Origin of the sequence: Olsenella profusa DSM 13989 (genome assembly GCF_030811115.1) — a bacterium.
GTDB classification, from domain to species: domain Bacteria; phylum Actinomycetota; class Coriobacteriia; order Coriobacteriales; family Atopobiaceae; genus Olsenella_F; species Olsenella_F profusa.
Map to the genome: position 1 here is coordinate 228,703 of NZ_JAUSQK010000001.1, position 57,671 is coordinate 286,373.

The 57,671-nt window shown below is 64.9% G+C and carries 50 protein-coding genes and 1 tRNA gene (2 of these 51 only partly in view); 8 read left to right on the forward strand and 43 right to left on the reverse strand.

Going from position 1 to position 57,671, the window contains the following annotated elements; translation table 11 throughout:
• The 3 genes from J2S71_RS01025 to J2S71_RS01035 form a co-directional block, all read left to right on the forward strand.
• A protein-coding gene (locus tag J2S71_RS01025) for a HelD family protein (protein ID WP_307388215.1) crosses the window boundary here: on the forward strand, positions 1-1,386 show its 3' portion. It extends 813 nt beyond the left edge of the window; 1,386 of the gene's 2,199 nt are visible here — the last part of the coding sequence; the start codon falls outside the window, past its left edge; its stop codon occupies positions 1,384-1,386.
• A gap of 184 nt (positions 1,387-1,570) precedes the next feature.
• Complete coding sequence (locus tag J2S71_RS01030) at positions 1,571-2,176, forward strand: TMEM175 family protein (RefSeq protein WP_021726858.1); 606 nt, start codon at positions 1,571-1,573, stop codon at positions 2,174-2,176.
• Between the two features lie 389 nt (positions 2,177-2,565).
• Positions 2,566-4,272, forward strand: coding sequence for a glycogen synthase (locus J2S71_RS01035; RefSeq protein WP_307388216.1), 1,707 nt, complete (start codon positions 2,566-2,568; stop codon positions 4,270-4,272).
• 63 nt (positions 4,273-4,335) lie between these two features.
• Here J2S71_RS01035 and J2S71_RS01040 read toward each other — a convergent pair.
• From J2S71_RS01040 to J2S71_RS01155, 25 genes are all read right to left on the reverse strand, one after another.
• Positions 4,336-4,411 (reverse strand) — tRNA-Phe (locus tag J2S71_RS01040).
• A gap of 382 nt (positions 4,412-4,793) precedes the next feature.
• The gene (locus tag J2S71_RS01045; RefSeq protein ID WP_307388218.1) at positions 4,794-6,713 is read right to left on the reverse strand and encodes a DUF2207 domain-containing protein; all 1,920 of its coding nucleotides are present in this window, start codon (positions 6,711-6,713) and stop codon (positions 4,794-4,796) included.
• A 79-nt stretch (positions 6,714-6,792) separates the two neighbouring features.
• On the reverse strand, positions 6,793-7,404 hold the full coding sequence (locus J2S71_RS01050; protein ID WP_021726916.1) for an FHA domain-containing protein: 612 nt from the start codon (positions 7,402-7,404) through the stop codon (positions 6,793-6,795).
• Positions 7,404-7,733 carry a DUF192 domain-containing protein gene (locus J2S71_RS01055; RefSeq protein WP_307388220.1) on the reverse strand — a complete coding sequence of 110 codons (330 nt, stop codon included), beginning with the start codon at positions 7,731-7,733 and terminating at the stop codon, positions 7,404-7,406. The genes J2S71_RS01050 and J2S71_RS01055 overlap by 1 nt, the downstream gene beginning before the upstream one ends.
• Positions 7,730-8,221, reverse strand: a complete 492-nt coding sequence (locus J2S71_RS01060) for a hypothetical protein (protein ID WP_021726830.1) — start codon at positions 8,219-8,221, stop codon at positions 7,730-7,732. Before J2S71_RS01060 ends, J2S71_RS01055 begins: the two co-directional genes overlap by 4 nt.
• 4 nt (positions 8,222-8,225) lie before the next feature.
• Complete coding sequence (locus J2S71_RS01065; protein WP_307388223.1) at positions 8,226-10,283, reverse strand: SPRY domain-containing protein; 2,058 nt, start codon at positions 10,281-10,283, stop codon at positions 8,226-8,228.
• On the reverse strand, positions 10,255-10,713 hold the full coding sequence (locus J2S71_RS01070; protein WP_307388224.1) for a TadE family protein: 459 nt from the start codon (positions 10,711-10,713) through the stop codon (positions 10,255-10,257). The genes J2S71_RS01065 and J2S71_RS01070 overlap by 29 nt, the downstream gene beginning before the upstream one ends.
• 7 nt (positions 10,714-10,720) lie before the next feature.
• Positions 10,721-10,888, reverse strand: a complete 168-nt coding sequence (locus J2S71_RS01075) for a hypothetical protein (RefSeq protein WP_307388226.1) — start codon at positions 10,886-10,888, stop codon at positions 10,721-10,723.
• Between the two features lie 34 nt (positions 10,889-10,922).
• Positions 10,923-11,408, reverse strand: a complete 486-nt coding sequence (locus tag J2S71_RS01080) for a hypothetical protein (RefSeq protein WP_198009650.1) — start codon at positions 11,406-11,408, stop codon at positions 10,923-10,925.
• 7 nt (positions 11,409-11,415) lie between these two features.
• A complete protein-coding gene (locus J2S71_RS01085; RefSeq protein ID WP_198009656.1) occupies positions 11,416-11,592 on the reverse strand; it encodes a class III signal peptide-containing protein in 177 nt (58 codons plus the stop codon).
• A gap of 68 nt (positions 11,593-11,660) precedes the next feature.
• The gene (locus J2S71_RS01090) at positions 11,661-12,314 is read right to left on the reverse strand and encodes a type II secretion system F family protein (protein ID WP_307388229.1); all 654 of its coding nucleotides are present in this window, start codon (positions 12,312-12,314) and stop codon (positions 11,661-11,663) included.
• Positions 12,311-13,240, reverse strand: coding sequence for a type II secretion system F family protein (locus J2S71_RS01095; protein WP_307388231.1), 930 nt, complete (start codon positions 13,238-13,240; stop codon positions 12,311-12,313). Before J2S71_RS01095 ends, J2S71_RS01090 begins: the two co-directional genes overlap by 4 nt.
• Positions 13,219-14,556 carry a TadA family conjugal transfer-associated ATPase gene (locus J2S71_RS01100; protein WP_021726846.1) on the reverse strand — a complete coding sequence of 446 codons (1,338 nt, stop codon included), beginning with the start codon at positions 14,554-14,556 and terminating at the stop codon, positions 13,219-13,221. Before J2S71_RS01100 ends, J2S71_RS01095 begins: the two co-directional genes overlap by 22 nt.
• 1 nt (position 14,557) lies before the next feature.
• Complete coding sequence (locus J2S71_RS01105) at positions 14,558-15,886, reverse strand: CpaE/TadZ family protein (protein WP_307388234.1); 1,329 nt, start codon at positions 15,884-15,886, stop codon at positions 14,558-14,560.
• A gap of 9 nt (positions 15,887-15,895) precedes the next feature.
• Positions 15,896-16,666, reverse strand: coding sequence for an SAF domain-containing protein (locus tag J2S71_RS01110; protein WP_307388235.1), 771 nt, complete (start codon positions 16,664-16,666; stop codon positions 15,896-15,898).
• Between the two features lie 351 nt (positions 16,667-17,017).
• Positions 17,018-17,434, reverse strand: a complete 417-nt coding sequence (locus tag J2S71_RS12210; RefSeq protein WP_370873198.1) for an HTH domain-containing protein — start codon at positions 17,432-17,434, stop codon at positions 17,018-17,020.
• Between the two features lie 80 nt (positions 17,435-17,514).
• Positions 17,515-17,889 (reverse strand): hypothetical protein, encoded by a 375-nt coding sequence (locus J2S71_RS01115; RefSeq protein ID WP_307388237.1) that lies wholly within the window; start codon positions 17,887-17,889, stop codon positions 17,515-17,517.
• Positions 17,882-19,084, reverse strand: coding sequence for a ribosome small subunit-dependent GTPase A (gene rsgA, locus J2S71_RS01120; RefSeq protein ID WP_307388239.1), 1,203 nt, complete (start codon positions 19,082-19,084; stop codon positions 17,882-17,884). Before rsgA ends, J2S71_RS01115 begins: the two co-directional genes overlap by 8 nt.
• 12 nt (positions 19,085-19,096) lie before the next feature.
• Positions 19,097-21,772, reverse strand: coding sequence for a cation-translocating P-type ATPase (locus J2S71_RS01125; protein WP_307388241.1), 2,676 nt, complete (start codon positions 21,770-21,772; stop codon positions 19,097-19,099).
• A 385-nt stretch (positions 21,773-22,157) separates the two neighbouring features.
• The gene (locus J2S71_RS01130) at positions 22,158-22,646 is read right to left on the reverse strand and encodes a NanQ anomerase/TabA/YiaL family protein (RefSeq protein WP_021726887.1); all 489 of its coding nucleotides are present in this window, start codon (positions 22,644-22,646) and stop codon (positions 22,158-22,160) included.
• 12 nt (positions 22,647-22,658) lie between these two features.
• Entirely contained in the window at positions 22,659-23,846 is a 1,188-nt protein-coding gene (locus tag J2S71_RS01135; RefSeq protein WP_307388244.1) for a sialidase family protein, read from the reverse strand.
• 86 nt (positions 23,847-23,932) lie between these two features.
• Positions 23,933-25,225, reverse strand: a complete 1,293-nt coding sequence (locus J2S71_RS01140) for an SLC13 family permease (RefSeq protein WP_307388246.1) — start codon at positions 25,223-25,225, stop codon at positions 23,933-23,935.
• A 138-nt stretch (positions 25,226-25,363) separates the two neighbouring features.
• Positions 25,364-26,431 carry a 4-hydroxythreonine-4-phosphate dehydrogenase PdxA gene (gene pdxA, locus J2S71_RS01145; protein WP_307388248.1) on the reverse strand — a complete coding sequence of 356 codons (1,068 nt, stop codon included), beginning with the start codon at positions 26,429-26,431 and terminating at the stop codon, positions 25,364-25,366.
• Entirely contained in the window at positions 26,431-27,324 is an 894-nt protein-coding gene (dapA, locus tag J2S71_RS01150; protein WP_307388249.1) for a 4-hydroxy-tetrahydrodipicolinate synthase, read from the reverse strand. Before dapA ends, pdxA begins: the two co-directional genes overlap by 1 nt.
• The gene (locus tag J2S71_RS01155) at positions 27,325-29,709 is read right to left on the reverse strand and encodes an iron-containing alcohol dehydrogenase (RefSeq protein ID WP_307388250.1); all 2,385 of its coding nucleotides are present in this window, start codon (positions 29,707-29,709) and stop codon (positions 27,325-27,327) included.
• A 227-nt stretch (positions 29,710-29,936) separates the two neighbouring features.
• Here J2S71_RS01155 and J2S71_RS01160 point away from each other — a divergent pair, with 227 nt between their 5' ends.
• The 3 genes from J2S71_RS01160 (at position 29,937) to pyk (ending at position 34,627) form a co-directional block, all read left to right on the forward strand.
• Positions 29,937-31,763, forward strand: coding sequence for a sigma-54-dependent transcriptional regulator (locus J2S71_RS01160; RefSeq protein ID WP_307388252.1), 1,827 nt, complete (start codon positions 29,937-29,939; stop codon positions 31,761-31,763).
• Positions 31,764-32,053: 290 nt separating this feature from the next.
• The gene (locus tag J2S71_RS01165) at positions 32,054-33,061 is read left to right on the forward strand and encodes a 2-hydroxyacid dehydrogenase (RefSeq protein WP_021726806.1); all 1,008 of its coding nucleotides are present in this window, start codon (positions 32,054-32,056) and stop codon (positions 33,059-33,061) included.
• 123 nt (positions 33,062-33,184) lie between these two features.
• Positions 33,185-34,627: a pyruvate kinase gene (gene pyk / locus J2S71_RS01170; RefSeq protein WP_307388255.1), complete on the forward strand. Its 1,443-nt coding sequence runs from the start codon at positions 33,185-33,187 to the stop codon at positions 34,625-34,627.
• Positions 34,628-34,758: 131 nt separating this feature from the next.
• On the opposite strand, the gene J2S71_RS01175 is transcribed toward pyk, so the two are convergent.
• Positions 34,759-35,997 (reverse strand): MFS transporter, encoded by a 1,239-nt coding sequence (locus tag J2S71_RS01175; protein ID WP_307388256.1) that lies wholly within the window; start codon positions 35,995-35,997, stop codon positions 34,759-34,761.
• Positions 35,998-36,221: 224 nt separating this feature from the next.
• Between J2S71_RS01175 and J2S71_RS01180 the strand changes: the two genes are divergently transcribed.
• Positions 36,222-36,950 (forward strand): helix-turn-helix domain-containing protein, encoded by a 729-nt coding sequence (locus J2S71_RS01180; protein ID WP_307388257.1) that lies wholly within the window; start codon positions 36,222-36,224, stop codon positions 36,948-36,950.
• 321 nt (positions 36,951-37,271) lie between these two features.
• Here J2S71_RS01180 and J2S71_RS01185 read toward each other — a convergent pair whose 3' ends face one another.
• From J2S71_RS01185 to J2S71_RS01230, 10 genes are all read right to left on the reverse strand, one after another.
• A complete protein-coding gene (locus J2S71_RS01185; RefSeq protein ID WP_307388259.1) occupies positions 37,272-38,642 on the reverse strand; it encodes an alpha-amylase family glycosyl hydrolase in 1,371 nt (456 codons plus the stop codon).
• A gap of 296 nt (positions 38,643-38,938) precedes the next feature.
• Positions 38,939-39,658 (reverse strand): hypothetical protein, encoded by a 720-nt coding sequence (locus J2S71_RS01190; RefSeq protein ID WP_307388260.1) that lies wholly within the window; start codon positions 39,656-39,658, stop codon positions 38,939-38,941.
• Between the two features lie 54 nt (positions 39,659-39,712).
• Positions 39,713-42,184 (reverse strand): phenylalanine--tRNA ligase subunit beta, encoded by a 2,472-nt coding sequence (gene pheT / locus J2S71_RS01195; RefSeq protein WP_307388262.1) that lies wholly within the window; start codon positions 42,182-42,184, stop codon positions 39,713-39,715.
• 47 nt (positions 42,185-42,231) lie between these two features.
• Positions 42,232-43,299, reverse strand: a complete 1,068-nt coding sequence (gene pheS / locus J2S71_RS01200; RefSeq protein ID WP_307388264.1) for a phenylalanine--tRNA ligase subunit alpha — start codon at positions 43,297-43,299, stop codon at positions 42,232-42,234.
• 350 nt (positions 43,300-43,649) lie between these two features.
• The gene (locus J2S71_RS01205; RefSeq protein WP_021726848.1) at positions 43,650-44,588 is read right to left on the reverse strand and encodes a zinc ribbon domain-containing protein; all 939 of its coding nucleotides are present in this window, start codon (positions 44,586-44,588) and stop codon (positions 43,650-43,652) included.
• A 116-nt stretch (positions 44,589-44,704) separates the two neighbouring features.
• Positions 44,705-45,790, reverse strand: coding sequence for a MupG family TIM beta-alpha barrel fold protein (locus J2S71_RS01210; RefSeq protein ID WP_307388266.1), 1,086 nt, complete (start codon positions 45,788-45,790; stop codon positions 44,705-44,707).
• Positions 45,791-45,865: 75 nt separating this feature from the next.
• Positions 45,866-47,344 carry a PTS transporter subunit EIIC gene (locus tag J2S71_RS01215; RefSeq protein WP_307388267.1) on the reverse strand — a complete coding sequence of 493 codons (1,479 nt, stop codon included), beginning with the start codon at positions 47,342-47,344 and terminating at the stop codon, positions 45,866-45,868.
• A gap of 2 nt (positions 47,345-47,346) precedes the next feature.
• On the reverse strand, positions 47,347-48,390 hold the full coding sequence (gene murQ, locus J2S71_RS01220; protein WP_307388269.1) for an N-acetylmuramic acid 6-phosphate etherase: 1,044 nt from the start codon (positions 48,388-48,390) through the stop codon (positions 47,347-47,349).
• On the reverse strand, positions 48,387-49,277 hold the full coding sequence (locus tag J2S71_RS01225; protein WP_307388271.1) for a MurR/RpiR family transcriptional regulator: 891 nt from the start codon (positions 49,275-49,277) through the stop codon (positions 48,387-48,389). Before J2S71_RS01225 ends, murQ begins: the two co-directional genes overlap by 4 nt.
• A 184-nt stretch (positions 49,278-49,461) precedes the next feature.
• Positions 49,462-50,301, reverse strand: a complete 840-nt coding sequence (locus J2S71_RS01230) for an HAD family hydrolase (protein ID WP_307388272.1) — start codon at positions 50,299-50,301, stop codon at positions 49,462-49,464.
• A gap of 332 nt (positions 50,302-50,633) precedes the next feature.
• On the opposite strand from J2S71_RS01230, the gene J2S71_RS01235 reads away from it, so the two are divergent.
• A complete protein-coding gene (locus J2S71_RS01235; protein ID WP_307388274.1) occupies positions 50,634-52,124 on the forward strand; it encodes a radical SAM/SPASM domain-containing protein in 1,491 nt (496 codons plus the stop codon).
• Positions 52,125-52,443: 319 nt separating this feature from the next.
• On the opposite strand, the gene larD is transcribed toward J2S71_RS01235, so the two are convergent.
• From larD to J2S71_RS01270, 7 genes are all read right to left on the reverse strand, one after another.
• The gene (larD, locus tag J2S71_RS01240; RefSeq protein ID WP_307388276.1) at positions 52,444-53,169 is read right to left on the reverse strand and encodes a D/L-lactic acid transporter LarD; all 726 of its coding nucleotides are present in this window, start codon (positions 53,167-53,169) and stop codon (positions 52,444-52,446) included.
• Between the two features lie 155 nt (positions 53,170-53,324).
• On the reverse strand, positions 53,325-54,125 hold the full coding sequence (locus J2S71_RS01245) for a metal ABC transporter permease (RefSeq protein WP_307388277.1): 801 nt from the start codon (positions 54,123-54,125) through the stop codon (positions 53,325-53,327).
• Entirely contained in the window at positions 54,126-54,836 is a 711-nt protein-coding gene (locus J2S71_RS01250) for a metal ABC transporter ATP-binding protein (protein ID WP_021726886.1), read from the reverse strand. It abuts the gene before it with no gap.
• The gene (locus J2S71_RS01255) at positions 54,836-55,819 is read right to left on the reverse strand and encodes a metal ABC transporter substrate-binding protein (RefSeq protein ID WP_307388279.1); all 984 of its coding nucleotides are present in this window, start codon (positions 55,817-55,819) and stop codon (positions 54,836-54,838) included. Before J2S71_RS01255 ends, J2S71_RS01250 begins: the two co-directional genes overlap by 1 nt.
• Before the next feature lie 94 nt (positions 55,820-55,913).
• Positions 55,914-56,330 carry a Fur family transcriptional regulator gene (locus J2S71_RS01260; protein ID WP_021726789.1) on the reverse strand — a complete coding sequence of 139 codons (417 nt, stop codon included), beginning with the start codon at positions 56,328-56,330 and terminating at the stop codon, positions 55,914-55,916.
• Positions 56,331-56,457: 127 nt separating this feature from the next.
• Positions 56,458-57,090 carry a DUF47 domain-containing protein gene (locus J2S71_RS01265; protein ID WP_021726875.1) on the reverse strand — a complete coding sequence of 211 codons (633 nt, stop codon included), beginning with the start codon at positions 57,088-57,090 and terminating at the stop codon, positions 56,458-56,460.
• A 34-nt stretch (positions 57,091-57,124) separates the two neighbouring features.
• Positions 57,125-57,671 carry the 3' portion of an inorganic phosphate transporter gene (locus J2S71_RS01270; protein ID WP_307388281.1) on the reverse strand. It continues 503 nt past the right edge of the window, so 547 of the gene's 1,050 nt are visible here — the last part of the coding sequence; its start codon lies beyond the right edge, outside the window; it ends in the stop codon at positions 57,125-57,127.

Sequence of the window (57,671 nt, forward strand, 5' to 3'; positions counted from 1 at the left end):
TACCTCTTTACGCCCAACGACGTGTTCCAGCGCTACATTGACACCGTGCTCCCCTCCCTCGGCGAACGCAACCCCCAGACCTTCACCTGGCGGCAGTTCTTCGAGAGCCTGGGCCAAGCCGAACGTCCCATGGGCGAGGACACCGACCCCGTCGCCTTCACGCAGCTCGAAGGGGCCCTGCGCACCCTCGAGCTCAATGCGGACGACTTCAGCGACATCCGCGTGGATGGTCTCACGCTGGTACGGGCTGCGCAGATCAAGCGCAGCTGCGACAAGTTCCCCCGTGCGGCCATGGGCCCTCGGCGCATGGCGCTCGTGAAGGAGGAGCTGCACGAGAAGCTCGACCGCAAGCTCACGCAGATGGCCAAGGACGAGGATGTGCAGAACGAGCTCTTGGCCCTCGACCTCGACGAGCAGCTGCGCATCTTTGGCGAGATGATCGATCCCGACCCGGCAGACCAGAAGAGCGTGATCGCCTTCACGAGGCGCTATGTGGGACACAGGTATGCCGCGGCGCACGACGTCATCGAATCCAACCAATGGCTGCGCATCGACCACATCGGCCAGCGCATCCTGCACGAGGGGACGCTCACTGCCGTCGAATGGCTCTACCTCGAGCTGCTGCTGACGGGCGGAACCGCGCGTGATGCCCGCTTCGTGATGGTCGACGAGGTGCAGGACTACACCGTCGCCCAGCTCATGCTGCTGGCACGCTACTTCGCCGGTGCGCACTTCCTGCTGCTGGGAGACGAGAACCAGGCCATCCGCGAGGGCACGGCCACGTTCGCACAGATACGCGAGATATTTGAGCGCACGCATGGCAGCGTGGACGAGCTGAGCCTGCGCACAAGCTATCGCTCGAGCCCCAAGATCACGGAGCTGTTCTCCGGCCTCTTGGACGAGTGCAAGCGCGGCCAGCCGAGCTCGGTCCAGCGCGACAGTGACGACCCCGTCATACGCTCGTGTCCGTCCGACGGCGAGGGTTACGTGAGGGAGCTGAAGGCACACATAGCTGCGGCGCAGGCACGTGTGGACGAGGCGGCCGCCCGAGGCGAGGACTACCTCGCCGCCGTGATCGCCGCCGACAGGCCTCGCGCCAACTGGCTGCGCAAGCAGCTGGGCGAGCAGGTGCTTGCGCTGCGCAAGGGCGAGGGGCTTCCCTCCTCGGGTGTTATCCTGCTCGACCTGCATCTTGCCAAGGGTTTGGAGTTTGACGAGGTCATCGTACCGGATGCGCAGGCAGGGGCCTATCCTGACACACCCCTGGCCCGCCGCAGGCTCTACACCGCCATCAGTCGTGCCATGCACCGCGTCTGCGTTCTGTCTCAGGGCGCGATGACGCCGCTGCTGGATGGCGTCTCCCACGCGTCGGCTGACAACCAGTAGCCACTCCGTGCCGGAGCCCCGGTCGAGCGCGCTCCCCGACCTGCTCTGTCCCCATGGCCCCGCCCAAGCGCGGCGCTCGCGCCCGACGCGAGCGCCGCATGCGCTTTGGGTATAAGGCACGCTGCCACGCGCAGGCCGCTCTGGCTGTCCCCACACGCCCACTGCCATCAAGGGAGTGCACACCATGGCCCATATGGACTACGACAGCGGCAAGGACCGCCTCGCCGCCTTCTTTGACGCGGTGCTCGCCATCGTCATGACCATCCTCGTGCTGGAGCTGCAGATTCCCAGCCCCATCTCCCTGCAGGGCTTCTGGGGCATCCGTGACGGCCTGCTCACCTACTTTCTCACCTTCTTCTGGCTGGGAGCGCTGTGGGCCGCTCATCATGCGGAATGGCGCTTCGTGCGCGACATCGACCACGGCGTCGTATGGTCGATGCTCGTGCTCCTCTTCTTCACATCGCTGTTCCCCTATGCGGCACGCCTGGTCTCCCTCGACTTCTGGTCGCGCTCCGCCCAGGGGTTCTACGGCATCGTCACCATCTGCACCACGGCCGCCAACATGGCCTCGTACACCTCTATCGTCAGGGCGGACCCAGACAACAACACCCTCAAGCACTATGTGCACTACAACCGCCAGATGATGCCCATCGACCTCGTCGTCAAGGTCATCGGGCTGGTGGTGACCATGGTCGCCTGGCCGCCCGCCATGATGGTCTCCACGCTCGTTGCCGCAGCGTTGGTGCTTTTCTCCCAGGTGCACCATCGCAGAAGCTCACGGCTGCGCTAGGGGCACAGGGCCCGTGCCTCCCAAACGTGGGACAGGGTCTCTGCACCGACCATAGCGAGTGCCTCAGACACAGGGCCTTGACTCGTCCCAAGCCCCTGTGTCTGAGGCCAAGGCAGCTCCCAGAATCTCCTGGGAAAGGAATCGCATAGCGACCTCTCGACACGTCAGCGTACGAGATTCTGTTCCAGCCATGCCTCCGCATGGCCACGCATGGCAGTGCGGACCTACGTTGGCGGCACCCGTCGCCGACAGTCGCCCATCTCCCATGCACGGCGCCACCGCTCTGGTATATGTTGGGAGCAGGAGCAATTCTATCGGCCTGAGCACGGAGCGCATGCCGTTGGGTCACAGGCGGCCGTTGCGTTCTTGGGCCCATCGAGGAGGCACCCATGCCATCACAGAGCCCCAAGAAGGTTGCGCAGCGGACGAGCGCCAAGAAGAGGCCTACGAAGAAGCCTGTGAGGGAGAAGTCTCCCCAGGGCAAGCCCACGAGCCCCACATCCGCCGCAGCAGAGAAGGCAGGGGCGTCCACCGCAGCAGCGGACGAGCGACCCGTCTCCCCTGCCACGGGAAGACCCCAGAAGAGCGAGACGGAGCCCGCCGCCGCCATGCCACCCACAGAGTCTGCCGCACCCCTTCCCGAGCCACGGCGCAGCATTGCCTTCATTGGCTCCGAATGCTGGCCCTTCGTGAAGACCGGCGGCCTCGGGGACGTGATGTATGCCCTGCCCAAGGCTCTCATCAAGCAAAACTGCGACGTGAAGGTCATCCTTCCCAAGTACGGCTGCATCCCACAGGAGCACAAGGACAGGATGGTCTATCGCGGTTCCTTTGACATGGACCTCTGCTCGGACGGGCGCAGGTTCTATGTGGGCATCATGGAGTACGTCTGGGACGGTGTGGTCTATGACTTCCTTGACAACGAGGAGTTCTTCTCCTGGGGCGATCCCTACACCAACCTCGTCGACGACATTCCCAAGTTCTGCTACTTCGGCAAGGCGGCGCTCGCGGCCCTGCTCTACATGGACTGGATTCCCGACGTCATCCACTGCCATGACTGGCAGGCGTCACTCGTTCCCATCTACCTGTGTACGCTCTTTGCCGGCACACGGCTCGCAGGCGCCAAGTCCATCCTCACGATTCACAACCTGCGCTTCCAGGGCAAGTACAACATCCCCACCCTCAAGTACTGGACGGGCCTGCCGGATTCCGCCTTCACCATGGGTGCCCTCCAGGAGCGGTGGACCGAGGCCAACATGCTCAAGGGCGGCATCGCGTACGCCGACATGGTCACCACGGTGAGCGGTACCTACGCCGGAGAGATCCAGACGCCCGAGTATGGCGAGGGGCTCGACGAGCACCTGCGCTTCCACTCGTACAAGCTGCGGGGCATCGTCAACGGCATCGACTGCGGCGTCTGGGATCCCGCGCGGGACGAGAGGATCGATGCGCCGTACGATGCCTCCAGCGTGATCGAACGCAAGAAGGAGAACAAGCGCGCGCTGCAGGAGGAGCTCGGCCTCGAGCAAGACGACGACAAGATGGTCATCGGCCTCATCTCACGCCTCACGAGCCAGAAGGGCCTCGACCTCGTCAACGCCATCGTGCCACAGCTCGTTGACGGCAACACGCAGCTCGTGTTCCTCGGAACGGGCGAGAGGCAGTACGAGGACTCGTTCCACTACTACGAGGGAGCCTACCGCGGCACCATATGCTCCAGCATCATGTACGACGAGACCAGATCGCATAGGGTCTATGCTGGCAGTGATGCGCTGCTGGTGCCGTCGCGCTTTGAGCCCTGCGGCCTCACGCAGCTCATCGCCATGCACTATGGAACCATCCCCATCGTACGGGAGACGGGCGGCCTCAAGGACACCGTCGAGCCCTATAACAGGTTCAGCAACAGGGGCAATGGCTTCACGTTCGACCGCTATGACGCCGGCCTGCTGCTCGACACCATAAACCGAGCCAAGACGCTGTACTTCACCAATCGCTGGCGCTGGGATGAGATGGTCCGGCGTGACATGGCCAAGGACGTCTCGTGGGAGAGCTCTGCCGCGCAATACCGCGCACTCTACCTGGAGCTCACGCAGTAGACGGCATCCCGTGGCCGCACAAAGGCCCCGCATCGCATGCTCGCGATGCGGGGCTGTCGTTTCTGGTGGCGGGGAAGGGAATCGAACCCCTGACACGGGGATTTTCAGTCCCCTGCTCTACCAACTGAGCTACCCAGCCGACATGCTGCTATGCAGCTTGCTAAGTGTAGCAAAGATTTGGTGGACGTCAACGCTCTTTTTCGAATATGGAGCTGCGCAGGAAGGCCGGCTACAAGCCCAGGAGGCGCTCGGCGCCGCGGTGGGCGGCCCGGGCATGCGGCTCATGTTCGACGCCATGCCCGCCGACAACGGCGGCGAGTTCGTCGGCGGGCCGGCGGAGCATGCGCACCGGATCCAACACGACGCCCCGACACGGAGTCTACAACGGCGTTCCCACCCACGGGGGCGGACTCAAGGCCACGCGGTGGCGTGTCGATAGCTGCAGAATCATGGAATCAGATCAGGGCGTTGCGCTGAGCTCGCGCATCACCCTTTTCAAACTCTCCAGATGCAATCCGACGCTAGAATGCCCCACCGCCGCCACCGCCGCCGAAGCCGCCGCCACCACCGCCGGAGAAGCCACCTCCGAAGCCACCGCCGGAACTCCTGGAAGAGGATGCGAGGGTTGCCGTGCTCACCTGATGGGCCGATGAGACGGCAGAGTCGAACACCCGGGCAGGTGACCCATAGACGCCACCGTAGTAGTACCAGCCGTACACCGGGGCAAACGTGGGGTCGCTCAGCAGCTCCGGGGCGGCCACCTGCAGCTGTTTGATGACCTCGTCCGCAACGCCAAGGACCACGGCCATGACCAGCAGGCGGTTCCACAGCACCACATCATGCGGAACGGCCTCCCCCAGACGCGTGAAGTCCTTGAGCCAGCGCTTGAGCGCCTTGGACTTCGCCTGGATCTCCACCGCCTCGCGCGAGAGGCTGCGAAGCGTACGGGCGCACAGGAAGCAGACGAGTCCCCCTGCCAGGAGGAGAACGAGGGAGAGGACACCCAGCTGGGCCATCAGGGTCCCACTCGCGATGAGGATGACCGAGACAAGGCAGAGGAGGACATCGAGTATGCCGATGCCCACGAGGGCGCCCCTGCCCGTCGGACGGTCATCCACCATAAAGCCGCGGCGGTCGCACTGCCCCCGCACGGTTGCCACCCACCTGTCCCAGGCATTGGAATACGCCTTCGCATCGTGCTTGGCGACGACCTCCACCTCGTCGAAATCCAGGAGCCGATCGCTACCGGCAGAGGAGTGCGGGGCGATGTCCCTGAAGAGGAAGTCCAGCGTGCCGTCATCCACGACGCCCCACTGGCTCGGTCCCGACACGCCAAAGTCGGTAAGGCGCGTGAGACGATAGCCGTGCTTGGCTGCCGTGTCGTCAAGACGCACCTTGCGTTCGTTGGTGAGCCACATGAGGGATGCCGTGAGCTCGTTGGACGTTACCGCACCACCGTTGAGGAAGGCGCCGATGACGGCCGGATGGTCCTGGGAGGGGACGTCGCGGAAGTAGGTATCGGTGAAGAGGGGCGCGTGCGTCCTCTGGTAACGCCGTCTCAGCACGATGGCGATAACGATGCTTGCCAGGGCAAATGCGGCTGCCACGCCCACACACGACCAGTTGATGATCCGTGCGCGCGCACGCTGTTGGTTTGCTTGGTCGGCATAGCTCTGCTCCTCTGACAGGATGGAGCCAAGCCGGCTGCCGGGGGTGATCTGCGTGTCGGAGAGCCACTCCGCCGGAAAGGTGACGCGCATCTCGGCGAACTCGCTGGTGCCCACGCCAGGGGCTCGGTAGACGACGTCGTTGCCATCGAAGCTCACGGTGCCGTCCAGCGGGCCGTGACCCCAGGCACGTACGTTGTCGCCCGACGCCACCGTCTCCCCTGTGGGAACGGGCAAGTGGAGGCGGCAGGTGACGTTCTGGGACTCCTTGTCCCATCCGTCGGACACGAACTTCCAGTAGAGCTCCGCCGTGTCATCGTAGCGCGCGGCCAGATTGCTCAGGGAGTAGCTGATCTGAAACTGGGCCTTCTCGTCCTCATGCGCGGAGTAGATCTTGATGCGCACGTTGGAGCCCTCCTGCGTGACGCTATAGGTGCCATCACCTCCGGCGCTGGACTCCCTGAAGGGGACAAGGGTCCCATCCCTCACCTCGCCGATGCCCAGGACGGAGACCCGTATCGTCCTGCCCTCGTACGTCCCCTCTGGGATCTCCCAGTACACGCCATGAAAGGATCCGTCAAAGTCGAACTCGCGCGTCTCGCTGACATCGAGCGAGCCGTCCGTGTTGACGGTCGCATCCATATCGACACGATCGATGCTGTAGTCGCCGTCTGCCAACGCCCGCGCGGGGGCAAGGATGGCAGCCAGCGCAATGGCCATCATGACGAGGGCAACCCGCACCCACCGAAGACGAAACGATATGCGTCGCACCATACCATCTCCCCGTGACTCGCAACAGAACAGGTACGCGTGAATATAGCAGAGTTGCGACGCAGCCGTTTGGGCGCCCCAGTTACCGCGTGGGCCCCAGCAGGGTGAGGAATGTGCCACAGACATCCAGGGTATCGCCCACACGCAGGCGCTCCCTCGTCTGCAGGCTCCTCCCACGCAGGCGCGCGGGATTGGTCGCCCCCAGGTCCTCCACCATTACCTCACCCCCCTCCCGACTCACGCGGACGTGCTCTCGCGAGACCGCCGTGCGGCGCAGCACGATGTCGCATGCCGAGTCGCGCCCCACGATCAGGGAGCCCTGGGGAAGGGGAACGGACAGCTCCACATCTGCCGCGCGCACGAGCAGGGAGAGGCCATGCGGATCCGCAGAGGGCGATAGGGCGGCTGTGTCCTGTTTCCGCACGGTTCGACTCCCACCAGATCGTGCCGGGAGGAAAACGCCATCGGGCTCCTCCAGATCGTCTACACCGACGCCGAACGAGGGCTCCACGGGAGGTCGGTCGAAGTCGTAGAGGCACTCGTAGCATACGCCCATGTCGCTGAAGAGCTCCGCTCCGCAGCGTGGGCACACCTTGGTTGCCGGCAACTCACGCAGGTCGGATTGCTCGGACGTCGGAGAGGAGGTCGTATCCCCCTCGTCCGCCTGCGTCCCAAAGGACCATGTCACACCCATCAGAACTCCAATCTCTCCGATTCCCTCACCCAAATACCGCTGTGGCTTGGTCGCTCGAGCACGCACCGTGCGCCATGGCAGGACACCACCTTGCCCGGCATGAGGCCCCTGTGCACCCCACACACGACTCCCCGCCCATCCACGAACGCGACGTCGATGGGATAGCCCATGCCCACGGTATGGATCGAGGAGCAGCGGCATATGAGCACGGGCAGGGTGCTCGCGTTGGTGCCCAAAAGCCCCCGCAGCCGCTTGCCGAAGGTGTCGAGCACACGAACGTCCCCCGACCACGTGGGCGTCCGCACGTGCCGCACGACCGTCGCGCTCATACGACCACCCCCGCCCTGAATCGGTCGACCACCAGAGAGCGCGTATGGTCGATGGTGAGGGGCGTCCCCACGCGCACCCCCGCAAACGAGTCGACCTGTGGCCATGGCCGGTAGTGCATGGTGCAGGTGAAGCGCGTGAGCAGGGGCGAGACGGGAAACCCCACGCCCCTGCCGCCGCTGACGTCACCCGCGCCACCGGAGAGCTGCTCGGCAGACACCTCGACGGCAAGATCATCGTCCTGGAGCGCGCCCTGGATGCAGGACCTCACCTCGTCCACCGCTGCCGCACGGTTCTGGTCGCCTGCCGGTGCCACTCCCTGAGAGACCACCGCATCGAGCGCCACGCGGTCAAAGCTCGCGCAGGCGGCGGAAAAGCGCAGCAGGTTGATGGCCACGAGCACCACCGCGATGGTCACAGGCAACACCACGGCAAGCTCGACGGTCATCTGCCCGCCCTCGCGCCAGCCCTCGCCCAGGGTCCCATCCATGCGATCACCCCGATTCCAAGAGGTCGTCAAGACGTATCGTCAGGGGTATGCTCATGCCGGGAACACCGGGAATGGGCACCTCTGCGATGGTGAACTCCGCGCCGCCAAGCTCCTCGAGCGCGCGGCCGAGGCAGGCCTTTGCCTGTCCCTCCGGATCCTGTGGGAGCGATTCCAGAAATGACCTCAGCTCCGCCGCACTGCTGTTGCCCGCCTTGTCCATGATGGTCTGGCTGTTGACGAGCACCGGCTTTCTGAGGCGCATGTCCGCAGGGGCGAACCCACCTGCCTCCACGATGGAGGAGATCCTGTCCCTCAGCCAGCCTGCGACCTTCTCGCCACCCATGCCCCCTATGCCATCGAGGAAGCCATCCACCGAGCCTGATACGCTCTCATAGGAGCTCCCATAGCCCACCAGCAGCCTGCCCCACAGGTCCGTGATGCCTCCCACCAGCGAGAGTGCGATTGGCTGGCCGTCTCCCTTCAGGCCGTCGAAGACGCTCGAGAGCACGTTGTGCCCGTCGGTCGCCTCATCGGGCGCCAAGGTGGCGCCCGCGACGGCAACGCCCGCGGGAAGCGTTCCCTCCTCGAGAAAGGCAGAGGTGAGCTGGGAGGGGACCTCCGTGTCGCCACGCCACACGAAGGCGATGCACCCATAGGAGCCTGGCGGGGTGAGCTTGGGTCGATCAACGGACAAGAGGTCGATCGCTTTCTGGAAGGCGGATGCCGAGCCCTCGGCCTTCTCCTGCATCTCTCGCTCGTAGCGCTGGGCATCCTTGCACGCCACAGCGTACTCCTTGGATGCCTCGACGACCACGCGCCAGTAGTGCTCGAAGCCATTGTCGATGTTCGTGGAGGCGTTGGCCACGTTGCCCATGGCCACCACATCCATCTGACAGGTCTCACAGCGCCTCACCGCACCGGCATCGACGTCCGCAAGGGATGCCATGCCCGAAGGGGCCCCCGTCGCTCCCGGACAGACGGACGAGGCGTGCAGCGTCCTGCCTTCGGGCTCGTCGGTGCAGGGCCAGATGGGATCGGTGCAGAGCGTCGTCTCACGCACCATGTCGGCCTTATGGGGAAGATCAGGCAGGTCAATGACCACATCATCGCCCTCACGACAGGTGGCGTCCCTCACCTTTTCCCACGCATAGTGGTAGAACACCTTGCGGGCACAGGACCTCTGCAGCTCGTCTGGCGTGTTCCCAGACGCCGCCTCACGCTGCCAGCGTACGTAGTAGTAGTTCTCCGCCCGCGCGCGGGCATACTCGAAGCGCCACTCGGCAACGCTCGGATAGGCGGGGTTCTGTGCTCCCGAGAGGCCTGCCAGGCTCTCGGCACGGCTCCGCATGCACAGTGGGTCATCCACCGTGTCCGCACGCCAGGCGCGTTCCTTGGCGGCGCTGACGCGCCTGTCCGCCTCCGCCTTCCTGGCGCTGGCCTCCTGCAGCTCCTTGGCCTGCCGCTCCATCTCCTCTCCATCCAGACCATCATCCAGACAGGAGAAGTCGCTCTGGGAGTCCAGGGGCATGGGCAGGGCCGTCCCCGCATACCTCATCGATGCGCCCGAGTTCGCCGAGGCCGTCGAGGCGGCATTGGCCGCCACGAGTGCGGGAATCGCCCGCTCGAGCCTCTGGAGCCCCTCTGCGGCGGACGTGGCAAAGCTGCGCCGCGCATCCAGGATCTTCCGGCCCATGTCCAAGATCCTCGGTGCGGCCTCCTGCAGAAGCGGTATGGCCGAGACCACCATGCCCGCAGCCATCACCGAGGCACCCGTAAGCCCCATGCTGAGCACGCAGGCATCCAGCACCTGCGCGACCGTGGAATAGCCGGCGACCACATTCGCGCCCGACATGGCAGCCGCATCCGCCACCGTCTGGACGTCACTCGATCGGCTGTTCGTCCAGACGGCAGCCGCCGTCGAGCACACGAGCGCCAGACTGACGAGGAGCGCGCAGGCGACGGCGACGGTCGTGTAGCCCCCATCGTCGTCAATGAACGTGTCAAGACGGGGCAGCAGGGAAGCATGCCCCTCCCTACCCCCACATCTGCTGCCATTCGCCATAGCCGCCTCCCACCCACTCCGCTCGAACCTGCTCGGCACAGGTGGCCTCAAGCACCACGCCCGTGCCATCCGACTGGCCAAACGCCGACGCGGCGACCCCAAGCAGGGGAAGCGGTCGCACATGCCCCCGGATGCTCACGGTCACGCGGGAACCGTCGCGTGTCATCTGGCAGTTCCAGTCCTCGGCCCCTCCCACATGGAAAGGCGCCAATTCGGGCACGGCAGCGAGACGACGTCTCGCATACTGTGCGCAGTCGCCCAGGCTCCCGTCGTAGTCCGTTGCGACGGCACGCGCCGTCTGGGCGGCCACGGCCCGCATGGTCGCATAGGTGTAGCCCATGCACGCAGGCTCCAGGACCAGGGCGAGCACGAGCATGACCGCAGGCAGCAAAAGTGCCGCCTCGACCGTCGCCTGACCCCCCTCCCCCATACGCTCCCTAGAAGAGCAGCACGTCCTGCAATGCGTCGACCAGTCCCGCATCAATCGAGTGCGAGGCGCTGCCCAGGGCCGTGCCCAAGAGCCCTCCCGCCGAGAGCCACCTCCACAGGGCAATGAGCGCCACCACCATTGCAAGAAACGCGCAGAGCACGACGACGTATTCCAAGCTCGCCTGCCCCGTCTGGTCGCGCGGAAACGGCCTATGCCACGTCCCCGTCCGCTCCATTCGATGCATCGACCTCCTCCTCCCACGATGATGCCTCCATCCTCTGCACGCTCACGTCACTCCCACCATCTTCGTTGGCGCGCACCACGCACAGGTCAACCCATCCGTCCCCCGTCACCACGCAGCTCCAGACCCTTCCTGCAAGGTCGATGTAGCCGGCCTGTGTAAGGACGCAGCGTCCCTCGTCGCGATAGTCTGCGAGGAGCTTCTGGGCCTGCTGCCCAAGGGTCCGCTCGCTCTTCCAAGACCCCGTGCGCTGGGGGTCGTCCACATCCCCAGGGGCGGGGGTGGCAGGCTTTCCGTCGGAGTCGCTCGACGGCGAGGCAATGCCCGCTTCCCCCTCCGCACCAGGGCGCATGAGTGTGACCCTCGCCACGAGGGCGAGCACCACCACGACGAGCATGCCAACCAACACCCATGCCCTGTGACGTGTGAGGCGCCCGTGTCCTCCCTGACCCATGCCCGACCTAGAGCGACCCGATGCCACTGGCGATGGCATCCCAGAGCTCCTGGATCTTGCCTCTGAAGGTGATGATCGAGAGGATTGCGATGACCACGAGCACGCCTACGAGGATGGCGTACTCCGTCGTCCCCTGGCCGCTCTGGTCGTGTGCCTCCGTAAGCACCTGTCGCACCCCATCCATCGCACCCCACACAACGAGATTGAGACGTTCCATATCCCTTCCCTTCATCCATGGGCGCTCACGCCCACCTAACCGGCCAAGAGGGTCCCGCCAAGGAGCGGCCCCAGTATCGCCAGCAGCATCGCCGGCACCACCAGCGTCCCCAGGGGGATGAGCATGCGCACGGGGACGCGCTCGATCTCCTCCTCGAGCTCGCTGCGCTGCTCGTCCCTGATGGCATGGGCCTGTCGCTCCAGCGCCGCTGCCAAAGGGGAGCCAAAGGTCAGCGCCTGTGACACCGTCGCGGCAAAGCTCCTGAGCGCCGCCACGTCCATCTCCTCGGCCAGCGACGCAAGCGCCCCGTCACGCGTGCAGGTGCCCATGCGCCAACTCAGCAGGCACTCCCTGAACGAGGCCGCAGTGGGCGTATGGAAGTGCTCGCAGTAGAGCTCGAGCGAGGCGTCGAACGAGAGGCCCGAGAGCAGCCCGAGATTGACCACGTCGAGCATCTGGGGAAGCTCGCGCAGGCGCGTCGTGCGCCGACGCGCACGGGCGGCGCGCTCGCGCAGGCGGCGCACGGCAGGCACTCGTCGCCCCACGTCCCGGAGCGCCTCGTCCACACGATGCCCCCATCCCGAGTCGGCCTGTCTCCCCCGTACGGGACGCGTGCCCATGAGCACGAACACACAGGCGAATGCAATGACGCCACAGGCCGCAGGGTATGCCATCTCCGCCGCGCTCATGAGAGCACCCCCGCGAGGAGCCTGCGCACGATGAGGATGGCGCACAGGTCCATGGCAGTCGCAAGGCCCAGGCTCACCATGCCCGGCATCGTCATCAGACCGGCGCGAAAGTCGGCGGACAGCAGGGCGAGGGTGCCCACCAACACGGGCGGCATGAGCGTCACGATGCGTACCGAGAGCCTCACCTGGGCCGTCTTGACGGCGAGGAGTCGCTCCGACTCTCCGCGGCTCTCCAGCAGCTCCGCCGCATAGTCAAAGAGTCCCTTGAGCGGGCTGCCCGTCCTCTGCGAGACGACCAGCGCCGTGGCGAGCAGCCCCACCCCTGGGGTGTCCAGCTCCCCCCGCAGCGCCTCGATGGCCTCCGCCACCGTCGCCCCACAGCCCAACCGCAGGCTGCAGCGCGAGAACGCCTTGCCCGCTGGTCCCTGGGCATGGGTACCGACATATCCGATGGCCTGCGCAAGCGTCTGCCCGGATCCCAGTGCCAGCGCAAGCGTGCGGAAGACCTCGGGCATCTCGCGCGAAAGCTCCTTCGCACGAGCACGGCAGCGCCCCTCGTACCATGCGGGGACGCCCCCTGCGAGGGCGGCGACCACCGCGACGAGGCCAAGCGGGCTATGGAGCACCCCCACCAGAAGTAGCGCAGCGGCCAGCAGAAACGCGCACCCCTCCTCCCGCTCGAGGACGATGCCATGTCGTCCGAGCACCGTCGCCACCTCATCGGAGGCCTCCCGCCACGAGGGGAGCCTCAGAAGCCAGCGCACGGGCTGCGTTCGTGCCATCTGCCCCAGCAGGCGGTACAGCAGGCGCAGGACACGGGCCGCACGCAGGGCGGGCGAGTGCCCACCCATGCCCGGTGCGCCCACAAGGGAGAAGGCGCCAAGCCACGATGCGGCGGCGATCCCTAGGAGACGGACGACTTCCATGCGTCCACCTCCCCACGACTCAGCGCGCCCGCCGTGAGCGCCGCGTCCACGAATGCCGGCAGATGCTCCAGGTGCCAGCTGCGCTGCGCACTGTCAAAGGTCACGCAGGTCGCCAGCCTCACGCCACCCCCATCCGAAGGCGAGACCTCCGAGAGCGAGCCGATGCACCGCGTTCCGTCATACAGGCGGTGGCTCATGACCAGCAGGTCGAGCGCCGTCGCAATCTGTGCCTCGATGACATCGGTGGGCAGATCCATGCCAAAGCGCGCCATGAGCACGAGACGCAGGATCGCCTCATGGGGGGTACCGGCATGCAGCGTGGTCATGGAGCCGTCGTGCCCCGTGTTCATGGCCTGCAGCATGTCGATGGTCTCCTCCGAGCGGCATTCGCCCACGATGATGCGGTCGGGACGCATGCGCAGCGAGTTCTTGACCAGGTCGCGAATGCTTACCGCACCGGTCCCCTCTATCGATGCCGCACGCGCCTCAAGGCGCACCACGTCTGGATGGGACCGGAAGCGCAGTTCGGCGGAGTCCTCGATGGTCACGATGCGCTCCTCGAGGCCAATCTCGCAGGAGAGGGCGTTGAGCAGCGTCGTCTTGCCAGATCCCGTACCTCCTGCCACGGCGATGTCCTTGCGCAGGGCAACCGCCCACGAGAGCAGCCGCGCATACCATGTGGGAAGTGACCCCAGGGCTGTCAGCTCGTCAAGGGACGTGATGCGGTTGGAGAACTTCCTGATGGTAATGGCCGGCCCATCCACGGCGACGGGCGGGGCCACGGCGTTCACGCGGTCACCGTTGGCAAGGCGTGCGTTCACGATGGGGCTTGCCTGGTCGAGCCTGCGCCCCAAGGGTGCCAGGATCTTGTCGACCACCGTGAGGATCTGCTCGTCCGAGTCAAACACGAGCGGTGCCGTGTACAGCTTGCCGTCCCGCTCGAAGAAGAGCCCGTGCGTCCCGTTGACGACCACCTCGGTTATCGCATCGTCCTCGAGCAGGCCTTGCAGGGGCCCAAGGCCGCACACGTCATCCAGGGCCTGTCTCACCAGGGCCGCGCGCTCGTCGTCAGCAACGTCCTCGTATCCACCAGAGTTGAGAATCGCACGACAGGTGACGGCAAGCTCTGCCCGAGAACGCTCGACGTCACGTCCCGTGGCGATACGTGCCACCACATCGAGGCCCAGGCGCTCCACCAGCGCCTCCTTCAGCCGCGAGCGCAACGCGGCCTGACGCGCACGTCCCTCGGTAGCCTCCATGCCCTCGGACGAGGGACCCTGCCCATCCTGCGCGCGAACCATATCGAGCAGGGACATGTCAGGCCTCCTTCCTGCGTCCAAAGAGCAGGAAGCGCCTCGGGCGCTCACGCCTGTCGGCATCCGCGCGTGCCGCATCGCAATCCGGCAGCTTGCCCAGCTCCGAGAGCATGTGGGCAAGCATGAGGCCTATGGCATTCCCAAAGGCGCCCTCATCCGTCGCGAGGGCGCACACCTCCCCCGCCGCAGTGAGGTCATCCACATCGGCCCCACCATCGGGCATGTGGAAGACCCGTGCACCCTCTAGGCCCACCTCCGCGCGGCCCAGGGCCAACCCCTCCTCCCCGTGTGCGGCCGACCAGTTCTCGAGCCGTATGAGCCTGGTGCGCGCGACACCCAGCCGGATGGCCAGGGCACTCACGCGCGCAACCGACGCAATGGCACGGCTGCCAGGTGGCGAGACCAGCACCAGGCGATCCGTCAGCTGCACCGCCTTGGCAACCGCCACGGTGAAGGTGACCGGGCAGTCAACCAGCACCAGATCGAAGCGCTCACGCAGGTAGCCGATGAGGGTTCCGACCTGTGCCATGAGTCCCTCGGCCTCCTCGGGACGCTCGCAGGGGCCCCAGAGGAAGACGTTCTCCGCGACGCGGACATTCGTGCGTCCCATGGCCTCCCTGGTCAGCTCGCTTCCCGCCAGCTTGCCGAGATCGCTCCCATGGGCAACGCCAAAGAGGCTGTTGAGGTTGCCACTGGTGAAGTCGAGGTCGACGAGGGCCACCCGCATGCCCCATGACGAGGCACGGGCCGCGCAGGAGGCGACGACCGTGGTCTTTCCCACGCCACCCCGCCCCGAGACGAACGTGACCACGGCACCGCCTTGCCGTGTCACGCGTGCCTGCTGGGATTGGGCGAGGGTCTCCCTCACGCGAGATGCCTTCGTAGGCTGCAGGGCCATCGTCTTGTCTGCAGGGCTCCCTTCCTCCCCCGTTCGCTCCGGGGGCGCCATCGGATGCCTCCGTGCGCGGTTGTGTTGGTCGTCACCCGTACGAACGGGGGAGCTCGGTGCCGCTGCGTCGATGACACGCGAGATGCCTGCCCGTGCGGCACGTGATCTCAACGAGCCCGAGGGATGCCTGCACACCAGCACGACCTCGCTCGCACGGCCGTCATGCGCGATGGCGGCGGCAAGGTTGACGTCAGAGATGCCCCGCTCGCTCATGCCCACGATGGCTCCGACGGAGCCTGGCTCCTCGTCCCTGAAGGCATCACGGAGCTCGCCTGGGCCGCCAACCAGGCAGAGCAGGGAGCCGGGGGAAATGGACCTGAGACTCTCGCGCAGCTCGCGTCGAGCGGCTGCAGCCGCATATCCCATCCATATGTCAGTCATGCCCATCTCCTACTCCGCCGAGCCCAGCTCGACCGTCGCATGCGATTGGATAGAGGGCTCGTCGGCCGCAGCCGTCCCCTCCACGGGCTCAGGTGCCCGTGCGTCCCCAGACGTGGCACTCGCATCCGGCAGCACGGCATCATCGGCAGGAAGAACGAACTTGAGCGTGCCTGCAGCACTGGCGGCAAGCAGGGCGTCCACATCGTCCGAGGGGGCAGCGACGGTCAGCTGTGCCTGCGCGGCGGAAGCCGCAAGGCCACTTGCGGAGGGGCCACTCGGCACGCTCAACACCACCACCCCCTCGGCCAGGAGCCGTGCGCTCTCCTTGTCCACCTGATAGGCCCTAAGGTGTGTGCCAACGGGCACGCCACGCTGTATGCCCAGCTTGTCGGTTATGGGAAGCGTTATGGCAACCATGCCAGAGGGGACCTGTGCCATGGCCTCGTCCGTACGGAAGCTCGAGTCCGCAACGACGGCGTTCTTGGGAATGGGGCTTGTGACCTCGTGTCCCAGCACGGCATCCAGACTCGTGCAGGCACCCTCGGGAACAAGGTCGGCTATCCAGTCGCGCATGCCCACATCGGACGCCTCCACGACGTCTCCGGGCTCTAACGCCGCAGTGGCAACCACCACGCTCGCCACATCCCCGCCGTAACGCGCCACGGCGTCGTTATGCTCCTGAAGTGCCGCAGCGCGAATCGTGTCCGCATAGCCAACGGCCAGCATCGCCACAAGCACCGCACAGGCACTGGCGAAGACGATCCGAAACCTGAGTGACATGCCCATCCCCCCCGTCATCCCCTGACCACGGTGCGACTCCCCTGCGTGGGAACATTCTCGTAGGCAGGGGGCCTTGTCAGGAGAGGTTTCTCGGACTTGCTGGCAGCCGTGTCACGCATATCTGCACACGTCTGCGACAAACGAGAGGAAGACCAGGCAGGAACCCCTACCCAGAGATGTAGGCCACAAAAAACGCCAGGCGCACCTACCGGTGGCGTCTCCATCGGGCAAGGTGACGATATGGGACGCCTCCAGGGCAGCGCGCCCCATGCATCGGGGCAAACGATCCCGCACGTTCCGTCGCGGCGTGAGTCACATCGCTAGGACGCACCACCGCCGCCGAAGCCATCCTCACCACCGCTGGAGAACCCACCGCCCCCGCCGGCGTTGGACTCGAATTCGAGGGCGCCTCGTCCGTGATGTCGTGCGCATGGCCTGCCGTGTCATCGGACGCCTGTACCGGCGACGTCGAGCTGCCATCCGTGCCGCACCAGACATAGATGGCCATGAGCAAAGGCCTGTTCCAGAGCATGACGTCCTGGGGCGCGGCCTCGCGCAGGCGCGCTCCATTCCCTTGTAGCCGACCAGCGAGACGTGCAGGCCGGCGGGCTCGAATATGGCCTTCGGCCTCTCGACGGCGTGGTACCGGATCATGAACTCACTCTTGAATTCTCTCGAGTAGGTGATCCGGAGCGGCTCGACCCGCTCCACGGCGTCGAGTGAGGAGAGGTGTTCCATCTCCTCGTCGGTGAACCGTCCTTTGTGCACTTGCGGGCCCTTTCGTTCTCGGGCTCGCCGCCAGGTTTCATTCGGAAACCGGTTCCGGTGTCCATTCTATAGGGTCCACATCAGTTGGCGTCCGTATGGCTGAGGGTGCGGCGCGCCCCCTCACGGGATGGTAGATCTTGACCTTTGCAGGAGCCTGCGTCATTCGTGACGGCAAAGACGCCACCCCGTCCGTTTGAGGCGGAGCTGACGGTAGGGAAGGGCACGCCGCGACCGTTCTCCCCGACGCTCGCGACATTGGCGGCCGTCCGTATCGTGCGGCCATCGGATGTCTCGCCCGTGGGGATGTCCCAGCAGGTGCCATTGGCGTCGCCCTTGAAATCGAACGTGCGCGTATGGACTCCCCTTCGCGAGATGGGGTTTCCTGCAAAGCGCGTGTCCCACAGCAAAGGGCAGGGGGGGGTGGGCCCGGCGAACCGGACGGGACGCTCACCCATGGGTGGATGGGCCGGCCGTCACGTCGGGATCGAGCGCCATCCTGGATGCCCGCATCTCCCGTGCCAGCGACAGGTACGCATCGAGGCGTGCCCAAGGGAACGCGCCCGCCTCGAGGCACGCCCGCACCTCGCAGCCAGGCTCATGCGTGTGCGTGCAGTCACGGAAGCGGCATCCCTGCGCAGCGGAGGCGATCTCAGGGAACACCCTCAGGAGACCCTGCTCGTGCCCCACGATGGGCAGACTCCTGAGCCCCGGCTCGTCGATGACGATCCCCGCCCCCGGCATGGAGACCATGCGCCGCGCCACCGTCGTGTGACGTCCCGTGTCATCGCGCTCGCGGATGCCCCGCGTCTCAAGCACGTTCGTCCCGAGCAGGGTGTTGAGCAGGGTCGACTTGCCTACACCGGACTCCCCCAGCACGATAGCCACGGTGCCTGCCGGTATGAGCGAGCGCACCCCTCGCTCGCCCCAGAGGGCATGACGCTCACGAGCGGCCTGCGCGAGAGGCCCGTTGTCCATCCTCCCATGCCCCGACCCGGCGCATGTCACCGCGATGGGGACATCATCGCCCAGGACCTCGTGGATGCGTGCGAGATCGGCCGCAAGCACCTTGGGCGTCGTGCGATCGGCCTTCGTGAGCACCAGGGCAACACGCGCACCGCAGTCGACGGCAACCACCGTCGAGCGTACCATGCGGTCGCACGAGACGGGCTCCGCGCCAAGGGCCTGCACGACCAGCACCTCGTCCACGTTGGCCGCAAGCGTCTGCCTGCGGACACGCGAGCCACCCCTCCAACGGGCGATGTCGCTCTCACGCGGCAGCACGAACTCGATGACGCCCATGTCATGATGCTCGGGGCGACGCAACGCGACCCAGTCGCCCACGGCGGCCGAGGGCTCCCGCACGACCCCAAAGCGAGACGAGAACTCGGCGCGACAGAGCCCCGAGGCCGCCATGAGGGCGGGGAAGGAGCGATCGAGCCGCACCACGCAGGCAGGCTCCACCTCACGGGCATCGGCCCCCTCGCCACGTAGGACGTCCACGTCGTCCTCGTAGGCCTCGCGCTGCGCGTCGCTCATCGCAAGCTCGTCAAACGCCGGCAGCTCCGTGAGCGAGGAAAGTGCCGGCAGAGCCTCGACCGAGGCCCCACCGGCACGCCTGGAACGCCTCTTGCTGCGTGGACGCCTGGCCACCAGCGTCCCCACCTACTTCTTGCCCTTGTCGATGGCGCGCATGACGGCCTTCTCCGCCTCGACGATGGGGATGATGAGGATGGACAGGCCCATGGAGATGAGGTAGTGGGCGACATCAAGCTCGGCGAAGTCGAACGCCTGGGCGAGCGGCGTCTCGATCACCAGGAAGGTGAGCAGCAGGGCGACACCCAGCGATGCCCACAGCCACTTGTTCTGGCCCTTGAGCGTGAAGATGGAGCCACGCTGGCTGCGCATGTTGAGCGCGTGGAACATCTCGACCATGGAGAGCGTGAGGAATGCCATGGTCATGCCCACGAGGCCCGCCTGGTCACTGGCAATCGCGTCGGCAAGCGAGACGCCTGCGGTCGAGATGCCGATGAAGTAGGCGGCCAACGTGAGCAGGGCGATGACGACGCCCTGAAAGATGGTGTCCGCACCCATGCCACCGGCGAAGATGCCGTCCTTGGCGTCGCGCGGCCTGCGGCGCATGATGTCAGCCTCGGCGCCCTCCGTTGCCATGGCGAGCGCGGGCAGCGAGTCTGTGATGAGGTTGATCCACAGCAGGTGCGTGGGCTCCAGGATCGTGAAGCCGACGAGTGACGCCACGAACACCGAGATGACCTCGGCCAGGTTGCTGGAGAGCAGGAACTGGATGCACTTGCGGATGTTGTCGTAGATGCGCCGGCCCTCTTCGACGGCACCGATGATGGTGGCGAAGTTGTCGTCGGCCAGCACCATGTCGGCCACGTTTTTGGTGACGTCGGTGCCCGTGATGCCCATGCCGATGCCGATGTCCGCGCGCTTGATGGAGGGGGCATCGTTCACGCCGTCGCCGGTCATGCCGACGACCTTGCCCTCACGCTTCCAGGCGTCGACTATGCGAGTCTTGTGCTCGGGCTGCACGCGGGCATAGACGCCAAAGTCCCTGATTCGGGCGGCAAGCTCGTCGTCTGACAGGCGGTCGAGCTCGGCGCCCATGATGGCCTGTGAGCGATCCCTCACGATGCCGAGCTCCTTGGCGATGGCCACGGCGGTGTCAATGTGGTCGCCGGTGATCATGACCACGTGGATGCCTGCGGAGTGGGCCTCGTCTATGGCGGCCTTCACCTCGGGACGGACGGGGTCGATCATGCCGGAGAGGCCCACAAAGGTGAGGTCGTGCTCAAGGTAGTCGGGCTCAAAGCCCTTGGGCCTCTCGTCACCCCAGTCGCGGCGGGCCGCGGCCATCACGCGCAGGGCCCTGTCGGCCATGGCCTTGTTGGCCTCCATGACCTGCGAGCGCAGCTCATCGGTCATGGGCACGATGCCATCCTGCGAGAGGTACTTGGTGCAGCGGGAGAGCACCACGTCGGGGCCGCCCTTGGTATGCTGCATGTAGCCGTCCTTGCCGCGGACGACCACGGACATCATCTTGCGGCCGGAGTCAAACGGCGCCTCGCCCACGCGCGGGCGGCTCTGGGCCAGATGCGCCGTGCTGAAGCCCAGCTTGGCGGCATCGGCCACAAGCGCGGCCTCGGTCGGCTCGCCCACCGCGGCATCCGCGGTGTCGTCCCACCTGGCGTCGGAGGCCAGGGCCATGGTGCGCACCTGGCTCGTGAGGTTCTCGGTAAAGTGGTCGACGACGGTCATCTTGTTCTGCGTGAGCGTACCCGTCTTGTCCGAGCAGATGATCTGCGTGCAGCCCAGGGTCTCCACAGCGGAGAGCCTGCGAATGATGGCGTGGCGCTCACTCATCTTGGTGACGCCCATGGAGAGCACGATGGTGACGACGGCCACCAGGCCCTCGGGGATGGCGGCCACGGCAAGCGCCACGGCGACCATGAAGGTATTGAGCACGAGATCGAGGTTGGTGATGAAGCCAGACCCATACCTGAAGAAGCCTGTGAGGAACACGATGGCGCAGATGGTGACGACGAGGATGGTGAGGATGTGGGAGAGCTCGTTGAGCCTCGCCTGCAGCGGGGTCTCCTCGTCCTGTGCCTCGGCGATGGCGCCGGCGATCTTGCCCATCTCGGTCTGCATGCCCGTCGCCACGATCACGGCACGGCCACGGCCAAAGACCACGGTGGAGCCCATGTAGCACATGTTCTTGCGGTCGCCGAGGGGAATGTCGTCCGCGCCCTCCTCGAGGGTGATGACGTCAGCGTGCTTGGTGACGGGAACGGACTCGCCGGTAAGCGCCGCCTCCTCGACCTTCATGGACGCGCTCTCGAGGACGCGGCAGTCGGCCGGCACGGAGTCGCCAGCCTCGAGGATCACGATGTCGCCAGGAACGAGGTCCTGGGAGTGAACCTCGACCTGCTTGCCGCCGCGAATGACCTTGGAGGTTGCCGCCGCCATCTCCTGCAGGGCCGCCAGGGCCTCCTCGGACTTGGCCTCCTGCACGACGCCCAGCACCGAGTTGAGGATGACGACGAACAGGATGATGATCACGTCGGCGAAGTCCGCCTCGCCCTGCGCCACGCTCGTTGCCGCCGAGATGACCGCAGCCACGATGAGCATGATGACCATGGGATCGCCCATCTGCTGGAAGAAGCGGATCCAGAGCGGGGTCTTCTCGGCCTCCTTGAGCCTGTTGGGGCCGTTCTGCCTGAGTAGTTCCTCGGCGACACCGGCACCAAGGCCCTGCTTGGCATCGGTTGCGCACTCCTCGAGCACGTCCGACGCGCTTACCAGATACTCTCTCACGCTATGTCCCTCCTGGGTCTCGGACGGCCCCCTGCCGTCCTCTCTTCGCACCTGGCAGATTGATGCCCGATCATAATTCCCCAGGAGGGGCAAGGGCTCACCAAGGCTGCCGTGCCAGGCACCTTGTCCGCTACATAGTATCGCAAGGGCTCTGTGGGCCGAAGCTTTGTGGGTACAAGCTCCTCCGCGCCTGCATCACCGACTCGCACGCATTTCTCCGTCCACCTCTTGCGAGTCGTATGCACCTTTTTGGTCGTTTCTGGACAAGGGAGAGATCACACAATCCGTGTACCTGCACAAACACAAAACGGTGGCGCACAAAAAATGCGAACGACTCAAAGCGGCCGTCACCAAGATTGCATACGACTCGATTGCCTCCTCGGGGCTATCCCTCGTCCCAGAACTCGTCCGTGAGGATCTTGAAGCAGACCTTCCTGATGGCGACAGGCTCCGTCGTGGCACAGATGACGTTGGGCATATGCGGCTCGTGAGCCACGAAGATGGCAAAGTGGCGCTTCTCGAGCGTGCCCTCGATCTCATCGCCGTTGTCGGGAGCAGCCTTCACATACTGTTTGTCGGATGTCTCGTCGTACTCCCCGAGCGGCTCGGTGGGGCCGGACGTCACGAAAAAACGCTCGGCACCCTCGATGTCCACCTGCAAGTCCATATATCGACGGTGCACCTCGTAGCGCGCAGTGCCATACGTACGCGTCTTGGCATCCTGCACGAGAGCGAACACCTTGTCCCCCAGGATCTCGTGCGGGCCCGTCTCGAGCTTCCGGCACTCGTGCTCGCCCAGCCAGTCGATGAGAACGTCCAGGCCCTTGTATAGGCCCCGGTACCGTTCGATGACGCCCATGCCATCGTAGATCATGTCAATCCCCTCTCACGATGTGTGGCTGTTGGCTTCCTCGTGTGCCCCCACGTCACCCGACGTGGGGTTGTATGTGCTCTCACCGCGCCTCTCGCCCATGACGTCAGCCTCGGAGAGCGTCACCCACTTCACACCCCTACGGGTCTCATAGGCATAGGCGAGGTGAATCATCCCGTCGGCGGCCTGGATGACGCAGGGGTACTCGTACTGCAGGTTGTTGGCCTTGTTCTCGTCGCCCACGTAGCCCTGGCCGCGCTCGATGTGACGGATGAGCGGGAAGGTCCTGCCGCCATCCTCGGAAAGCGCAATGGAGACGGGACAGCGCAGTCCCGGCCAGGCGCCCTTCTGGCCATAGGCCTGGGGTGCACTGGAGTGATTGTGCGCCACGGCGATACGACCGCTCGTGAGTTTGATGGCGCAGATGCCCGAGTTGTTGTTGGGGAGCACCGTGGGCTCGGGAACGATCCAGGTGTCGCCGTAGTCGAAGGACTCGCTGCGATAGATCCAGTCGGCCTGCCGCGAGCGCATGAAGGCGACGAGGTGGCCCGCATCGAGCTCTACGACCGTGGGGTGCACACGCCCCGCGGAGCTGGGCACCATCACCTGACGCCAGCTGGCACCCTCGTCATCCGAGATCTGGAAGGCAGAGGGGTCGCCGGCCAGCGCCGCAGCGGAGTCCGTGCACAGCCAGTTGCCGTAGATCCAACGGCCGTTGGAGAGAACCTGGATGGCCTGGCGGTTGAAGGTGCCCGGCTCGGCGAAGACGACCTCGGGCTCCGACCACGTCCGACCATCGTCGGTCGAGATCTGCCGCTTCACCTGAGCCGTGTACTGCATGTTGTCCTTACCCGGCTGACGGCCCAGCTGGGAGGTGTACATGCACCAGATCTCGCCGTTCGGCGCCAGGAACAGCGAGGGGTTCTGGTCCGAGCGATCGTCGTCATGGCTGACGTAGGTGGGCTCGCTCCAGCGATCGGAGCCCTTCTCCAGACGGGAGATCACGATGTTGATGTCGATGTCGCCCTCGTAGGTGCCGGCGAACCAGCAGCACAGGATGGTGCCTGTAGGCGTCTCCAGAAGCCCAGGGCCATGAGCCGTGGTCCAGGGGCCGGGGCTGACGAACGCCTCGGTCAGCCTCATCTCGGAGTCGTAGTACACCTGGCCATCGGGAGTCAGCCTTTCGAGCGTCTTGATTGCCATAGTGCCTCCTTCTGAAAGGACGGGGAGGGCTGGGCAGGTACGGCCCTCCTGGGCGGACGGTCGGGAGTCACGCTCCCCCTCCCCGCCTACGCAGGGAAGACGAGCAGGGCCCCGGCCGTCAGGAAGACCAAGCGCACAAAGTACTGCGGAATCGTGAACTTCCAGAACTCAGGCATGGTGTACTTGCCCATGCCATAGGCCATGGCGGGCAGGCCATCGATGGGCATGTAATGGCCACACCAGGCCGAGAGCGTGACGGCAACGGCAGCGGCCATGGGATTGATGCCCAGGCCCTGACAAACCGAGATGGCCAGGGGGGCAAAGATCATGACCATACCCACCTGCGAGCCCGTAAAGCAGGCGAACGTGGAACAGATGAGGGCAAAGACGAACACGATCACAAAGGCAGGCACGCCCGTGCCCAGAGCATCGGCCACGACATTGCCGACGAGGGTGGAGAGACCCGTGTCCGCAAGGCAGTTTGCCACGGGGATGACGCCCGCGGTCATGAGAATGATGGGTGAGAACAGGTTGTCACGGAACTCCCCGAAGTCGACGACCTTGGCGATGACCATCGCGAAGGCACAGATACCTGGAATGATGTAGGAGAGGACTCCGATGACGTTGACGAGCATCATGGAGACGATGGCGACGATGAACGCGAGGGTGGTGATGGTCTCCTGGGCCCTGCTCAACGTAGAGCCGCCCTCCTCAAGGGCCTCCCTGTTCTCGATCGTGGGCTCGGCCACGGGGTGAGAGGGCAGGAACCTATAGCCAATGATGGCCCAGAGCAAAAAGCCTATGGACAGGATGAAGGACACGATACCAAACTGCACCATGGACAGGCTGTTGGCGCTCAGGCCAGAGGCGCCCAGGACGGCAATGGCCACGCCGTACTGGAGGGCGACGTTGATGGGCACGAGCGGGTGATTGGATGCGATGCCCAACGGAAGCATGAGCTTCGAGCCCGGGAGCTTCTCGTTGTAGGGCATGGTCACGACGAGCGAGAAGATGAGCACATAGAACGCCGTCGAACCCATGCCGACCACCGAGGCACCGAGCATGACCACGATCAGCAGCAGCACATAGCTCTTGAACCCGCCCCTATTGACCAGTGCGGTCATGGCGTCCTTGACTTTGTTGATGATGGAGGTCTTCTGTATTGCCGCAAGGATCACCATGAAGAACGCCAACATCCATACCGTCGAGTTCGTGAAGCCGGCAAAGGAGTAGGCAATCGGGTCCTCACCCCCCAGGCCAAACACGACAATCAGGAGGCAAGCCGCGATGGGCGATAGGCCGAACGGAAGCACGTCGAACATGATCATGAGGATCATGGCGACGAGAACGACCAGCGCGAGGATCATTGCCGTAGTCATTCTGCTACTCCTTTCTCTTTACCTGCCGCCATCTTCGTGACAGCAGATCCCTACGCGGGACGCTCCCCGCGCTCTTCTCGAACCGAATTGGTTGTGGCAATAGTCGCGCGATGCCAGATGGCGCCGTGCGACCCGTGGCTATCTGCCTGTCTGCACTGCCCTCCCAGCGGCCATACGCAGTGCGTAGTCGATGGCGTTCATGAGCGAGAGCTCGCTCGCGGTCCCCGTGCTGACTAGGTCGAAGCCCGTGCCGTGGTCCACGGAGGTGCGGATGATGGGCAGGCCCAGGGTGACATTCACGCCCTCGACGGCCCGCCACCTCCCCTTGTCGCGGTCGTACACGAAGCCCAGGAGCTTGGTGGGGATGTGTCCCTGGTCGTGGTACATGCACACCGTGATGTCAAACCAGCCGCCGTTCATCTCGGAGAAGACGGTGTCGGGCGGGATGGGCCCGACGGCCTCGATACCCTTGGCCTTGGCCGCCTCGATGGCCGGGATGATCTCCTCGATCTCCTCGGTGCCGAAGAGGCCATGCTCCCCCGCATGGGGATTGAGGCCGGCGACGGCCACCTTGGGACCCTCGATGCCCAGGTCGCGGCAGGCGGCATCCGCCAGCTCGATGACCTCGAGCACGCGATCCCTCCTCACGCGGTCGCAGGCCTCGCGCAGACTCACGTGCGTGGACACGTGGATGACGCGGAAGTCATGGTGGGCGAGCATCATGGCGTAGCGCTTGGTGTGCGTGTAGGTGGCATAGATCTCGGTGTGGCCGTCAAAGCGCATGCCCTCGGGCGCAAGCGCCAGGTTCATGGCCTCCTTGTTGAGGGCGTTGGTCACCGTGGCGTCGATCTCGCCGTCCATGGCCAGCTCGATGACCTTCCTTACGCTCTGGAAGGCGGCCATGCCACCCTCGGCAGAGACCTCGCCCAGCTTGAAGCTAGCGACGTCCTTCACCAGGTCCAGGTGGTACACGTCGATGATGCCAGCCTCGAACTTCGCGTCGGCAACGCTCTCGACGGGCCTCACCTTGATCTCGGGATGCCCGACGAAGCCCTTGGCCTGCTCGATCATCTTTGCGTCGCCCACCACCAGGGGTCGGCAGCGCTCATAGAGCGCGGCATCCGCCAGCGCCTTCACGGTGAGCTCGGGACCGTTGCCCGCGGGGTCACCCATGGTGATGCCAACGATTGGTCTTGTGCCAGCCATTACTCGATGCCCCTCTGCTTGTCCTCGGCGAGTGCCGTGCGCAGGGCGGCAAGCCCCTCCTCGGAGAGCTGGTTGAACGGGGCGCGGCACCTGCCCACGGGGAAGCCCAGCTCTCTCACGGCAAACTTCACGACGGTGTTGGGGTTGCCGTACTTGAACACGCTGCGCAGGTTGGCCACGTTGTCCTGGCACTGCTGGGCGGCGTCGAGGTCGCCCTTCACGAAGTTCTCGTAGATGCCCACCATGTTCTTGGGATACACGTTGGCACAGCCGGCGATGGAGCCCTTCGCGCCCTCCTTGAGGGCCCTGAGGATGAGGGCGTCGTTACCGGAGAGCACGGCGAAGTCCTTGTTGCGGGTGAGGTCGATGTAGGCCTTGAGGTTGTCCCAGTCACCCGAGGAGTCCTTGGCGCCCACGATGTTGTCCACCTCGGAGAGCTTGGCCACGGTGGCGGGCTCGAGGGCGTTGCCGGTGCGCATGGGGATGTTGTAGAGCACGATCGGCAGGTCCACGGCAGCGGCCACGGCCTCGTAGTGGGCCTGAAGCTCGGCCTGGCTGGCCTTGGCGAAGCTCGGGGTGATGATGGAGAGCACGTCGGCGCCCAGGTCGGCAGCCATCTTGGACTGCTCGATGGTCTCCTTGGTGGAGACGCAGCCGGTGCCGGCGTACACGGGCACGCGGCCGGCGACCTGGTTGATCACCGTCGCGAGGACGAGCATCTTGTCCTCCTTGTCGAGGATGTAGCCCTCGCCGTTGGTGCCAAAGCAGAAGATGGCGTGGATGCCGGCCTCGATCTGGCGATCCACCTGGCAGCGCAGCTCCGCCGTGTTGACGGTCTCGTCCTCCCTGAACGGCGTGACGATGGGAACGATGATGCCCTTGATGCCTGCCATCTACCTCAGCAACCTCTCGTAGATCGCGCGTGCGTCCTCAGCGGTGACCTCACGCATGTTGTTCACGAGCAGCCGCTGCTGCTGCATGCCTGCCTCCACGAGGCCCTCGAGGTCCTCGGGCTTGACGCCAAACTCCTTGAGATCGGTGGGGATGTCCAGGTCGCGCACGATGTCACCGATCCGGTCGAGGAGGGCGCGGGACTTCTCCCCCTCTGTGGAGAGGACCTTGTCACCGTGGTGGGCGCGATCCCAGGCCTGCGCGAACTTGGTGCGGCAGGCGGGCTCGTTGAACTCCAGGACGGGCAGGAACATCATGGCGATGGAGACGCCGTGGGCCATGTGGTACTTGCCGCCCAGCGGATAGGCCAGGCCGTGCACGGCCGTGGTGCCCGAGGCCGTGATGGCGATGCCGCCGTAGAAGGCGCCAATCTGCATCCGGTTCTTCTCGACAATGGCGTCCTCGTCGTCGCAGGCCCTCATGATGTTGTTCATGATGATGTCAAGGCCCTCGAGCGCGAAGGTGTCGCTCATGGGGTTGGCCTTCTTGGACGTGAGGCACTCGATGCAGTGCGCCAGGGCGTCCACGCCTGTGGTGGCGGCGATCTTGCGCGGGAGGTTGCGGATCATCTCGGCGTCGAGGATCACGTAGTCGGGAACCATGTTGTCGTTGACGATGCCGATCTTGGTCTCCTGCTCCGGCACGGCCACGATGGCATTGGGGGTGCACTCGGCGCCGGTGCCGGCCGTGGTGGGGATGGCGAGCAGGGGTGCGCACTTCCTGGCGCGACCGGGATCGGAGAGTAGGTCCTTCACGCCGTACGCGTCGGTGTCGAGCACGCTGGCGAGCTTGGCGGCGTCCATCACGGAGCCGCCGCCACAGGCGATGATGAAGTCCGCCCCAGTGCTGCGGAACTGGTCGACCGTGGCCTGGGCCGCCTCGTAGGTGGGCTCGGGCATGAGGTCGTCGAAGACCTCGCATACCAGACCGGCGGCCTCAACCTGCTTGGCCACCAGGTCAAAGAGGCCGAGTGACCGGATGGACCCGTCCGTGAAGGCAGCGACTTTGGTAGCTCCTGCCCCCTTGAGAATGGCGGGAATCCTCCCGAGGGAATTGGCACCGCTATAGACCGCATGTGGCAGCTTGAGGCTGTACGCATCCACTGGCATGGCTGAGACCTCCTGTTTCTCGACCAGGTACTGCTGGACTTGCATGAGTAGATCGTCCGCGCCAAAGGCACCGGACTTGGTGATGAGGTAGCGCTCGCGACCGGCGTCCTCGAAGCGCGCGAGCACGACGCCGGGCAGAATCTCCTCCATGGGCTCGAGCGTCCTGATGCCCATGGCGGTCATGAGGCTTGCAAGCGTGTCGCCACCGATAACCATCAGCGTGCGGCCGCCATCCTCCAGCACCTCGCGAGCAATGCGTCCCATGGCCTGGTTGATGGCTTGTGAGGGATGGATGCGGCGTTCGAAGAGCGCCGCCTCGCAGAAGTCAAGCGTGTCGAGAAGGGCGAGGGGCGCGCCTTGGGCCACCCGGACGAAGTCTCGTGCGAGCTGGATGGCATCGCGCTCGCACCAGGAACCCGAGAGCACGGGGGCGAGCGGCAGATGCATACGGGGCGCACCATGGGCCTCAATGAAATCCAGCTGGGAACGGGTGACCGCGTTGACCGAGCCGGAGAGCACCGACAGCTTGGGACTCAGCCTCGTGCATACAGGCACATATGCGGGCGTGCTCGACTGGCGTGGATAGGTCTCCAGGAAGCCGGCACAGCCCGCCACAAGCACCAGGTCGTCAGCCTCGGCAAGCCTGCGCCCGATGCGTGCGAGGCCCTCGTCGCTGTCGCAGTCGAACACGTCCACCCCAGGCTTGAGCGCGCTGCCATCGCACGGGCTCACGGCGACATCGCTCTCCAGGTGGATGAGCTCGTCGATGCGGCTTGTGGCGACCGGGTCGATGGGATCTGTGGCAAAGACGCTCTGCGCAAGGGGCCTGCCGTCCACATACTGGACCAGGCCCTTGGTCACGCGGCCCATCTTGGGGTAGGCGGGGACGAAGTCGATGTGGTCGCGCCCCGAGGCCGCAAGGGCCGCGGCGATCTCGGCACCCACGTTGCCGCGCAGGCCCGAGTCCACCTTCTTGTAGATGCGAGTCACACCATGGGCGCACGCCGTCGAGACGAGCTCGAAGACGGTACGGTACGCCTCGTCCGAGGAGGCGTGACGAGTCTCGGCATCGATGACAAGCACGTCGTAATCGTCAAGCAGGGCCACATCCATGGTCGGGTCCGCAGACACCGCCACACGGTCACCCTTGCGAGCGAGCTGCACACCAGAATCCAAGGCCCCCGTAAGGTCATCGGCTATGACGAGCAGACCAATCACGTGCTGCACCTCCATCCACGGAAAAGTATGGGCCACCGTCACCGATGCCCCAAGGCTTCCTAATCCAGGAAACGTTCCTATTTGAAACGTTACAGGACAGCCATGATGAATTTCTCGTAGTATGTTTCTAAATAGAACATACTCTAGGGGCATCCGATCTGGGGTATGGGAGGTGTGGACATATGATGCCATCACGCGCAGCGTCAGACGGAATCTTGGAGAGGAACATGGTCTGCACGGACGCACGGGGGGTGCGCATACTCGCCATCGCGCCCTACCAGGGACTTGCGATCGCCCTCAGGCGCGTCGCCGACGAGTATGCGAATGTGGGCCTCACCTGCATCGTGGGCAACCTCTCGGCCGGCGTCACCGCAGCCCAAGAGCAGGTCTCCGCAGGCAATGCCTACGATGTCATCATCTCTCGCGGCGGCACGGCCGACCTCCTGCGCGAGAGCTTCAGCCTTCCCGTCATCGACATCCCGGTCAGCGCCTACGACGTGCTACAGGCCATCAAGCTCTCCGAAGGGCTCAAGGGACGGCGCGCCGTCGTGGGCTTTACGGCCATCACCCAGACGGCCGACACGCTCAACGAGATCATGCAGCTTGGCCTCGACATCTTCACGCTCGTGGACACCGACGACGTCAGTACGGTCATGGGATTCCTCGTGGAGAACGACTACCAGATCATCCTCTGTGACGTCATCTCGGCCTCGGCGGCACGGGATGCGGGACTCAATCCCGTGCTCATCACCTCGGGCGGCGCATCGATACGGCAGGTGTTTGACGAGGCCCTCAGACAGACTAGGTACCTGCGCCACTACAGCAGTGAGAACGCGCTGCTGCGTACCGTCATCAACCGCCAGCCACAACGCTGCGCGATCTTTCGCAAGGACGGGTCGCTCATGCTGGGCACCTACCAGACGGACGATGGGGTCATGGCATACCTGCGAGGCATCGTCAACGAGGTCATGGCGGGGGACGTGCGGGTCGTGCGCAAGTCGTTGGGTGGCACACTCTGGACGATTCGCGGCGAGAGGGTCTCCACCAGCGCCATCCCCCACAATGACTTCTGCGCCTTCTACTTCACGGGCACACGCGCCACCCCCAAGCGGCGGCGCGCAGGCATGAGCTCCTTCTCAAGGACCGAGGCGACCAAGGCCTATGACAGGAGCCTCTATGCCCTCACGAGTGACATCGGACGCATCTCGGCGACGATCGACAACTCGAACCAGACGGGGCAGCCCCTCCTCATCACGGGCGAGTACGGAACGGGCAGGACGGCTGTCGCCCTCTACGCCTACATCCATGGCCTCCATGCCGACATGCCCCTCACGGAGGTCGACTGCGGCATGATGACCGACTCCTCGCGCGACTTCCTCGTCAACAGCTCGCGCTCGCCCCTCTACACGCGACATGAGGTCATCCACATCAAGAACTTCAACAGCTCCGACGAGGGGTTCCTGGACAGCCTCTTCTCCACCATCGCGCAGACGGGCGTGTGCGAGCGCAACCGCGTCATCTTCTCATGCGACCCACACGGCGAGCACGTGCACAGGCGCATCGCCTATCTCAAGGACAAGTTCCAGTGCGTCGAAGTCCAGCTCATCGCCCTGCGCGAACAGCCAGAACGTGTGGCTCCGCTCACCAGCCTCTACCTCAGCCAGCTGAGAAGCGAGCTGCCCAACGAGGTCCTGCGCATAGATGGTGCCGCCATGCGACTGCTCGGTGAGTACGCCTGGCCGGGCAACCTCGTGCAGATGGAGCGCATCATACGACAGCTCTACCTCTCGGCGGTCGATCATGTGATTCGCACCGTGGATGTGCGCAGCGCGCTCGCCCTCGAACGAACCACCTATCCCCAGGGCCCAACGGGACAGGACGTCACGCAGGCGTCCTCCGCCCATGCACCCACGGACATGTCCGGTCTCACGTTGGCCCAGGTTGACCGCCTTGCCGTGGAGGACGCCGTGCGCCGCAACGGCGGCAACCAGAGTGCCGCCGCGCGCGAGCTGGGCATCAGCCGCACGACACTCTGGCGCATCCGTAGGCGGTAGCAGGGGGTGAAAGTCGTACGCACGTTTCCGCCGGCCCCGTGCGAGTCGCATGCACCCTCTGGGCCGCCGCAAGACGGGACAGCCGCTCAACCCATGTGCCTGCGCGAACGCGCGGTGACTCCACATAGGGTCGCGAACGGCCGGGGGCAGGCGCGCCGGCGATTGCACGCGACCCGGTTCCATAGCGGAACAGAGCCCAGTTCCCCTCACAATTTCTGCGCAACCAGCGCCATCGCGTTAGAATGAGGGTAGGCGTTGCGTATTGGCAGTCCACGTATGGAGGGACGATCATGAAGATTCTTGTGTTTGGCACCAAGAGCTATGACAAGGCCTCGTTCGAGAAGGAGCTGAAGGACTATCCCGACCTCCAGGTAGACTTCACGGAAATCAACCTCACCCCGCTCACGGCCCCCCTCGCCCAGGGATACAAGGCCGTCTGCGGCTTTGTGAATGCCGACGTCTCCGCCATGACGCTCGAACTGCTGCGCGGCCTGGGCGTCGAGCTCGTCCTCATGCGCTGCGCCGGCTTCGATGCCGTCAACGTCGACTTCGCCAAGTCCATCGGCATGCGGGTCACCCGTGTCCCGGCCTACTCGCCCGAGGCCATCGCCGAGCACGCCATGGCCCTCGCCCTCTGTGCCAACCGCCACATCCACAAGGGCTACATCCGCGTCCGTGAGAACGACTTCTCGCTCGAGGGCCTTGTGGGCACCACCCTGCACGGCAAGACGGCCGGCATCATCGGCACGGGCCGCATCGGTGCCGCACTCTGCCGCATCTGCAAGGGCTTCGGCATGACGGTCCTGGGTTCCGACCTCTACCCCAACCAGAAGCTCATCGACGAGGAGCACGTCATTGACGAGTACGTCGACTACGACGAGCTCTATAGCCGCGCCGACCTCATCAGCCTGCACGCCTTCCTCAACGAGGACAGCTACCACCTGATCAACGACGAGTCCATCGCAAAGATGAAGGACGGCGTGATCTTCGTCAACACCAGCCGCGGTGCGCTCGTCGACACCGAGGCCCTCATCCGTGGCATCCGTGCGGGCAAGATCGGCGCGGCGGGCCTCGACGTCTACGAGGAGGAGAACGCCAACGTCTACCAGAACCGCGAGGACCAGATCCTTGGCCATTCCGTCACCGCGCGCCTCTGCTCCTTCCCCAACGTGGTCATGACCTCCCATCAGGCCTTCTTCACACACGAGGCACTGGGCCAGATTGCCCGCGTCACGCTCGACAACGCCGAGGCGTATGCAAACGGTAAGGATTTCGTCGATCGCAGCGTCGTGTGCTAGGCAAAGCCCTATCCTCGATAAGGCTTCCGCCAGCAAGCACACCACGGGTGGAATACACGAGAGCATCCGGCTGGCCGGCCCCTTGGGCCGGCCAGCCTTAGAACGGAGAAGGGAACGACCGGTATGACCAACAAGAGAACCAAGATCATCTGCACAATGGGTCCTGCCACGGAGAGCGATGACGTCCTGCGCCAGCTCATCGCGAGTGGCATGAACGTGGCGCGCTTCAACTTCAGCCACGGCAGCCACGACTACCACCGCAACAACATCGACCGCGTGCGGCGCATCTCTGCCGAGCTGGGCATGCCCGTGGCCATCATGCTGGACACCAAGGGTCCCGAGGTTCGCACCGGCGAGCTGAAGGATCACCAGAAGGTCATGCTAAAGACCGGCGGCACGACCGTCGTCACCACCGATGACGGCGTCATCGGCACCGCCGAGCGCTTCTCGCTGGACTACAAGGAGCTTCCCAACGAGGTCGAGAAGGGTTCCATCATCCTGATCGACGACGGCCTCATCGGCCTGGAGGTCGATCACGTCGAGGGCACCGACATGCACTGCGTCATCACCAACGGTGGCGAGCTGGGAGAGAAGAAGGGCGTCAACGTCCCCAACGTGGAGGTGGGCCTGCCCTCCGTCACCGAGCAGGACAGGGCCGACATCATGTTCGGCTGCGAGCTGGGCATTGACGCCATTGCCGCGTCCTTCATCCGCAACGGTGCCGCCGTGGACGAGATTCGCGAGCTGTGCGCCGAGAACGGCCTGCGTAACCTCTACATCCTCCCCAAGATCGAGAGCGCCATGGGCGTCAGGAACTTCGACGAGATCCTCGAGCACTCCGATGGCATCATGGTGGCCCGCGGCGATCTGGGCGTGGAGATCAACCCCGCCGAGGTGCCCCACGTGCAGAAGACGATCATCAAGAAGTGCAACAAGGCCTACAAGCCCGTCATCACCGCAACGCAGATGCTCGATTCCATGATCCACAACCCGCGCCCCACGCGCGCCGAGGTCGCAGACGTTGCCAATGCCATCTATGACGGCACCGACTGCATCATGCTCTCCGGCGAGACCGCTGCCGGCCAGTACCCCGTCGAGGCCGTCAGGATGATGGCCTCCATCGCCGAGGAGACCGAGAAGTACCTGCCGGAGACCGGCGAGTACCATGACCGTGGCGGCCTGAAGAACGTGAACTCCGCCATCGGCGCCGCTGCCGTCGAGGTTGCCGATCGCGTGAATGCCAAGTGCATCATCTGCCCGACGCACTCTGGCCGCACGGCTCGCCTGATCTCCAACTTCCGCCCCAAGCTGCCCATTTATGCGATGTCGCCCTCCAACCACGCCATCCGCAAGACCTGCTTCCAGTGGGGCGTGCAGGCCATCAAGACCACCGAGCAGGGATCGCTCTCGGCCACCTGCTACAACGCCCTGACTGTGGCCAAGGAGAGGGGTGTCGTCAAGACGGGTGACCTCGTGGTCATCACTGCCGGCGACCCTCAGACCTCGCCCTCCCAGGGTGACTACATCACGTCCACCAACATGGCGATGGTGTCGCAGATCCAGTAGGGTTCGCCCACGGAGCGTACGGTGGGCCTCCGCCACAGACGGGGGCCCTTTTTGTGACCTGGGGGTGCGGCTGCAGTGTCGTACCCGTCGCTGGAACGAGGTCTTGCATGCTGAGGCAGAACGTGAGGGACTCACTCGATGCACTCCACATGATTTCGCAGCGAGAACCATGCACCAACCGTCACAAGCACCGCTCCGAGGGAGATGAAGACGGCGGACGGCGCACCTATCCATGCAACAAACCCGCAATAGAGAGACGAGAGCGGAGCAGCACCAAAGGAGGCAAGGCTCATCACTGAAATTGCCGTTGCGGTATCGGAACCCCGTGCCTGCGTGATGAAACGTGTGACAAGCAAGGTCGAGCCCACGCCGCTGCCCAAACCCGCAGCTACAGAGAGCAGTGACGCAAGCGTGTGAGAACTTGTCGCCCCTGCAGCAGCAAACCCAAGCCCAGCGACGACGATCCCCCGTCCGATATGCGGTTCGGCCCTCTGGGGAACCACAAGGGCCATAAGGCATGCCGCAACGGCCGCACCTGCCCCATAACACGCGAGCACCTGTCCCAATTGGAAACCATCCCAAGCGCGAGCCGTGGCCAGCATGGCATATCCCGTATTCGTGAGCCCAGAGGCAGCAAACTCCGCCAGCACGATCAACACGAGACACGGACGAAGCACACTGTTGGCAAGTATGCGCTTGACGCTCCCGAGCATCCGCGTCCCTAACGTATGGAGCGGGCGCCCATCCGTCAGGGAGGTACGGCAGCATTGCTCCCGTACCATGAGCAGGCAGGCAAGGGACACGAGCGACACAACGGCGAGCATTGAGAAGAGCATGCGTGGAGAGAGGAAGCCGAGCAGTGCGCCGCCAAGAAGTGGTCCTGCCACCACTCCCAGCCGCTGTATCCCGGAAAACAGCGGCTGGATTCTCTCGATCGTATCCTCAGACGAAACCGTGGTGACCATGCTTTGCGAACTTGGCAGATAAAAGGCCTCAATACAACCGAAGAGCAGAGCCGCCGCCAACAAGGCCCCCATCATGGGCACGGGCCTATCGCCACAAGCCACGGCCAGAGCGCCGAGCACGACCATGCGCAGGAAGCTCGCCCTCACGGCAACTCGACGAAACCCCCTCCCATCGGCAAAGGCCCCTGCAGGTAGAAGTAGGATGGCGCGCGGCAGGGCACCAATCGAAACGACAAGGCCAGCAACGAGGTCGGATTCGGCTAGTGCCAAGGCATACCAGGCCAACGCAAGATAGAAGACCTGATCCCCCATGACGCTGACGGCATAGCCAAGGAGAAAGAGCGTGACGTTCCTCCCGCTCCCACCAGAATGCAGCGAGGGCGCAGTCCCCTCCACAGGAGTCACAGCCGCACTCCTTCTCTTATGGCAAGCGATTCCATATCAATGAGATACGATCGGCTCATCACGGAACAATCTCCCGTGAGCAAGTACTGCACTATCTGGCCAACCACACTCCTGGGAACTGAGTTGAGCGTACGGTAGTCGTCCTCGCGTTTGAACGCATCGTCATAGGGCGCGAAACTGTCATACACCTCCACGAGATCCGCCTTCCTCGAGTCCGCGCCTGTATGCTGATGACCATTTTATCAACATATATTGTACAATTATTATTGCTAAATTTCAAAGGGAAATTTGGGCGAGCCGGCATGACTCACCGCTATGGCAGAATTGCTCAGGAGCCATCACTGAGGATAGAGGGCAGCATGGGAAAATCAGAAACAATCAAGCGTACAGTCACTGATATCACTACGCTTAGGGTCATGTCGAACCCAGAGCGCATGCGAATCCTCGGCCTTCTACGAAACCGGGGTGCTCACACAGTGGGACAGATCAGCTCCGAGATTGGCCTCGCACCAGGGAGCGTGAGCTATCATTTAAAGAGGCTTGCCGCTGTGGGGCTTGCCGAGCAGATGACTAACCCTGACATGGATCGCCGTCAAAGTTGGTGGCAGGCATCTGACGCAGCAATTGAGCCGGCAGTCAGCCCAGATGAAGGGGCCAGCAAAGAAGTCCGACTGGAGTTGGGGCGTGCCTCGGTACGCACCTATTTCGAAGCATATGAGCGCTACCTGCAAGGCTACAGGGACTTGCCGCGCGCATGGCGCGAGCATGAGATACGTCTCGATACCGTGCTTTCTCTCACACCAGAGGAGATGGGACAGTTCGAATCTGACCTGGAGGCGCTTTTAGACGCGTGGACAAAGAGAGTGGCGGCTACGACAGGGCACGCCTCCTCGAACCACGATCATCGCAGCCAGGTGCTCATCGCACTCCTTGGATTCCCCTGGCAGCCTTAACACCGTGGTAGCCACTGGAATGGCATCCTCGCGGCAGGAAGAGGGCTCCGGAGCAGGTTCGCCCCGGAGCCCTGTGGGTGCCAATCGATCCGTGTGGGTGCCAAATGATTCGTGTGGGTGCCCTTCTCCCGGGAGGGGCCGACAAAACCCCAGTTCGCAAGAGGCCGAGACGGGAGATTGGCACCCACATGCAGCAAATCGCACCCACACGGTGAGAATGACACCCACAGCGGTGGAGAATCGCACCCACATGCAGCAAATCGCACCCACATGGGGATGCCCCATGCATCACACGCACACGAGGAGCTTGCGCCCTCGCCTTTAGCGCTCGCAGAGCCAGAGATGCGTGGTGAAGGGCTCCACCTCGGAGCCACCACCGAAGTCGTGCCACTCCCCCGTCGCCAGATCGGTCGCCCGACCGCACTGCGCATCGAAGTGGAAGGTCACGGGCTCGCTACCGGCGTTCACGGCCACGATGACGCGCTCGTGCTCGCTTGTGCGCTGGAAGAGCAGCGTGGTGGACGACACCTGGATCTCGGTGTAGTCGCCCCAGCAGAGCGCCTCAAAGCCAGGGGCGTCCTTCTTGCGCGCCGCCGCATACGCGGCGATGGCTTCCGTGAGCTCGTTCCACTCGGGCGCATCCAGCGCGGGACGCAGCTCGTGGTCGCCAAACCTCTGCTCGCCCTCGATGCCCCACTCGCTGCCATAGTACAGGCAGGGCACACCGGGGATGCCAAAGAGCAGGCCATACAGGCATGGGAGCTGGCGTGTGTCATCCAGCTTGGTGGCAATGCGCGGCACATCGTGGTTGTCCACGAAGTTGAGCAGGTGTCTGCCCGTATAGAGGTCCCAGGGGTCGCTCCCGCTCTGGCGATTGAGGGCGTAGGCCACCTCATGCATGTTGGACGAGTTCATGGATGACCAGAGGCCCTTGTACACCTCGTAGTTGGTGACGGAGTCCGCGAGGGTGTCCCCCATCCACTGGTTGTAGTCGCCGAACATGGTCTCGCCCACCAGCACGAACTTGCCGTCGTACGCTCCCAGGCGCTCCGTGCGCCTTGCCGTGAGCTCGTCGGCGATGCGGCGCAGATACTCCAAGAAGCCACGGTCGAGGCAATAGGCCACGTCCAGGCGCAGGCCATCGATGTCGAACTCCTCCTCCCAGCCACGAATGACATCGGCCAGGTAGTCATTGAGCTCGAGGTTGCCATGGTTGAGCTTGACGAGGTAGGGCACGCCCGCCCACGTCTCGTAGGAGAGGCCGTCGTCCCACTCGGTGTTACCGTCCCAGTCGATGTTGAACCAACCGGCATAGGGGCTGCTCTCACGGTTCTTAAGCACGTCCTGAAAGGCCCAGAACCCACGCCCCACGTGATTGAACACGCCGTCGAGCAGCACCTTGATGCCGGCCTCATGACAGGCGTCCACCACCCTGCGCAGGTCCGCATTGGTGCCCAGGCGGCGGTCGACGGTCTTGTAGTCGCGCGTGTCGTAGCCATGCGCGTCGCTTTCGAACACGGGGTTGAGCATGAGGCAGGTGGCGCCCAGCTTGGTCATGTGCTCGATCCAACCATGATCCACGAGCTGCAGGATGCGCGGTTCCGGATCGGACGTGCCATCGTTCTCATACGGGGCACCTGTCAGCCCCAGCGGATACACCTGATAGACCACGGATCCCTCATACCAGTTCATAGAACCTCCCGTCTGGCGCATGCGCCAGGTCGCAGTGTCACTTCATTGTAGGTGCTCGTCCACCGATTCCCAGGCCTATACTGGCTTTCGGGCAAAAGGGGGGAATATGAGCACATCGGCATCGGACGTCTCGTCCTCGGCGCGCGAGGGGCATCTCGCATACGTCACGGAGACGTACCCCTAGCTCTTGGACTGTGACCGTGTGGGCAGTGCGCCGCGTCCCATGGGCAAGAGCCGCGCCATGCCCTCAAGGGCTACGTCGGGGGCACGACGTGCTTCCGTGAGGTTGCCCGGTGTTATCGCAGGTAGAACTTGGGCGGCGCAGCGAGCTCCGGTGCCGACGCGCCTTCGCGCGCGTAGGCCAGAAGGCCCCGCTCCAGACGTTCCTGCACGTCGTGGGACATGTGCTCGAAGAGTCCCGCCGTCAGCATACGGTAGTGCGGCGTCTCGCTGAGATAGTGCTCCTGATTCGCGCGCACGATGGCATCGGACACGTCCACGGCACGACGCACATCCCCCTCCGCAATGCGGTACTGGGGAAATGCCACGGCCTGCGCGATGAGCGCGTCATCCACCCTGCAGAGCATCGAGATGTCCAACGTACGTCCAAAGAGCGCGAAGTCATCCTGCTTGAGGACGCGCGTCGCGTTCCCCGAGGGAATGTGACGCTTCATGCGAAACGCATTCACCCAGTGGTTGTAGCCATTGTCCGCCACAAGGTGACACCAGGCGCCCAGCGTCACGTCGCTCACGTGTCCGGCGTCATCCGCGCTGGGTAGGCCATAGCGCCCCCAGAACTCCCAGAAGCGGGCCTCGGGCACAAAGGCGGGGTCGGCGAAGTGCGTTTCGCGATACTCGATCGTACGGGTGATGGGCCGTACCATGTAGCCCACGTAGACGTCTGGCACGAAGTTGCCGAAGAGAAAGGCGTTCACATCGTGAATGCCCAGCTCATCGGCCGTATGCTCGCGGAGGAGCCGCTCGACGTGCGCGGTATGTACGTTCCAGCTTGGCATAGCGGCATGGTACCCGCATGACAGCGGGAAGGCTGCCTCACGGGTGCCTCCGAGTTACCTTCTCACCTCACCACCCGTGGACTTGGTCACCTTGGTCACGAGCTTGTTGTGCGCCCTCTCGACCTCCTCGGAGGTGAGGGTGTGGTCGGCCGCGCGATACGTGAGCGAGAAGGCCATGGACTTCTTGCCCGCTCCCACGCGCACGGGATCGCGGTACACGTCAAAGAGGCGCACGTCTGCCAGCAGCTTGCCACCAGCGCTCCTGACGCGCTGCGCCACCTGCTCGAAGGGCATATCCTCATCCACCACGAGCGCAAGGTCGATGGAGACGCCAGGCAGCGTGGGCACCTCCTTGTAGGGAAGCTCGCGCCTGGCCAGGCGCAGCAGGGCTGCCGTGGAGAGCTCGAAGGCCACCACCGGCACGTCGATGCCGACGTTCCGGAGGCTCGCAGGATGCATGGTACCCACCCATCCCAACAGCTCGCCCCTGCCAAGCACCTCGGCGGCACGACCGGGCTGCAGCCAGCCGTACCGCTCGGGGTCGGCCACACGGAAGCGCACCTTGGTGATGCGCAACGCCTCGAGCAGACCTTCCACGATGCCCTTGGCATCAAAGAAGTCCAGGTCGTGATAGGTACGGTTCCACTGGTTGTCGTCCCAGGAGCCCGAGAGCACACCGGCCACAAAGCTGGGCTCGCTCGGCTGGCTCTTGCCCTCGCGGCCATGGAACACCCGGCCGATCTCATAGAGGTGCACGTTCTGCACGCCATGATCGATGTTGTAGGCAACGGAGCGCAGAAGCCCCGGCAGGAGGTCGCGGCGCATCTCGGACTGGTCTGCCACCAGGGGGTTCATGATCCTGACGGGAATGCCGCGACCGGTCTCTCCCATGCCCAGGCGCTTGAGGTCGCCGGCGTCGGCAAAGGCGTAGGTGCTCGTCTCGGAGAGGCCGCTGGCGCGTAGCACGGCGCCGATCCTGCGAAGGCACCGCTGCTCCACGGTGAGGCCACCGGCGTGGTTGCGCGCGGCGGGCAGCGTGGGCTCCACGTCGCCCTCACCCCAGAGACGCAGGACCTCCTCGACGAGATCGACCTCGCGCGTGAGGTCGGGCCGGTTGGTGGGGGCGACCACCGTGAGTGCGGAATGCTCGTCGGCGCTCCCCGTGACCACGCACCCCAGGCGACGCAGGCGCTCCACCATGAAGCTGGTCTCGATGGGGGCACCGCACAGGGCGCGCACGCGGTCGGGGCGCAGCGTGAGCGTCACGGGCGAGACGGGCGCGGGGTGGACGTCCACGATACCCTCGCATACCTGGGCCGAGCAGCACTGCTCGAAGAGGGCGGCCGCCACGGTGGCTACGGTGGCGCACCCCGCGGTGTCCACCTGACGCTCGTAGCGGATGGAGGCCTCGCTCATGAGGTCGAGGCTGCGGCTGGCGCGGCTGATGTGCCCCGCCTCGAAGCTCGCGGACTCCAGGAGCACGTCGCAGGTGCCCTCGTCGATCTCGGAGTCGAGGCCCCCCATCACACCAGCCAGCGCCACGGGCACCCTGTCGTCATCGGTGATGACGACCATGTCGCCCGTGAGCGTGCGCCGCTCGCCATCGAGGGTGGTGACCTCCTCGCCATCGGCGGCGGCACGCACCACGATGTGGCGCTTGCCAGCGCGCTCGGAGAGCTTGCCCAGGTCGAACGCGTGCAGGGGCTGTCCGGTAAGGTACATCACGTAGTTGGTGACGTCCACCACGTTGTTGATGGGGCGGCTGCCCGCGGCGATGACGCGCTTGGCCAGCCACTCGGGGCTGGGGCCGATCTTGACGTTGCGCACCACGCGCGCGGTATAGCGCGGGCAGAGCGACGCATCGTCGATGCGCACGTCCACGAGGTCGGCGGAACGACCGAAGGCGGCGCTCTCGCTCTGCACCTTTGGCAGCTCGATGTGGGTGTCCTCGTCGAGCATGGCGGAGACCTCGGTCGCCATGCCCACCATGGAGAGGCAGTCGGGGCGGTTGGGCGTGATCTCGCAGTCGATGACGGTGTCACTCAGCCGGCGCCACCGCACGAAGTCCACGCCCACCGGCGCATCGGGCGGCAGGATCATGATGCCCTCGTGGTCACCCCCCAGGCCCAGCTCACGCTCCGAGCAGTTCATGCCACAGGAGTCGATGCCGCGCAGCCTGCCCCTCCTGATCTTGACGCCCCCCGGAAGCGTGGCTCCCACCAGCGCCGTGGCGGTCTTGTCGCCCTGGTTGAAGTTCTGGGCGCCGCAGACCACCTGCAGCGGCACGGGGTTGCCGTCCTCGTCCACGTTGTGGGTTCCCACGTCCATCTTGCAGACGAACATGTGGTCCGAGTTGGGGTGCGGGACCTTCTCAAGCACCTGCGCCGTCACGACCTTGGTGATGTCGGCGCCCACCCTCTCGACGGCCTCGACCTCGGTGCCGGTGCGGACGAACTCGCGCACCAGGTCCTGGGGGTCATCGGGGATGTCCACCATGCCCTTGAGCCACTCGTAGGAGACGCGCATGTCGTTGCCTTTCTGTTCGTGCGGAAACGGTCGTGTGGGGATGTCGCCTAGAACTGACGCAGGAAGCGCATGTCGCCGGTCATGAGCATGCGCAGGTCGGGCAGGTCGTAGCGCAGGGCTGCCACACGCTCCACACCGATGCCGAAGGCGAAGCCGGAGTAGCGCTCGGGGTCGATGCCAACGTAGTCGAAGACGTTGGGATCGACCATGCCGCAGCCCAGGATCTCAAGCCAGCCGGTGCCCTTGCAGAAGCGGCAGCCCGCGCCGTGGCACACGCCACACGAGACGTCCACCTCGCAGCTCGGCTCCGTGAACGGGAAGAAGTGCGGGCGGTAGCGGGTGGCGCGGTCGGCACCGAAGATCTCGCACGTGAGTTGGTCGAGCGTGCCCTTGAGGTCGCCAAAGGTGATGCCCTCGTCCACCACGAGCCCCTCCACCTGCGTGAACTGCGGCAGGTGGTTGGCGTCGGCCGTGTCGGGACGAAAGACCGTGCCCGGACAGATCATGTAGATGGGCGGCCCCTGGCGCTCCATGACACGCACCTGCACGCCGGAGGTCTGGGTGCGCAGCAGCATGTCGGAGACGGACAGCCCCAGGTCGCCCTTGCCCTCGGGCGCGTTGTCGACCACGTAGAAGGTGTCGGACGCGGCGCGGCTGGGGTGGTCGGCGGGTGCGTTCAGCGCGGTGAAGTTGTGGTAGACGTCCTCGATGTAGGGGCCGTCCTCCACGGTGTAGCCAAGCCCCACGAAGATGTCCTCGATCTCCTCGCGGATCTGGGAGATGAGATGCTGGGTCCCCGCGTGGAGACGGCGGCCCGGCAGCGTGACGTCCACGGCCTCGGCCGAGATGCGCTCCTCCAGCGCGGCCCGCTCGAGTGCCTCCCTGCGCGCGGCGAGTGCGGACTCCACGGAACCACGCACGCTGTTGGCGAGCTGACCCATGGCCGGACGATCCTCCTGGGGAACCGCTCCCATGGAGCGCATGATGGCCGTGAGCGAGCCCTTCTTGCCCAGAAAGGCCACACGCACCCGCTCGAGCTCGTCGAGCGTGCCCGCCTGCGCGATACCCTGCTCCGCCTGTGTCTGAATGGCCCTGAGGTCATCGGACATTGCCATGAGAGAACCCCTTCCAAAAAGAAAGCCGCCCCTGAGCCTGTGCCCAAGGACGGAGACGATCCGCGGTACCACCTTGCTTGACGCGCGCGTTTTCACCCGCACACGTCCCCTCTTGTGTCCCGTGCCGTGGGACGGACGGCTTCCCTACTGGCGCCGCGGCGCGTTCAGGTTGCGGCTGGTGGAGTGAACGTCTTCCGTCCGCCTGCGTGGGAGCCTCTCAGCCCATGGACTCCCGCTCTGTCCGCTGGCGACGCGACGGCAAGAACCTCTCCGTCAATGCCTTGGAGCATGGTAGCACAGGGCAGGAGCAGCACCCGAAGGTCACAGCGAATCCGTAACGTGCACCGGAACTAGTGACCAGTCGCCCTGATGGGGTCGCCCGTCACCTTGAAGGTGGGCTGTACCTGCTCGATCAGGCCGTCTCCCTCGCTGGTGCCCGTGGGATAGTCGAACGTGAGGGAGCAGATCTTGTCCGCCGTGACGTACTCCATGGTATAGAAGGTCGTCCCGTCTCCCCGGTCGCGCGAGACCACACACCAGCCATCGCCCTTTGTGGCGTAGGCAGAGGGGTCGCCATTCGCACCTGAACTCGACGTGAGCGACGCATAGGCATCGTCCAAGCTGATGCCGTTGGCGTTTGCGTGCGCCGAAATGCTCACGTCGATGCTGCCCTTGGTGAGATGCAGGCTGTCCTGCGAGACGCTGGGGGTGTAGCCCGCAGGCATCTGCAGCGAGATGCCATACTCGTCGCAGGTCACGCTCCTGTCCGCATTGACCTTGAACGTGGCGGTCTCGCTGCCGGAGCCCGTGGTGTAGGTGTCCTTCTGCGTGTCGACGGAAGGCGAGGCGTTGGTGGCGGGCGAATCGGCCACCTGCTGCGTCTGCTGGGCGACAGGCGCGTCGCCGGCAGGCGCAGGTGCAGTACCCTGCGAGGACACCTGCGCTGCCACCAGGGCAAACACGATGATGCCGATGATGAGCACGGCCACGACGATGGCCACCGCCACGGGCAGCCTGTCCTGCGGGCGGCGCAGGGCAGGGGTTGGCGTGGGGATGGTGGCAGCTGCCTTGGCGGAGCGGAACTTCCCTGCATGGGGCGTGACGGCGACAGGCTGGACGCCTTGGGGCACGGGGCGTGCCGACCTGGCGGCAGCAGGACGGGCGGCGGGCTTGGCCACATCCATACGCACGGTCCTGTCGGCTGAGCCCTCGGCAAGAACGGGAGCACCACACTCCGTGCAGAACCTGCTGCCATCCTCGATCCTCGCGCCACAGTTGGTACAGAACATGATGGCTCCTCGTCACAGTGATGGTGCCTCAATGGTATCAGTGACGAGCGGCTCCCATAGCTCCTGCCCAATGGATGTGGCTTTCTGAAAGCGACATGCGAGCCATGGGTCCGTGCTCAGTCACGCCAACCGGAGGCAGGTCCCCAGGGTCTCTCCAGCACAAAGCCACGACCGCACGTGACGAAGGGCAGGAGAGGCCGGTCCTCGGCGCACACCCAACCAGCCAGCGTGTCACGCCCGTCCAGCTCAAGCGGTTGGCGGGCAATCCCCACCTCGCCGGCATAGCGGCCATAGGCCTCGTTGCCCACCACCACGGCACCGGCCTCGCACGAGAACGTGCGCGCCCTGCTGCCCGCCGCGGAAACGGGCATGTCCCAGCCCCGCGACTCCGGCGAGCGGATGAGGAACTCCGACGAGTCGGGACGGTCGTGCTGCGGACGGCCATAGAGGTACGAGAACGCCTCGTCCAGCATGGCATGGAGGGTCACGTAGCCTCGATTGAGCTCGCCCATGCGTCGCCAGACGATGTCGGACACGTCGGAATCGCCCACGAGCACCACATCGCAGCGGGCATCGAACAGCTCGAGCATGTCGCGCACGAGCCCGATGCCCGTGTCGCCACGGTGCCCCTCCACGGTGGGCAGACCCTCATGCAGAGGGCCACGCAGGCCAGCGTCCCCCGGCACAAAGCCCATGACCTCGACGCCCAGGGCCTTGAGGCGGTCGTTGACGGAGGCCACGCGCCGCAGGGAGAGACCACTCCATCGTTTGGGGTAGTAGTTATGGCAGGCCGCGACCCGCGCAAGGTCCACGCCTGCGGCACGCCAGGCGGCGATGTCATCGTCCGAGATGGTCGATGCGTTAAACACCACATGGAAGCGACGCGACAGCTCAGCCACGCGCGGGGCGCCAAAGCCAAAGTCGAGGCGCAGGTAGGTGAGTCCCAGCTGCGCCACGTCATCGATGCTGGAGCACCCCAACAGGCCAAGGGTACGAGGCGACACATCTGCCACCAGCTCGATGCCTGCCTCGCGGCAGAGCCTCACCAGACGCGCCGCCTCTCTCTGGTAATCGGGGATCCGCTCCTCGGGGATGTGCAGCGATGTGAACGCCCGCCGCACGCCCGCACGCCGGGCCTTTTCCACCAGACGCGCGTTGTGCTCGTAGCCATTCGACAGATAGAGCGAGACGCCCGTATGCATGCCAACCCCCCTCGCCGGCGTGGGACCCTCCACGACCGGGTGCCGGAGAGGGTCCCACGCCCAAACGCTCGAGCGCTATGCGCCAAACACGTCGTTGATGCGGTCCTCGTCGACGCCAAAGAAGTATGTGAGAACGAACCCGGCACCATAGGCGGCCAGCATGGCGACCACGTAGAGCCACTGCGTGCCCGGCACCACGATCAGGAGGCCAAACAGGCCGGAGACGCCCTGCGAGACCGTGCCCAGGTGGAAGAGCCACGCCAGCACGCCGCCCACGCCCGCACCCAGGCAGGCGGTCACGAAGGGCTTGCCCAAGGGCAGCGTCACGGCGTACATGAGCGGCTCTCCCACGCCGAGGATGCCCACGGGGATGGACTCGCGCAGGTAGGTCCTGACGCGCTCGTTCCTGGTCCTCACCAGAAGGGCTATGCCCGCGCCAACCTGGCCACCACCGGCCATCATGAGGATCGGGAGCAGATAGTTGACGCCCTGCGTGGGACCGGCAGGATCGTTGAGCATGGCATGGATGGGCGTCAGGGCCTGATGCAGGCCCACGGAGACCAGGGGCAGGAACGTGGATGACAGCAGGTAGGCACCAAACGCGCCAAGCGTGTCGTAGAAGAACTGCAGCGCGAAGAAGATGCCCTGCGTGAGGAAGGCGCCCACCGGCTGCAGCACGATGATGGCCACAAGGGAGCCCACGATGACCGTGCAGAGCGGGGTCAGGAAGGTGTCGAGCACGCTCGGCATGAGCCTGTGCAGGCGCCTCTCGAGGAAGGCAAAGAAGATGCCGCAGATGAGGGCACCCAGAAGACCACCGGCCGCAGGGTTGTACGTCATAGATGCCGCAATGGAGATGCCCCCGTTGGCAAACGTGGCCGTCGGCAGCGCGAAGGGCAGCTGCACGAGGGCAACACCGCTGGTGGCATCCTTCAGCAGCAATGGCATGGCTGCGTTGGAGATGGAGAGTGCACCGGCCATGGCACCCAGAACGGAGGAGCCGCCAAACTCCTTACAGGCGTTGGAACCCACGAGCAGGGGCAGGTAGAGGAAGAGCGCCCAGCCCATGGTCCTGATGCACTGGTACCACCATACGGTATTGAACGCGTCGCCCGTGGAGTAGTTGATCACGTTGGCGATGCCGTTGATGAGACCTGCGGCGATGATGCCCGGCAGCAGGGGCACGAAGATGTTGCCGATGCGCTTGAGGAAGCGCTGCACGGGCTTGTCGTACCTGGCCCTCTGGGCGGCCTTGTTCTCGGCCGCGGCGCTGCGCACGTCCACGTCCTCCACGTCTCCAGCCTTCACGCCCGTAAGCTTGACGAACTCGTCCAGCACCTTGTTGACGACACCTGGGCCAAAGACCACCTCGCAGCGATCGACATCCTCCACGAGGGCCATGACCCCCTCGACGGCCCTCACGGCAGCACCATCCACCTTGGCCGGGTCGGCCACCGTCAGGCGTAGCCGCGTCATGCAGGCCATGTTGCCCCGCACGTTCTCCCTGCCACCAACGGCAGCGAGGACCTCGCGCGCGACACGTGCATACTCCATGCTCATTGTTGTCCCTTCTCTCCGTGCTCGCTCCCTGTCGCTTCCAACGCATCCCTGCCGTCATGCGATACGTCCGCAGGGGCCAAGGATGCCGAGAGCCCCCCTCGTCGCCTGCGCGCATCCAGGTGGGCGTCCCCCTCACCGGCCTCCTCTGTGGCCACCGCCTGCGAGATCCTTCCCTGGGACGCCGCAAGGAGGCCCTTCGCCTGGTCGGACGTGGTGTCGGTGAGCAGCATGACGATGGCCACCTTGGCAGAGCCATCCGCCTGGGCAAGTGCCTCCTCGGCCTGGCCCTGCGTGCAGCCCGTCGCCGCCATCGTGATGTTCTGTGCGCGAACGCGCAGCTTCTCGTTGGTCTGCTGCACGTCCACCATGAGGTTCTGGTACGTCTTGCCGACACCCACCATGGAACCCGTCGAGATCATGTTGAGAATCATCTTCTCGGCGGTCCCCGCCTTGAGGCGCGTGGATCCCGTGAGCACCTCGGGCCCGCAATCCGGCTCGATGGCCAAATCGGCCTCCATCCCTATCTGGGAATTGCGATTGCCCGCTATGGCGACGGTCCTGCAGCCCACCGCACGCGCATGGCGCAGCCCGCCAAGCACATAGGGCGTCCTGCCACTCGCAGCCAAACCGATGGCCAGGTCATGCCCAGAGAGCCCCAGGGCGTCCATCTCCCTGCCGCACAGCCCGAGGTCGTCCTCGGCACCCTCGACGGCACGCACGAACGCGCTTTCGCCCCCAGCGATGAGACCCACCACCACAGAGGGGGGCACGCCAAAGGTGGGGGGGCACTCCACGGCATCAAGCACGCCCAGCCTGCCCGACGTTCCCGCACCAAAGTAGACGATCCTGCCCTCGTCCCGCAGGGCCTCGGTTGCCCACTCGATGGCCTGGGCCACCTGGTCGAGCACCGCACGAACCGCCTGCACCACACGACCGTCCTCGTCGTTCATGACACCCGCCAGCTCGCGGGGGCTCATCTGGTCGAGATGCATGGTGAGCGGGTTGCGCGCCTCGGTCGACAGATGTGAGAGGTCTATCACGAACGCCCTCCCTTCCCATCGTGCGCCGGCCGGCGCACATCCGAACCCTTCTCGATCCAGTTGGACGAGAGCCGTTTGATGCTTTGCGCATAGTGGGCATTGACATAGGATACGAAGAGTATGTCCACCACATTGAGCTGGGCGATGCGCGATGACATGGCACCCGTCCTCTTGACCAGCTCCGTCGCCGCTACGCCCAGCACCACGTCGGAGAGCGAGACGAGGGGCGACCCGTATCCACCGCGCGTGATGGACACCACCCGTGCCCCGTTCGCACGCGCCACGCGCACGCAGTCGAGCACCTCGGTCGTGAGGCCCGAGTAGCTGACGGCGAGGGAAAGGTCCCCGGCGCGCATGTTCTTGGCACACAACAGCTGCGCGTGAAGGTCATCGCAGAGGTTGCAGGGTATGTCCAGCCTGAGCAGCTTAAGCTGCAGGTCGCGTGCGACCAGCAGGGATGCCCCCACACCAAAGAGGCAGACGCTGCGCGCCGACGCCAGGAGCGAGACGGCCCGATTGATCGCCTCCGCATCGAGATCCTCGGCAGTGAGCTTGAGGGAGGAGACGTTCTTGAGTGTGACCTTGTCAATGATGGCCTGCGTGGAGTCGCTCGAGAGCACGTCGCTCGTCACCACGGAGTCGGTCTGTGAGGCAATGGCAACCTCGCGCATGAGCGACTGCTGGAACTCGCGATAGCCGCTGCAGCCCAGCTTGCGGCAGAGGCGGATGATGGTCGACGGCGAGGTGCACGTGAGCTTTGCAAGCGCGCTCATCGATATGCCGGCGACCTGGTCGGACGTGGTGAGGATGAAGTTGATAATGGCCTGCTCCGATGCCGTGGCAAGGCCACAGTACTCCTCCAGTCGGAGCTTCAGGCCACGAATCATGGCAATCCTCCTCATATGCCCTAACGATCAGCTGGCGCCATGCTGCGGCGCTCCCTGGCCGTATGATACTGGCATAGTCATAATTTTTTGGAAAAGTGACTCATTACTTGTCAGCTTATGGCATAGGCAGAGCGCGCGACAGACCGCTCGCCACCCCGACAGCGCCGCTCGGCACGTCTGGCCGTCAGTGCAGGTGGCAGGACGAAGCCGTATGCGGAGGCATCTCGCCCCGTACGAGCGCCTCGATGGCCATGGGCACGGCATCGTCCTCGCAGGCGCCGATGAGGTAGCGTGCCGCATCCTTCGCATCCCGCGTTGCCCCGCTCACGGCAAACGACAGGGGCACGTACGAGAGCATCGAGACGTCATTGCCACCGTCGCCGAACACGGCGACCTGGTCGAGGCCGATGCCCAAGCGCCCACAGAGCACGTCGATCGCCGGCCCCTTGCCCCACCCCCGCGTGAGGACGTTGAGCCACCCCGCCCGGGGCACGTCGAAGTCGAGCTGTGGGATCAGCGCCGCCAGGCGATCCGCCAGCTCGTGCATCAGGGTGATCGTGTCGTCAGAGAAGACGTTGGCCTTCACGATGTCAATACGGGGAACGTCGTCCACGGAAACGCAGCTCCTGCCATAGCTGGGGAAGCAGCGCGTGAGCTCCTCGCGCGAGCCCACGACCAACTCGGGCGTCACGTCGTCAAAGCACACGAGGCCACAGCCGGGCATGCCGCGTAGGACGTCAGCCAATGACCGCAGGGCATCATGGGGCAGCAGCTCCTTGTGCACCTCGCAGCCGTCCAGATAGACTTCCATGCCATTGGAGGCGAGTGCCGTGGCGCAACACGACCCATCGTCCCTCAGCAGCGGCGGAATCCACCTGAGACCACGCCCACTGGCCGGCCCCACACGCAGGCCCGCATCCATGGCCGCGTGGAACGCGTCGAGGCAGCGCTCCCCCACCCGTGTCTGCCCGTAGGGCAGAATGGTGCCGTCAATGTCCGTGAGGATGAGTCTGGTGTCTGGCATGGCACGCCCCCGATGGTTGGTCGCCTCCCCAGCAGCGTAGCGCATGGAACAGACGCAAGACGTCGAGGGACGTTGCACGTCGCGCGATCGATGGCCGCGCGACGCGTTCCCCGAGCATCCCTTGGGACGATTTCGTCACGCTGGACCTTTATTTCCCATACGTAAGAAAGGGCCATGTTTCTGACCTCTATTCAAAAATATTTGCTATGGTGGATACATTCATAGTCAAGCATGGTGGCCCTACGACCTTGCGACCACTCAGAGGGCCTGCGCCACAAGCAGGCGTGCGTCCACGGCGAGCAGAGCCACGTGGCACCAGGGAAGGAATGGACATGCAGTCAAAGCTCGCGCACGCGGCCGAACGCAAGGCCTTCGAGATCGTCATCGACCAGTTCATCAATGCTCCTGAGGGGAAGGCGCGCGAGAAGGTCTTCAACCGCTTCCTTGACATGGCCGGCAAGCTCCTTGCCGACACCGCACCCGACATGGGCAATGCGCTCCGCCAGGCGTTCTACCCAGGCTCCAAGTGGGAGAAGGTCATCCTGAGCCTGCCCGAGCGCGTCGACCACCACATCCTGCACACCGCCGTGACCAACGGCGCCTACGAGGCCGCCTTCCGCGGCCTGCGCACCACCACCGAGTCTGCCGAGAGGTACCAGTGCAACGTGCCCTGGATCATCATCTTCGACCCCACCAGCGCCTGCAACATGCACTGCGTCGGCTGCTGGGCCGCCGACTACTCCAAGTCGCTCAACCTCTCGTTTGACGAGATGGACCGCCTCGTCAGTGAGGCCAAGGAGCTGGGGTGCCACTGGTTCATGATGACCGGCGGCGAGCCCATGTGCCGCTGGCGCGACATTGCCAGGCTCGCCGAGAGGCACAACGACTGCCTCTTCGGCCTCTACACCAACGGCACCCTCATCAACCAGCAGGTCTGCGATGACGTCAAGCGCATCGGCAACGTGCTCTTCTCCGTCTCGCTCGAGGGCTCCGAGGAGGCCAACGACGGGCGGCGTGGCGACGGCTGCTTCGACAAGGTCATGGCCGCGTTCGATCTCATGAGGGAGAACGGCGTCGCCTTTGGCACCTCCACCGCCTACACCCGCGCCAACGTGGAGTCCGTCACCTCCGACGAGTACTACGAGCTCCTGGAGCAGAAGGGCGCCCTGTGGGCCTGGTACTTCCACTACATGCCCGTCGGCGAGGGCGCCAACGCCGACCTCATGCCCACGCCCGAGCAGCGCGAGTACATGATCAAGCGCATCCGTGAGATTCGCGACTTCGAGGGCGGCCATTCCGTCATGGCGATGGACTTCCAGAACGACGGCGAGTACGTCGGCGGCTGCATCGCCGGCGGGCGCGTCTTCTGCCACATCACCGCCCGTGGCGACGTGGAGCCCTGCGTCTTCATCCACTACTCCAACGCCAGCATCAAGGACCAGAGCCTCCTCGGGTGCCTGCAGCAGCCCATATTCCAGGCGTATCGCGCTCACTGGCCCTGGAATAACAACATGCTCGAACCCTGTCCGATGCTCGAGAACCCCGAGGTGCTGCCCGAGATCGTGCACGAGGCGGACGCCAAGTCCACGGAGTACGTCACGCCCGAGAGCGTCGACCACCTCTGCGAGCGCACCGCTCCCTACGCCAAGACCTGGAAGCAACATGCCGACAAGATCTGGCTCGAGGAGCACCCGACGGGCAAGAAGGTCTACGAGGACGACATCTCGATGATGGACGTGGATGCCAAGGCCAAGCGCCTCGCCAAGAAGGACAGGGAGCTTGATGCCGAGGAGCAGAGCGTGTTCGCCTCGGCAGCCGAGTAGCGGAGGGTGAGTCCGCGTGAGGCACGCCGTCCGGCATCGTGCGGGGCGGCGTGCCATCGTTTCTCATGCCTGCCGGCGCTGCGGCATGCCGGAAGACACGGGAAGACAAACTCGGAGACGTCATCACAGCGGCATGGACTGCAAGCTTCGCCCAAAGTGCATGCGCAACGCGTTTCGCCCAGCGTTTGCCCAGATGGCATTTTCTGGAAGTGCGTTGCGCGTGCACTTTGGGCGGCGCCACTCAGGTAGGGAGGGCAGACGTCGGCACCACGGCGTCCGCCCCGCCCACCTTTATGTCAAGCGGCGTCGACGGCAACCCCTAGAACATCCCCAGGAAGCCATGGACGAAGAGCGCCGCAAGCGCCGCGCCCACGAACGGCGCAATGCCCGGCACTATCAGGCCGTAGCGCCAGTTGTTGTCGGCTTTGTTCCTGATGGGAAGGATCTGGTAGGCCAGGCGGGGGCCGAGGTCGCGCGCCTGGTTCATGGCGAAGCCCGTGATGCCGCCCATGCCCATGCCCACGGCCCAGACGATGATGCCCACGGCAATGGCCAACAGCAGCACGTTCTCGCCGGCACGGCTGGCGGCCGCAAGGATGGCGGAGACGAACACGAAGGTGCAGAGCGTCTCGCAGGCAAAGTCGCGCGGAAGGTTCTCGATCACGGGGTTGGTCGAGAAGATGTTGCGCTGTGCGACCGGATCGACCTCGCCCTCGGAGGCCCTGAAGTCGTCCGCGTACATGAACCATGCGATGATGGCGCCCACCAGGCCGCCCAGCATCTGGGCAACCATGTAGGGGACGAGGAGGCTCCACGGCACGAGGCCGATCAGGCATTGGGCGAGCGTCATGGCGGGATTCATGCAGACGGCCCCGCCAAAGATGAAGAGTGCCACCGAGATGCCGAACGCCCAGGTGGTAATCGCAAACATGTGGCCCGAGCCCTGGTACTTGGTCCCCTTGAGGACGGTGTCGCAATGGACGCCGACGCCGAAGACGATCATGAGTGCCGTGCTCCCGAACTCGGCCAGAACGCTAGGCGGCATGAGAACTCCCATCAGTCGTTGTCTACACCTATGACCTGATTGCAGCACTGTGCGACAGGCACTGCCCCCACTAGGGTAGCAACTCAGTCAACGACTGTGGTCAGCAAGCTGCACATAAACTGGTAGACGCAGGGCAGACCGGCTTGGGTGTGCCCCTACCCCCTGCGTTTGGCAAGGGCCTTGCCCGCAAGGATCAGCAGGAGAAGCGCCACGGCCATGAGCACGATGGTGCCACCCGGCTTGAGACCACAGCAATACGAGATGACAAGGCCAAGCACCGTGGTCGCCACGCCAATGCCACTCGCCAGCACGCAGGTCTGGCGCCAGCTGCGCGCCAGCTGCAGGGCGCACGCCACGGGTACCACCATCATGGAGGACACGATAAGGGACCCCACCGTGCGCGCCGCCACGGCCACGACCAGGGCCACGACGATGACGAAGGCCACGTTGGCCGCGCTTACGGGCACGCCCACACAGCGCGCATGACGCTCGTCGAACGACATGAGGAAGAGCTCGCGGCGGGTCAGCACGCAAAAGCCCAGCGCGATGACACTGATGGCCACGATGGCCACGGTCTCCTCCGCGCTCACCGTGAGGATGCTGCCGAACATGAAGCTGTTGAAGCTCGAGGCGTTGGGCACGAAGCCCGAGAGCACGCCCGCAAGGCCGATGCCCGTGGCCATGACCACGGCCACCGCCAGCTCGGACTGGTCGCGGAAGCGCCGACGTATCCCCTCGATGCAGAGGGCGCCCGCCAGGCAGGCGATGGTCGCCCCCGCCACGGGACTGATGCCGGCCACCAGGCCTGCGGCCACGCCGGCGAGCGACGTGTGTGAAAGCGCGTCGCCGATCATGGAGAGACGCTTGAGTACCACCGTCACACCCACGAGCGGTATCACGATCCCCAGCAGCACGCCCACGACAAGGCTGCGCTGCATGAACACGTACCCCAGCATCTATGCGGCCTCCTCACGCGCCACGCCATCGACAACCCGCACCACGCGCGCGCCCAGCCCCTCGAGCGGCGCCAACTCGTGCGTCACCAGCAGCACGGCCATGCCACGCTCCCGATGCGCCTCACCCACCAGCCGATAGAAGACGGCACGGCTCTCGGCATCGAGCCCGCTGGTGGGCTCGTCCAGCACCAGCAGGCAGGGATCGCCCACCAGGGCACACGCCAGGCGCACGCGCTGGAGCTGGCCGCCCGAGAGCTCGCGCACCAGGCGCTGCCCAACGTCCCGCATGCCCACGCGCGCAAGGGCGTCCCCACTGCGCTCGCGTCGGGCGCGGCGACCCAGCTGCCGTCCGGTGGCATACTGGCTGGCATCCACCAGCTCGAGCACGCTCGCAGGGAAGCGCGCAACCGCCTCGGACGGCAGCTGGGGCACATAGCCCACGCGCTGCCAGTCACGAAAGCGCAGGGGGTTCTGCCCGAAGAGCTCCACCGTGCCCTCATCAGGCACGAGCTCCCCCACCACCAGGCGCGCGATGGTGGACTTGCCGGCGCCGTTGTCGCCCACAAGGGCGCACACCTCCCCCGCGCCAACGCTCGCGCTGGCACCTCGCAGGACCTCCGTCCCTCGGTACGAGAAGCGAACGTCGTGCAAGGCCACGGGCGTTCCATCCGATGCGTGCGTGTGCCGCGCGCCCTCCCGCTTGGCTGCCATCAGGCAAGGGCCTCCTCGATCTTCCGTAGGTTCTCGCGCATCACGGAGAAGTAGTCCTCGCCTGCCGCCAGCTCCTCGTCGGAGAGACCCTCGAGTGGGTTGAGCTCCTCCACGGTTGCTCCCGTGGCGTCTGCGATGGACTGGGCCACCTTGGGACTCACCAGCTCCTCACTGAAGATGGTGCGCACGTTGTTCTCGCGCACGAAGTCCACGATCTTGGACATCTGCTGGGCGTCCGGCTCCGCATCCGCCTCGATGCCCTCGATGGGCAGCTGCGTGAGGCCAGCGTCTCGACAGAGGTAGCCAAAGGCCTCATGGCTCACCACGATGGTCTTGTTCGCGAGGCCCGAGAGGCCATCCGTGAACTCCTGCATCAGCTTGTCGCACTCGGCCGCCCACGTCTCGGCATTGGCGTGATAGACGTCCGCGCCGTCCGGTTCCGCCTGGGAGAGGCCATCGGCGATGCGCGCCAGCTCCTGCTTGGCAACGAGGGGAGAGAGCCAGCAGTGGGGGTCGGTGTCGGACACCTCGCTGGGGTCCTCGCCCGCCTCCTCATGCTCCTTGCGCTCCTCCTCGAGCGCGTCATCGGAGAGCTTGAGGAGGTCAGCCCCCTCGCTCGCCTCCACGACCGTGAGCGTGCCGGCATCAAGGCTCGCAAGCGTATCGGCGACCCAGTGCTCCATGCCCGCACCGTTGTACACCAGAACCTGCGCGTTGGCGATGGTGCGCAGATCCGCCGTGGACGGTTCCCAGTCGTGGGGCTCTGTTCCCGCGGGCACCAGGCAGGTCACATCCACACGGTCGCCACCCACCTTCTGGGCGAAGTCGTACATGGGGTAGAAGCTTGCGGCCACGCGCAGCTTGCCCGAGGCGTCGGTTGACGCGTCCGGCCCCTTACCACAGGCCACCAGACACGCGGCCGCGGAGAGGATGGAAAGGCCCAGAAAGTGGCGGCGCGAGATGACGCCCGTACGACATGTCATGCTTGCTCCCGTCTGTCAGGAATCTCGTCTGGGCTTGTGACACCAGGTGCCTGCCACCCACGGCGCCGCCCCCAGAGGGTGGATGAGCCGATGGCTAGCCACGGGCCCGCTCCTCGCATGTGCCACAGGTTCCATAGAGCACCGTGCGGGAGAGCTCGATGGAAAAGCCGTGCTCGCTGTGGACGTGCTCCGCCAGCTCGTGCAGGTGGCCGCAGTCCAGCGCGACGACCCTGCCGCAGGAGAGGCACACCATCTGCCCCTCGCCCGCATGGGCGACATCGATGAGGCGATAGAGGGCCTCGCCCCTGCCCGGCGAGATGACCTTGGCAACGGTTCCGGCGCCAACGAGCGCCTCGAGCGTGCGGTATGTCGTCGTGCGGCCCACGGTCGTGCCTGCGGCACGCATGCGGCCAAAGACGTCATCAACGCTCAGGTAGCGGTCGCTGTGCGCCGCCATGAAGCCCTGGATGGCCTGCCGCTGTCGCGTGTTGTACGTACGTCGCCCCGTCATGCGTCACCCTCCCCCATGGCATCAGATTTGAAAACGAAATTCAATTTTAGAAAAGAGGGGGAGCTTGTCAAGCGACATCCGCATCGTGAGCTCGTACCGCCCATCGAACGGGGGCGGGGCGCAGCCCCTATGCGCTCTTCATGATGACGGTACGTACCACACCCGCGGCGGCGTCGCAGGCGTCGAGCGCGCCCTCCATGCGGTCGAACACGCGCATCCAGCCCACCACGTGGCCACGTCGTGCCTCATCGAGCGAGTCATCGTGATACAGGCGGTAGATGGCCTGGTCGTACACATCGTCCCCCTCGTCCTCTATCTCGCCGACGGCGAGGGCCCTCTCGCGCACGAGGGGATCCCTCTTGTAGTCTGCCAGGTGCTCGAACATCTCGTTGAGTGCCACGATGGCGAGCTGCGTAAGCCCCGCGAGCTCACGGGCCTCGCGACGCGTCGCGCTCATGTTGAAGAGGTCGAGGCCGGTGCAGACCCGCTCCATGTAGTCCATGATGTCGTCCATGCGCAGCGCGAGGCTGCTAATGTCATCGCGATCGAACGGCGTGATGAACGAGGTGTAGAGCTCCTTCATGATAGTGCGCACATGCGCATCACAGCGGCCCTCATAGAGCTTCATGGTGGAGATCATCGTGACGGTGCCGGGATAGCCATCCACGAAGCGCACATAGTCGTTGGCGGCCTTCACGAGGTCTGCCGAGAACTTGCGAAGCAGACCATAGAACGGGTCTTCCTTCTTGACGTGAGCCATATGGGTCCCCTTTCCATGCATGCGGACGAAGTGCCTAGAACCAGATGAGGAAGAGCCTGGCCAGCACGAAGCCGATGATGCCGCAACCCGGGAACGTGAAGACCCAAGTGAGCACCATGTCCCTTGCGATGGCCCAGTTGACCGAGCGTACGTTCTCCGCCGCGCCGGCGCCCATGATGGCTGCCGTCTTGGTGTGCGTGGTGGAGACGGGCAGGCCCGTGAGCGTGGCGACGAGCAGCGAGACCGTCGCACTCACGGATGCGGCAAAGCCCTGGTACTTGTCAAGCTGCACCATGCTCATGCCCACGGTCTTGATGATCTTCTTGCCGCCCACGGCCGTGCCCAGCGCCATGACGCCTGCACAGAGCACCATGATCCACAGGGGGAACTTGACGCCTGCCATGCTGGAGGAGCCCGAGGCAAGCACGATGGCCATCATCGCCGTGGACATGAACTTCTGACCATCCTGTGCGCCATGCATGAGGGCGACGCCCGCCGCACCCAGCACCTGCATGCGACCGAAGAAGTCGTTCGCGTGCCGTCGATCAACCTGGCGGCAGGCACGCGGTATGACCTTGGAG

Excerpts from the sequence above, each read along its gene's own strand:
- J2S71_RS01030 (WP_021726858.1), top strand. The coding sequence starts at position 1,571 with ATGGCCCATATGGACTACGACAGCGGCAAGGACCGCCTCGCCGCCTTC.
- J2S71_RS01035 (WP_307388216.1), top strand. The coding sequence starts at position 2,566 with ATGCCATCACAGAGCCCCAAGAAGGTTGCGCAGCGGACGAGCGCCAAG.
- J2S71_RS01045 (WP_307388218.1), bottom strand. The coding sequence starts at position 6,713 with ATGGTGCGACGCATATCGTTTCGTCTTCGGTGGGTGCGGGTTGCCCTC.
- J2S71_RS01050 (WP_021726916.1), bottom strand. The coding sequence starts at position 7,404 with ATGGGTGTGACATGGTCCTTTGGGACGCAGGCGGACGAGGGGGATACG.
- J2S71_RS01055 (WP_307388220.1), bottom strand. The coding sequence starts at position 7,733 with ATGAGCGCGACGGTCGTGCGGCACGTGCGGACGCCCACGTGGTCGGGG.
- J2S71_RS01060 (WP_021726830.1), bottom strand. The coding sequence starts at position 8,221 with ATGGATGGGACCCTGGGCGAGGGCTGGCGCGAGGGCGGGCAGATGACC.
- J2S71_RS01065 (WP_307388223.1), bottom strand. The coding sequence starts at position 10,283 with ATGGCGAATGGCAGCAGATGTGGGGGTAGGGAGGGGCATGCTTCCCTG.
- J2S71_RS01070 (WP_307388224.1), bottom strand. The coding sequence starts at position 10,713 with ATGGGGGAGGGGGGTCAGGCGACGGTCGAGGCGGCACTTTTGCTGCCT.
- J2S71_RS01080 (WP_198009650.1), bottom strand. The coding sequence starts at position 11,408 with ATGGGTCAGGGAGGACACGGGCGCCTCACACGTCACAGGGCATGGGTG.
- J2S71_RS01085 (WP_198009656.1), bottom strand. The coding sequence starts at position 11,592 with ATGGATGGGGTGCGACAGGTGCTTACGGAGGCACACGACCAGAGCGGC.
- J2S71_RS01090 (WP_307388229.1), bottom strand. The coding sequence starts at position 12,314 with ATGAGCGCGGCGGAGATGGCATACCCTGCGGCCTGTGGCGTCATTGCA.
- J2S71_RS01095 (WP_307388231.1), bottom strand. The coding sequence starts at position 13,240 with ATGGAAGTCGTCCGTCTCCTAGGGATCGCCGCCGCATCGTGGCTTGGC.
- J2S71_RS01100 (WP_021726846.1), bottom strand. The coding sequence starts at position 14,556 with ATGTCCCTGCTCGATATGGTTCGCGCGCAGGATGGGCAGGGTCCCTCG.
- J2S71_RS01105 (WP_307388234.1), bottom strand. The coding sequence starts at position 15,886 with ATGACTGACATATGGATGGGATATGCGGCTGCAGCCGCTCGACGCGAG.
- J2S71_RS01110 (WP_307388235.1), bottom strand. The coding sequence starts at position 16,666 with ATGTCACTCAGGTTTCGGATCGTCTTCGCCAGTGCCTGTGCGGTGCTT.
- J2S71_RS01115 (WP_307388237.1), bottom strand. The coding sequence starts at position 17,889 with ATGGGTGAGCGTCCCGTCCGGTTCGCCGGGCCCACCCCCCCCTGCCCT.
- J2S71_RS01130 (WP_021726887.1), bottom strand. The coding sequence starts at position 22,646 with ATGATCTACGATGGCATGGGCGTCATCGAACGGTACCGGGGCCTATAC.
- J2S71_RS01135 (WP_307388244.1), bottom strand. The coding sequence starts at position 23,846 with ATGGCAATCAAGACGCTCGAAAGGCTGACTCCCGATGGCCAGGTGTAC.
- J2S71_RS01140 (WP_307388246.1), bottom strand. The coding sequence starts at position 25,225 with ATGACTACGGCAATGATCCTCGCGCTGGTCGTTCTCGTCGCCATGATC.
- pdxA (WP_307388248.1), bottom strand. The coding sequence starts at position 26,431 with ATGGCTGGCACAAGACCAATCGTTGGCATCACCATGGGTGACCCCGCG.
- dapA (WP_307388249.1), bottom strand. The coding sequence starts at position 27,324 with ATGGCAGGCATCAAGGGCATCATCGTTCCCATCGTCACGCCGTTCAGG.
- J2S71_RS01160 (WP_307388252.1), top strand. The coding sequence starts at position 29,937 with ATGGTCTGCACGGACGCACGGGGGGTGCGCATACTCGCCATCGCGCCC.
- J2S71_RS01165 (WP_021726806.1), top strand. The coding sequence starts at position 32,054 with ATGAAGATTCTTGTGTTTGGCACCAAGAGCTATGACAAGGCCTCGTTC.
- pyk (WP_307388255.1), top strand. The coding sequence starts at position 33,185 with ATGACCAACAAGAGAACCAAGATCATCTGCACAATGGGTCCTGCCACG.
- J2S71_RS01180 (WP_307388257.1), top strand. The coding sequence starts at position 36,222 with ATGCTGATGACCATTTTATCAACATATATTGTACAATTATTATTGCTA.
- J2S71_RS01185 (WP_307388259.1), bottom strand. The coding sequence starts at position 38,642 with ATGAACTGGTATGAGGGATCCGTGGTCTATCAGGTGTATCCGCTGGGG.
- J2S71_RS01190 (WP_307388260.1), bottom strand. The coding sequence starts at position 39,658 with ATGCCAAGCTGGAACGTACATACCGCGCACGTCGAGCGGCTCCTCCGC.
- pheT (WP_307388262.1), bottom strand. The coding sequence starts at position 42,184 with ATGCGCGTCTCCTACGAGTGGCTCAAGGGCATGGTGGACATCCCCGAT.
- pheS (WP_307388264.1), bottom strand. The coding sequence starts at position 43,299 with ATGGCAATGTCCGATGACCTCAGGGCCATTCAGACACAGGCGGAGCAG.
- J2S71_RS01205 (WP_021726848.1), bottom strand. The coding sequence starts at position 44,588 with ATGTTCTGTACCAACTGTGGCGCGAGGATCGAGGATGGCAGCAGGTTC.
- J2S71_RS01210 (WP_307388266.1), bottom strand. The coding sequence starts at position 45,790 with ATGCATACGGGCGTCTCGCTCTATCTGTCGAATGGCTACGAGCACAAC.
- J2S71_RS01215 (WP_307388267.1), bottom strand. The coding sequence starts at position 47,344 with ATGGAGTATGCACGTGTCGCGCGCGAGGTCCTCGCTGCCGTTGGTGGC.
- J2S71_RS01225 (WP_307388271.1), bottom strand. The coding sequence starts at position 49,277 with ATGATTCGTGGCCTGAAGCTCCGACTGGAGGAGTACTGTGGCCTTGCC.
- J2S71_RS01230 (WP_307388272.1), bottom strand. The coding sequence starts at position 50,301 with ATGCCAGACACCAGACTCATCCTCACGGACATTGACGGCACCATTCTG.
- J2S71_RS01235 (WP_307388274.1), top strand. The coding sequence starts at position 50,634 with ATGCAGTCAAAGCTCGCGCACGCGGCCGAACGCAAGGCCTTCGAGATC.
- larD (WP_307388276.1), bottom strand. The coding sequence starts at position 53,169 with ATGCCGCCTAGCGTTCTGGCCGAGTTCGGGAGCACGGCACTCATGATC.
- J2S71_RS01245 (WP_307388277.1), bottom strand. The coding sequence starts at position 54,125 with ATGCTGGGGTACGTGTTCATGCAGCGCAGCCTTGTCGTGGGCGTGCTG.
- J2S71_RS01250 (WP_021726886.1), bottom strand. The coding sequence starts at position 54,836 with ATGGCAGCCAAGCGGGAGGGCGCGCGGCACACGCACGCATCGGATGGA.
- J2S71_RS01255 (WP_307388279.1), bottom strand. The coding sequence starts at position 55,819 with ATGACATGTCGTACGGGCGTCATCTCGCGCCGCCACTTTCTGGGCCTT.
- J2S71_RS01260 (WP_021726789.1), bottom strand. The coding sequence starts at position 56,330 with ATGACGGGGCGACGTACGTACAACACGCGACAGCGGCAGGCCATCCAG.
- J2S71_RS01265 (WP_021726875.1), bottom strand. The coding sequence starts at position 57,090 with ATGGCTCACGTCAAGAAGGAAGACCCGTTCTATGGTCTGCTTCGCAAG.